The sequence below is a fragment of the Roseibium sp. genome, from assembly GCF_048260565.1.
Lineage (GTDB): Bacteria > Pseudomonadota > Alphaproteobacteria > Rhizobiales > Stappiaceae > Roseibium.
This window is the reverse complement of the sequence record NZ_JBLXGP010000012.1, coordinates 111,680-166,976: the sequence shown is the minus strand read 5'-3', so window position 1 is coordinate 166,976 and position 55,297 is coordinate 111,680. Positions and strand designations below refer to the sequence as shown.

Annotated in this window: 58 protein-coding genes and 1 tRNA gene (2 of these 59 cut by a window edge); 21 read left to right on the top strand and 38 right to left on the bottom strand. The window is 61.6% G+C overall.

Translation table 11 applies throughout. The features are described 5' to 3' along the window. On the top strand, positions 1-971 hold the 3' portion of the coding sequence (locus tag ACN0SO_RS21435) for an endonuclease/exonuclease/phosphatase family protein (RefSeq protein ID WP_417680907.1). It extends 4 nt beyond the left edge of the window; the window shows 971 of its 975 coding nt (coding positions 5-975); the start codon falls outside the window, past its left edge; it ends in the stop codon at positions 969-971. Between the two features lie 23 nt (positions 972-994). On the opposite strand, the gene ACN0SO_RS21430 is transcribed toward ACN0SO_RS21435, so the two are convergent. The 6 genes from ACN0SO_RS21430 to ACN0SO_RS21405 form a co-directional block, all read right to left on the bottom strand. Beyond that, positions 995-1,321 (bottom strand): c-type cytochrome, encoded by a 327-nt coding sequence (locus ACN0SO_RS21430; protein WP_417680904.1) that lies wholly within the window; start codon positions 1,319-1,321, stop codon positions 995-997. Between the two features lie 179 nt (positions 1,322-1,500). After that, entirely contained in the window at positions 1,501-2,619 is a 1,119-nt protein-coding gene (locus ACN0SO_RS21425) for a DegT/DnrJ/EryC1/StrS family aminotransferase (RefSeq protein WP_417680902.1), read from the bottom strand. Then, complete coding sequence (locus ACN0SO_RS21420; protein WP_417680900.1) at positions 2,616-3,533, bottom strand: Gfo/Idh/MocA family protein; 918 nt, start codon at positions 3,531-3,533, stop codon at positions 2,616-2,618. Before ACN0SO_RS21420 ends, ACN0SO_RS21425 begins: the two co-directional genes overlap by 4 nt. Further along, complete coding sequence (locus ACN0SO_RS21415; protein WP_417680898.1) at positions 3,530-4,822, bottom strand: glycosyltransferase; 1,293 nt, start codon at positions 4,820-4,822, stop codon at positions 3,530-3,532. Before ACN0SO_RS21415 ends, ACN0SO_RS21420 begins: the two co-directional genes overlap by 4 nt. After that, entirely contained in the window at positions 4,812-5,654 is an 843-nt protein-coding gene (locus ACN0SO_RS21410; protein WP_417680896.1) for a 3-keto-5-aminohexanoate cleavage protein, read from the bottom strand. The genes ACN0SO_RS21415 and ACN0SO_RS21410 overlap by 11 nt, the downstream gene beginning before the upstream one ends. An 8-nt stretch (positions 5,655-5,662) precedes the next feature. After that, positions 5,663-6,157: an acyltransferase gene (locus ACN0SO_RS21405; protein WP_417680894.1), complete on the bottom strand. Its 495-nt coding sequence runs from the start codon at positions 6,155-6,157 to the stop codon at positions 5,663-5,665. Positions 6,158-6,657: 500 nt separating this feature from the next. On the opposite strand from ACN0SO_RS21405, the gene ACN0SO_RS21400 reads away from it, so the two are divergent. Beyond that, the gene (locus tag ACN0SO_RS21400; RefSeq protein ID WP_417680892.1) at positions 6,658-7,347 is read left to right on the top strand and encodes a hypothetical protein; all 690 of its coding nucleotides are present in this window, start codon (positions 6,658-6,660) and stop codon (positions 7,345-7,347) included. A 33-nt stretch (positions 7,348-7,380) separates the two neighbouring features. Here the strand turns inward: ACN0SO_RS21400 and ACN0SO_RS21395 are convergent, their stop codons facing one another. The 3 genes from ACN0SO_RS21395 to ACN0SO_RS21385 form a co-directional block, all read right to left on the bottom strand. Further along, positions 7,381-8,766: an MFS transporter gene (locus tag ACN0SO_RS21395; RefSeq protein WP_417680890.1), complete on the bottom strand. Its 1,386-nt coding sequence runs from the start codon at positions 8,764-8,766 to the stop codon at positions 7,381-7,383. Then, a complete protein-coding gene (locus ACN0SO_RS21390; RefSeq protein ID WP_417680888.1) occupies positions 8,763-9,326 on the bottom strand; it encodes a chalcone isomerase family protein in 564 nt (187 codons plus the stop codon). The genes ACN0SO_RS21395 and ACN0SO_RS21390 overlap by 4 nt, the downstream gene beginning before the upstream one ends. 334 nt (positions 9,327-9,660) lie before the next feature. Further along, positions 9,661-9,735: transfer RNA gene (locus tag ACN0SO_RS21385), tRNA-Gly, on the bottom strand. Positions 9,736-9,995: 260 nt separating this feature from the next. Here ACN0SO_RS21385 and ACN0SO_RS21380 point away from each other — a divergent pair. The 4 genes from ACN0SO_RS21380 to ACN0SO_RS21365 all read left to right on the top strand — a co-directional run bounded on the left by ACN0SO_RS21380 (position 9,996) and on the right by ACN0SO_RS21365 (position 12,617). Then, positions 9,996-10,517 (top strand): prolyl-tRNA synthetase associated domain-containing protein, encoded by a 522-nt coding sequence (locus ACN0SO_RS21380; RefSeq protein WP_417680886.1) that lies wholly within the window; start codon positions 9,996-9,998, stop codon positions 10,515-10,517. A gap of 123 nt (positions 10,518-10,640) precedes the next feature. Continuing rightward, positions 10,641-11,633 carry a thioredoxin gene (gene trxA / locus ACN0SO_RS21375; protein ID WP_417680884.1) on the top strand — a complete coding sequence of 331 codons (993 nt, stop codon included), beginning with the start codon at positions 10,641-10,643 and terminating at the stop codon, positions 11,631-11,633. A gap of 85 nt (positions 11,634-11,718) precedes the next feature. Then, entirely contained in the window at positions 11,719-12,402 is a 684-nt protein-coding gene (locus ACN0SO_RS21370) for an LON peptidase substrate-binding domain-containing protein (protein WP_417680882.1), read from the top strand. Between the two features lie 23 nt (positions 12,403-12,425). Beyond that, a complete protein-coding gene (locus ACN0SO_RS21365; RefSeq protein ID WP_417680880.1) occupies positions 12,426-12,617 on the top strand; it encodes a Trm112 family protein in 192 nt (63 codons plus the stop codon). Between the two features lie 56 nt (positions 12,618-12,673). Here the strand turns inward: ACN0SO_RS21365 and ACN0SO_RS21360 are convergent, their stop codons facing one another. After that, positions 12,674-12,994, bottom strand: a complete 321-nt coding sequence (locus ACN0SO_RS21360) for a DUF167 family protein (protein WP_417680878.1) — start codon at positions 12,992-12,994, stop codon at positions 12,674-12,676. Between the two features lie 16 nt (positions 12,995-13,010). Further along, positions 13,011-13,301: a YggT family protein gene (locus ACN0SO_RS21355; RefSeq protein ID WP_417680876.1), complete on the bottom strand. Its 291-nt coding sequence runs from the start codon at positions 13,299-13,301 to the stop codon at positions 13,011-13,013. A gap of 250 nt (positions 13,302-13,551) precedes the next feature. On the opposite strand from ACN0SO_RS21355, the gene ACN0SO_RS21350 reads away from it, so the two are divergent. Further along, on the top strand, positions 13,552-14,358 hold the full coding sequence (locus ACN0SO_RS21350) for a MipA/OmpV family protein (RefSeq protein WP_417680874.1): 807 nt from the start codon (positions 13,552-13,554) through the stop codon (positions 14,356-14,358). A 70-nt stretch (positions 14,359-14,428) separates the two neighbouring features. On the opposite strand, the gene ACN0SO_RS21345 is transcribed toward ACN0SO_RS21350, so the two are convergent. Further along, a complete protein-coding gene (locus ACN0SO_RS21345; RefSeq protein ID WP_417680872.1) occupies positions 14,429-15,256 on the bottom strand; it encodes a pentapeptide repeat-containing protein in 828 nt (275 codons plus the stop codon). A 260-nt stretch (positions 15,257-15,516) separates the two neighbouring features. Here ACN0SO_RS21345 and ACN0SO_RS21340 point away from each other — a divergent pair, with 260 nt between their 5' ends. Beyond that, on the top strand, positions 15,517-15,906 hold the full coding sequence (locus tag ACN0SO_RS21340; RefSeq protein WP_417680942.1) for a L,D-transpeptidase: 390 nt from the start codon (positions 15,517-15,519) through the stop codon (positions 15,904-15,906). Positions 15,907-16,287: 381 nt separating this feature from the next. Here ACN0SO_RS21340 and ACN0SO_RS21335 read toward each other — a convergent pair whose 3' ends face one another. From ACN0SO_RS21335 to ACN0SO_RS21320, 4 genes are all read right to left on the bottom strand, one after another. Continuing rightward, a complete protein-coding gene (locus tag ACN0SO_RS21335; RefSeq protein ID WP_417680870.1) occupies positions 16,288-16,854 on the bottom strand; it encodes a hypothetical protein in 567 nt (188 codons plus the stop codon). A gap of 151 nt (positions 16,855-17,005) precedes the next feature. Next, the gene (locus ACN0SO_RS21330) at positions 17,006-17,788 is read right to left on the bottom strand and encodes a 3-hydroxybutyrate dehydrogenase (RefSeq protein WP_417680868.1); all 783 of its coding nucleotides are present in this window, start codon (positions 17,786-17,788) and stop codon (positions 17,006-17,008) included. Between the two features lie 235 nt (positions 17,789-18,023). Then, positions 18,024-18,911 carry a 4-hydroxy-3-methylbut-2-en-1-yl diphosphate synthase gene (locus ACN0SO_RS21325; RefSeq protein WP_417680866.1) on the bottom strand — a complete coding sequence of 296 codons (888 nt, stop codon included), beginning with the start codon at positions 18,909-18,911 and terminating at the stop codon, positions 18,024-18,026. Between the two features lie 55 nt (positions 18,912-18,966). Further along, positions 18,967-19,785: a hypothetical protein gene (locus ACN0SO_RS21320; protein WP_417680865.1), complete on the bottom strand. Its 819-nt coding sequence runs from the start codon at positions 19,783-19,785 to the stop codon at positions 18,967-18,969. A gap of 189 nt (positions 19,786-19,974) precedes the next feature. Between ACN0SO_RS21320 and ispG the strand changes: the two genes are divergently transcribed. Genes ispG through ACN0SO_RS21305 form a run of 3 tightly spaced genes read left to right on the top strand, consistent with a single transcriptional unit; the run spans position 19,975 to position 22,902 of the window. Continuing rightward, entirely contained in the window at positions 19,975-21,255 is a 1,281-nt protein-coding gene (gene ispG / locus ACN0SO_RS21315; protein ID WP_417680940.1) for a flavodoxin-dependent (E)-4-hydroxy-3-methylbut-2-enyl-diphosphate synthase, read from the top strand. A 14-nt stretch (positions 21,256-21,269) separates the two neighbouring features. Beyond that, positions 21,270-22,172, top strand: coding sequence for a pyridoxal kinase (gene pdxY, locus ACN0SO_RS21310; RefSeq protein WP_417680863.1), 903 nt, complete (start codon positions 21,270-21,272; stop codon positions 22,170-22,172). Continuing rightward, positions 22,165-22,902 carry a DUF429 domain-containing protein gene (locus ACN0SO_RS21305; protein ID WP_417680861.1) on the top strand — a complete coding sequence of 246 codons (738 nt, stop codon included), beginning with the start codon at positions 22,165-22,167 and terminating at the stop codon, positions 22,900-22,902. Before pdxY ends, ACN0SO_RS21305 begins: the two co-directional genes overlap by 8 nt. A gap of 18 nt (positions 22,903-22,920) precedes the next feature. Here the strand turns inward: ACN0SO_RS21305 and ACN0SO_RS21300 are convergent, their stop codons facing one another. From ACN0SO_RS21300 to ACN0SO_RS21290, 3 genes are all read right to left on the bottom strand, one after another. Next, positions 22,921-24,138, bottom strand: a complete 1,218-nt coding sequence (locus tag ACN0SO_RS21300) for a L,D-transpeptidase family protein (RefSeq protein ID WP_417680859.1) — start codon at positions 24,136-24,138, stop codon at positions 22,921-22,923. A gap of 361 nt (positions 24,139-24,499) precedes the next feature. Next, the gene (locus ACN0SO_RS21295; protein ID WP_417680857.1) at positions 24,500-25,456 is read right to left on the bottom strand and encodes an acetyl-CoA carboxylase carboxyltransferase subunit alpha; all 957 of its coding nucleotides are present in this window, start codon (positions 25,454-25,456) and stop codon (positions 24,500-24,502) included. Between the two features lie 194 nt (positions 25,457-25,650). After that, positions 25,651-26,478 carry a DUF3108 domain-containing protein gene (locus tag ACN0SO_RS21290; RefSeq protein WP_417680855.1) on the bottom strand — a complete coding sequence of 276 codons (828 nt, stop codon included), beginning with the start codon at positions 26,476-26,478 and terminating at the stop codon, positions 25,651-25,653. Between the two features lie 434 nt (positions 26,479-26,912). Between ACN0SO_RS21290 and rpmB the strand changes: the two genes are divergently transcribed. Then, complete coding sequence (gene rpmB, locus ACN0SO_RS21285) at positions 26,913-27,209, top strand: 50S ribosomal protein L28 (RefSeq protein ID WP_417680853.1); 297 nt, start codon at positions 26,913-26,915, stop codon at positions 27,207-27,209. Between the two features lie 19 nt (positions 27,210-27,228). After that, positions 27,229-27,882 (top strand): queuosine precursor transporter, encoded by a 654-nt coding sequence (locus ACN0SO_RS21280; RefSeq protein WP_417680851.1) that lies wholly within the window; start codon positions 27,229-27,231, stop codon positions 27,880-27,882. A gap of 227 nt (positions 27,883-28,109) precedes the next feature. Here ACN0SO_RS21280 and ACN0SO_RS21275 read toward each other — a convergent pair whose 3' ends face one another. The 6 genes from ACN0SO_RS21275 to ACN0SO_RS21250 all read right to left on the bottom strand — a co-directional run bounded on the left by ACN0SO_RS21275 (position 28,110) and on the right by ACN0SO_RS21250 (position 34,101). Further along, on the bottom strand, positions 28,110-28,733 hold the full coding sequence (locus ACN0SO_RS21275) for a LysE family translocator (protein WP_417680849.1): 624 nt from the start codon (positions 28,731-28,733) through the stop codon (positions 28,110-28,112). Between the two features lie 27 nt (positions 28,734-28,760). Beyond that, positions 28,761-29,795, bottom strand: coding sequence for an esterase-like activity of phytase family protein (locus ACN0SO_RS21270; RefSeq protein WP_417680847.1), 1,035 nt, complete (start codon positions 29,793-29,795; stop codon positions 28,761-28,763). Continuing rightward, a complete protein-coding gene (gene cobT / locus ACN0SO_RS21265; RefSeq protein ID WP_417680845.1) occupies positions 29,795-31,708 on the bottom strand; it encodes a cobaltochelatase subunit CobT in 1,914 nt (637 codons plus the stop codon). Before cobT ends, ACN0SO_RS21270 begins: the two co-directional genes overlap by 1 nt. Positions 31,709-31,713: 5 nt before the next feature. Further along, complete coding sequence (gene cobS / locus ACN0SO_RS21260; RefSeq protein WP_417680843.1) at positions 31,714-32,700, bottom strand: cobaltochelatase subunit CobS; 987 nt, start codon at positions 32,698-32,700, stop codon at positions 31,714-31,716. Positions 32,701-32,769: 69 nt separating this feature from the next. Further along, a complete protein-coding gene (locus ACN0SO_RS21255; RefSeq protein ID WP_417680841.1) occupies positions 32,770-33,360 on the bottom strand; it encodes a DnaJ domain-containing protein in 591 nt (196 codons plus the stop codon). Positions 33,361-33,480: 120 nt separating this feature from the next. Beyond that, positions 33,481-34,101: a class I SAM-dependent methyltransferase gene (locus ACN0SO_RS21250; RefSeq protein ID WP_417680839.1), complete on the bottom strand. Its 621-nt coding sequence runs from the start codon at positions 34,099-34,101 to the stop codon at positions 33,481-33,483. A gap of 96 nt (positions 34,102-34,197) precedes the next feature. Between ACN0SO_RS21250 and ACN0SO_RS21245 the strand changes: the two genes are divergently transcribed. Next, positions 34,198-34,497, top strand: a complete 300-nt coding sequence (locus tag ACN0SO_RS21245; RefSeq protein ID WP_417680837.1) for a BolA family protein — start codon at positions 34,198-34,200, stop codon at positions 34,495-34,497. Positions 34,498-34,597: 100 nt separating this feature from the next. Here the strand turns inward: ACN0SO_RS21245 and ACN0SO_RS21240 are convergent, their stop codons facing one another. Genes ACN0SO_RS21240 through ACN0SO_RS21230 form a run of 3 tightly spaced genes read right to left on the bottom strand, consistent with a single transcriptional unit; the run spans position 34,598 to position 37,736 of the window. Next, positions 34,598-35,938 (bottom strand): HlyC/CorC family transporter, encoded by a 1,341-nt coding sequence (locus ACN0SO_RS21240; protein ID WP_417680835.1) that lies wholly within the window; start codon positions 35,936-35,938, stop codon positions 34,598-34,600. Continuing rightward, complete coding sequence (aroB, locus tag ACN0SO_RS21235) at positions 35,935-37,083, bottom strand: 3-dehydroquinate synthase (RefSeq protein ID WP_417680833.1); 1,149 nt, start codon at positions 37,081-37,083, stop codon at positions 35,935-35,937. Before aroB ends, ACN0SO_RS21240 begins: the two co-directional genes overlap by 4 nt. Then, entirely contained in the window at positions 37,080-37,736 is a 657-nt protein-coding gene (locus tag ACN0SO_RS21230; protein WP_417680831.1) for a shikimate kinase, read from the bottom strand. Before ACN0SO_RS21230 ends, aroB begins: the two co-directional genes overlap by 4 nt. Positions 37,737-37,881: 145 nt before the next feature. Between ACN0SO_RS21230 and ACN0SO_RS21225 the strand changes: the two genes are divergently transcribed. Both ACN0SO_RS21225 and xerD read left to right on the top strand, forming a co-directional pair. Next, positions 37,882-38,025, top strand: a complete 144-nt coding sequence (locus ACN0SO_RS21225; RefSeq protein WP_417680829.1) for a hypothetical protein — start codon at positions 37,882-37,884, stop codon at positions 38,023-38,025. 48 nt (positions 38,026-38,073) lie between these two features. Then, positions 38,074-38,997 (top strand): site-specific tyrosine recombinase XerD, encoded by a 924-nt coding sequence (xerD, locus tag ACN0SO_RS21220; protein ID WP_417680828.1) that lies wholly within the window; start codon positions 38,074-38,076, stop codon positions 38,995-38,997. Between the two features lie 37 nt (positions 38,998-39,034). Here the strand turns inward: xerD and iaaH are convergent, their stop codons facing one another. From iaaH to glyA, 6 genes are all read right to left on the bottom strand, one after another. Next, positions 39,035-40,507, bottom strand: coding sequence for an indoleacetamide hydrolase (iaaH, locus tag ACN0SO_RS21215; protein ID WP_417680826.1), 1,473 nt, complete (start codon positions 40,505-40,507; stop codon positions 39,035-39,037). Positions 40,508-40,610: 103 nt separating this feature from the next. Continuing rightward, positions 40,611-41,384: a helix-turn-helix transcriptional regulator gene (locus tag ACN0SO_RS21210; protein WP_417680824.1), complete on the bottom strand. Its 774-nt coding sequence runs from the start codon at positions 41,382-41,384 to the stop codon at positions 40,611-40,613. Positions 41,385-41,481: 97 nt separating this feature from the next. Continuing rightward, positions 41,482-42,162 carry a hypothetical protein gene (locus ACN0SO_RS21205; protein ID WP_417680822.1) on the bottom strand — a complete coding sequence of 227 codons (681 nt, stop codon included), beginning with the start codon at positions 42,160-42,162 and terminating at the stop codon, positions 41,482-41,484. A 206-nt stretch (positions 42,163-42,368) separates the two neighbouring features. After that, positions 42,369-42,629, bottom strand: a complete 261-nt coding sequence (locus ACN0SO_RS21200) for a hypothetical protein (RefSeq protein WP_417680820.1) — start codon at positions 42,627-42,629, stop codon at positions 42,369-42,371. A 182-nt stretch (positions 42,630-42,811) separates the two neighbouring features. Further along, positions 42,812-43,864, bottom strand: coding sequence for a MaoC family dehydratase (locus tag ACN0SO_RS21195; protein WP_417680818.1), 1,053 nt, complete (start codon positions 43,862-43,864; stop codon positions 42,812-42,814). Positions 43,865-44,173: 309 nt separating this feature from the next. Then, positions 44,174-45,493 (bottom strand): serine hydroxymethyltransferase, encoded by a 1,320-nt coding sequence (gene glyA / locus ACN0SO_RS21190; protein ID WP_417680816.1) that lies wholly within the window; start codon positions 45,491-45,493, stop codon positions 44,174-44,176. A 105-nt stretch (positions 45,494-45,598) separates the two neighbouring features. On the opposite strand from glyA, the gene ACN0SO_RS21185 reads away from it, so the two are divergent. Further along, positions 45,599-46,489 (top strand): LysR family transcriptional regulator, encoded by an 891-nt coding sequence (locus ACN0SO_RS21185; protein WP_417680814.1) that lies wholly within the window; start codon positions 45,599-45,601, stop codon positions 46,487-46,489. 25 nt (positions 46,490-46,514) lie between these two features. Here the strand turns inward: ACN0SO_RS21185 and ACN0SO_RS21180 are convergent, their stop codons facing one another. Both ACN0SO_RS21180 and ACN0SO_RS21175 read right to left on the bottom strand, forming a co-directional pair. Next, positions 46,515-47,672, bottom strand: coding sequence for a GNAT family N-acetyltransferase (locus tag ACN0SO_RS21180; RefSeq protein WP_417680812.1), 1,158 nt, complete (start codon positions 47,670-47,672; stop codon positions 46,515-46,517). A gap of 299 nt (positions 47,673-47,971) precedes the next feature. Next, positions 47,972-49,960, bottom strand: a complete 1,989-nt coding sequence (locus tag ACN0SO_RS21175; RefSeq protein WP_417680810.1) for a methylmalonyl-CoA mutase family protein — start codon at positions 49,958-49,960, stop codon at positions 47,972-47,974. 561 nt (positions 49,961-50,521) lie between these two features. Between ACN0SO_RS21175 and ccrA the strand changes: the two genes are divergently transcribed. The 3 genes from ccrA to ACN0SO_RS21160 all read left to right on the top strand — a co-directional run bounded on the left by ccrA (position 50,522) and on the right by ACN0SO_RS21160 (position 53,326). Then, positions 50,522-51,829 (top strand): crotonyl-CoA carboxylase/reductase, encoded by a 1,308-nt coding sequence (gene ccrA / locus ACN0SO_RS21170; RefSeq protein ID WP_417680808.1) that lies wholly within the window; start codon positions 50,522-50,524, stop codon positions 51,827-51,829. A gap of 388 nt (positions 51,830-52,217) precedes the next feature. After that, positions 52,218-52,748, top strand: a complete 531-nt coding sequence (locus ACN0SO_RS21165) for a CAP domain-containing protein (protein WP_417680806.1) — start codon at positions 52,218-52,220, stop codon at positions 52,746-52,748. Between the two features lie 80 nt (positions 52,749-52,828). Further along, positions 52,829-53,326, top strand: a complete 498-nt coding sequence (locus ACN0SO_RS21160; protein ID WP_417680804.1) for a hypothetical protein — start codon at positions 52,829-52,831, stop codon at positions 53,324-53,326. A 15-nt stretch (positions 53,327-53,341) separates the two neighbouring features. Here ACN0SO_RS21160 and ACN0SO_RS21155 read toward each other — a convergent pair whose 3' ends face one another. Then, positions 53,342-54,073 (bottom strand): GH25 family lysozyme, encoded by a 732-nt coding sequence (locus ACN0SO_RS21155; protein WP_417680802.1) that lies wholly within the window; start codon positions 54,071-54,073, stop codon positions 53,342-53,344. 343 nt (positions 54,074-54,416) lie between these two features. On the opposite strand from ACN0SO_RS21155, the gene xth reads away from it, so the two are divergent. Further along, positions 54,417-55,226, top strand: a complete 810-nt coding sequence (gene xth, locus ACN0SO_RS21150; RefSeq protein ID WP_417680800.1) for an exodeoxyribonuclease III — start codon at positions 54,417-54,419, stop codon at positions 55,224-55,226. Positions 55,227-55,236: 10 nt separating this feature from the next. On the opposite strand, the gene ACN0SO_RS21145 is transcribed toward xth, so the two are convergent. After that, positions 55,237-55,297: the 3' portion of an NADPH:quinone oxidoreductase family protein gene (locus ACN0SO_RS21145; protein WP_417680798.1), read on the bottom strand. Its footprint extends 914 nt past the window's final position; only the last 61 of its 975 coding nucleotides appear in the window; the start codon falls outside the window, past its right edge; it ends in the stop codon at positions 55,237-55,239.

Genomic DNA, 55,297 nt, shown 5'->3' with positions numbered 1-55,297 from the left:
TCCGGCTGGCCACGTTCAACATCGAATCCTTCGGCGACGACAAGTTCAGACCGGAGCGGCTGGAACAGAGGATTGCGGCATTGCGCCCGAAGCTTCTGGAACTGGAGGCCGATATCCTCTGCCTGCAGGAGGTCAATGCGCAGAGGCTTGCGGGGACAAGCGAGCGGGCCTTCCTGGCCCTCGACGCCCTCCTTGCCGGGACGCCTTACGAGACGTTTCACGCGATCGCCACGACGCGGCCCGACGTGCCGTCTCCGGGCGACCGGCACAATCTGGTGGTTGTGAGCCGGTTTCCTGTCATCGACAGCAAGATCCATCACGAGGCGGCCATGCATGTGCCGCTGTGGCAGCCGGATCATGCCAGCCCGGCGGTAGAGGGGCCGGTGCCGTTGGGCTTCGACCGTCCGGTGTTGGAGCTGCAGCTCGATATCGGCTGGGAGCAACCGCTTCATTTGTTCGTGGTCCACCTGCGGGCACCCATCGCGGCCCCCATTCCGGGCGGCAAGACCGCGCCCAAGGTCTGGAAGAACGTTCCCGTATGGGCGGAAGGCTATTTTCTGGCGTCCATGAAGCGGGTGGTGCAGGCGCTCGATCTGCGGGTGAAAATAGACGCTTTTTTCGACGGCCACCCCGAGCCGCTGATCGCGGTCGCTGGGGATTTCAACGCCACGGAGGATTCCACCGCATTGCGCTTGCTGCTGGCCGATCCGGACGACACCGGCAACCCGGATCTGGCGAACCGCCAATTGCATCAGATTGATGCGGCCCTGCCGCCGGAGCTGCGCCGGACGGTCATTCACAAGGGCCGGGGGCAGGCGCTGGATCATATCCTGGCAAGCCCGGCGCTCTTCAGCCGGGTGCGGGATATCGAGGTCTTCAACGACGACCTTGCCGACGAGGTCCTGGACGAGGGAACGTCCGCGGAGGACGGCTCGTTTCATGCCGCCGTCAGGGCGTGTTTCGATTTCTGAAACCGCTAAGCGCGAAAGCGAGCCTATTCGGACAGCGAGCTGATGTAACGCGCGATATCCGCGATCTCACCGTTGGAAAGGGTCATGTTCGGCATCTGGGGATGGGGATCGGCGAGGAAGGTCTTCAGCGCATCCTCGTTGAAGCCCGGACGCCTGGCGATGTCGAAAAAGCTCGGCACGGACGCGACGCTGACCTTGTTCTGGTCATTGGAGACAAGGTGGCAGGCCGAACACCACTGAAGGGCGAGTTCCTCGCCGTGGCCTGCATTGGCCGCAAGGCCCGGGCTGACGGCCGCGGCGGTGAAGAGGGCTGCAAATCCGGTACGTTTGAGCGTGTTCCAGCCTGTCAAAGCAAACTCTCCCTCGTTGCTGTTCGAACGGCGTCCTGCGTATGGGCACTGGCAGACTATGCCATTCGCACCTGATCAGCCACCTTGTCTCAGGTCAAGGTCCCATGAAGTGAATGTGTAAAACGGGATCTGCGCGCCGACACAGATCTCGCGCATTGCACAGCCGCCTGACATCCGTTTCATTTGGTGAGAGCGTTGCACAGGGTCTCAGCGACATAGTCCACCTGAACGTCGTCCAACGCCGGATGAATGGGCAGGCACAGCACCTTCTCCGCCATTTCCGATGCTTTTTCGAGCGGTCCTGAACAACGGCAATCCTGCAGGACCGGCTGCCGATGAAGCGCCTGCGGATAATGGATCGCCGTTTGAATGCCGGCGGCTTCCAGCGTTTTCACCACTTTTGCGCGATCCTTGACTACGACCGCATATTGAGACCGTGCGCTGTGCTCGATTCCCTCGTCCGCCACGAGATCCAGGAGGCCGGACCTGCGGGCATCGCCGAGCAGCCTGTCATAGGTCCGACCGATGTGCCGGCGTCTTTCCAGCAGCGGTGCGAACACGTCCAGACGGGCCAGAAGCGCTGCGGCGGCCATGGAGCCGAGCCGGCCGTTCAGGCCGGGCCGGACATGATGGTATTTGCCGGATTGCCCGTGGTCGCGAATTTCCGCCAATCGGACCGCCGTTTCCGCATCATCGGTAAAAAGCGCGCCGCCGTCCCCTGCGCCGCCAAGCGCCTTGGTGGGAAAGAAGCTGGTGCAGCCGATCCCGGCCAGTGTTCCGCTGGCTTTGCCGCCCCGGGTTGCTCCCAGGCTCTGGGCGGCATCCTCGATCACCGGAATGCCGTGGTTTGCCGCAATCTCGTTGATCCTGTCGAACTCGGCGGGCAGTCCGAAAAGCGAAACGGCGACGATGGCCCTGGTCCGGGGCGTCATTGCGGCTTCGAGCGCATCAGGGTCGATCAGTCCGGACGGCATCTGCACATCCACAAGGACGGGCGAGGCGCCCAGGATCAGGGCGCATTCCGCAGGCGCGATGAAGGTGAAGGCGGGAACAATGACCTCGTCGCCGGGCCCGATGCCGAGCGCCATCATCGCCATGAGGAGAGCGGTCGTTCCGGAGGCGCAGGAAAGGCCGTGTTTCGCGCCGACCGTCGCCGCAAGCTTCTGTTCCAGCTCGGCAACCTCCGGACCGGCGACAAACCGGCCGTGATCGAAGACCCCGGCGATGCGCCTGAGGGCCTCGGCGCGGACGGGCTCCCACTCGGCGGAAAGGTCGACGAAAGGGACTTTCGGCGTCACGCAAATCTCTCGGCAGGTTCGAAAAGGGGATTGCCAAGCGTGCGGATGCGCTCGATCAGACGATAGACGGCCAGAGCGTCGGATGCGGTCGCCAGTTCGGTCTCTCCGCCATGGCAGGCGTCGACAAAGGCCTGGGCCTGACGGGTCAGCGGGTCGAGGCCTTTTCCGCACATGAAGTCCAGAAGATCATAATCCTCGGTTGCGCCGTCCGCCGCCGAAATCCGGACCGTTCTTTTCCGGCAATCCTCTCCGTGACCGGCCCTCAGATCGTATCTGCGCGGTCCGAAATCCAGACGGCATCGGACGTATTCAAGACGGTCAATGGGTCCGCGGGTCTCAAGCAGATCGATCGTGCAATCCGTGGAGCCTTCGCACCTGACGATCCAGTCCAGGTCATGGATCATCAGGTCGGAAATCACATCCGCTTCACCGGGCGCGCCGGACCCCTGAGACAGGCGTTCGACGCGAATATCGCCCGCTTGCCGGTCAATCCGGGCGGCGCAGTTTTCAATTTGCGGGTTGAAACGTTCCACCTGTCCGACGGCAAGAACCGCGCCGCCCGCGCGCGCGGCGGCGATCATCTTCCCGATCTCGCCGGAACAGAGCGCCAGGGGTTTTTCGACCAGGCAATTCACCCCTTCGGCAAGAAGAGGCAGGGCAACCCGGGCATGACTTTCGGCCGGTACGGCAATGACCGCGGCGTCGAATTCGCCGGCGAAATCGGCCGGGTCGGCGGAAAAGCGGAGGCCATCCGCCACGTCGGCCCTGGTCGCGTCGGTATCGACCACGCCGACCAATTCGACCGACGACAGTCCGGACAGGCACTTCAGATGCAGTTGCCCCATCCGACCGAGGCCAATCAGCAGGACCCGGACCGGAAGCCGGGGGTTGGGAAAGGGAACAATCGTATTCAATTCATAAACTTTCGAAACAACGGCCATAATCTGCTTGATTTGATGTCGCGTAATTCCTGTCGTGCCGATTTCAGTTTGGCTTTGGTCTTCAGACGTTCGTCGGTGTCTGTTTTGCGCTCGGCCCGTTCATTCCGGAGTTTCTTTTCAAGGTCGGGCACCTTCTTCGCTTCTTTGGATACACGGACCAATTCCGCGCGCTGCGATTTCAACTCCGCCTCGGCGTTTTTCCGGTCGCGGATATTCTGGTCGGCTGCCTTGATGCGTGGGGACAACGCCCCCACGAGATACCGCGATAGTGCGGCAAACCGCTCTTCGTCCGCAATGGCCGGGCCTACCTCCTGCCAGCGGTCGACGGCGTCACGGTACAAGTCGATCCAGGCATCGGCAATCACCTCCATGTCGGCGTTCGAGCGGATCCATTGTGTAACCTTGCCGGCCTCGGCCGCATTGTAGAGCCTCAGTTCGCGTTCGACGTTGTCGCTGGTAAACGCCTGCTGCTGCAGGGTACGAATGCCGAAATTCAACCCTCGGAAGGCTGCAAGGTTTTCAGGCGTGACCATGCCGGCGAGGCGCTCCTTGTCGGCGACGACGACAGCGCATCCGGACGCCATCGCCTCGATCGCGGACCGTGCCTTGGCGAAGACGATGTCATAATCGGCAAGGATGGTTTCCGGGTTCGCCACCGCATTACCGGAGGCCTTGCCGACGATATCGAGTTTTTCGATCCCGAGCCGGTCGCAGGCCTCCCGGATGGCTTGCGGTACCTCGGGACGGGTATTGCTGAAGACCAGCGCCGAACCCGGCTTTTCGGGCAGCGCGCGCACCCGGTGAAACCGCTTGAGGTCGACGAAATTGTAAAGCGTGGTGATCTGTCCCGGTTCGATGCCGTGGGTCGTCAGCAGGCGTTCCCGGCACAGGTCGTCGACGGCGACGTATCTCATGATGTTGGGAAAGGCCGGCGGCATTTCCGGCCAGGGAACCCAGCCGTGACAGGTGTAGACGACCGGCACGTGCGGAAAATGCGTCGCGGCGGTCATGGTTTCAAGATGATGCTGGCCGTGGATGATGTCCGGGGCAATGGACATCTCGTTCAGATCGTCGATCACCGGGATCGTGGCGGCACGAAGGTCGTTTGCGACCGCACCGAGCGTCCGGCTGTAGGCGACCGGAAAATGGCCACGCTTCATGAAGGAGATCGCGAGATCCCTCAGATAAAGCTCCGACCCGGCCCGCAGGCTCAGCGTGTTGTTGGTCATCAGGATGCGCAGCGGGCGGGTCTCAGGCGTCATGGCGGCCGATCCCGAGCGCTTTGCGCACCTCAACGGCGCTGGCGAACGACTTGCCGAAGGTAACCCCGAGCTGCCGGATCCTCTCGACCATTTGGGCGTTCGTCGCCGGTTGCTTTCGGTCGGCATCCAGCCAGAGGAAGTCCTCCAGTCCGACCCGCACGCCGTTTCCGAACAGCAGTCCCAGGGCGTTGGCCGGGAGCTGTGCCGCACCGATGCCGCCGGCGCACCAGAAGGCGTTTTCAGGCAGACCTTGGGTGATGGCGGCCAGATGAAGCGGTGTTGCCTGCGCGGTGGCGAGATTGCCGAGCAGGATGTTGAAATAGTGAGGTCCGGTCAGGATACCCCGGTCGGTCAGGTAATGGGCGTAGTTGACCATCCCGGCATCGAACACTTCGAGCTCGGGACGTATCCCGCGCTCGGTCATGGTTTCGGCAAGCCGTGTCACCATGTCCGGGGCGTTCACGCTTTCTGTCCGAGCGAAATTCATCGAGGACAGGGTCAGGCTCGCCATGTCCGGCATGAGGTCACCGTCCAGAAACAGCGGATCGCTGCGATGTTCGAATTCCGGAAAATTGCGGCCGCTGAGCGACACGCAGATGATCACATCCGGATGGGTCTCCCGGATGCCGCCGATGATCCGAGCGTAAACCTCCTTTCGCCAGGTCGGTTTTCCGCTCTCGTCGCGGGCGTGGACATGCAGGATCGTCGCGCCGAGATCGGCACATTTTCGGCAGTCGGCAACGATCTCTTGCGGCGAAATGGGAACATGGGGCGACATGTCCCTGGTCGGGACCATTCCGGTCGGCGCAAGATTGAGGATGAGGTCCTTCATGGCGAACGTTATGCCGGGGAGTCGGGAGCAGGCTGCCTGATCCGGGCCGGATTGCCGACGACCAGCGCGCCGGGCGGAACGTCCTTCGTCACCACGCTGCCGGCGCCAACAACCGCATTGGCCCCGATCCGGACCCCGGGCAGGATCGTGCTGCCGCCACCGATTTTGGCACCCTTTTCTATGTAGGGGTAAATCATCGGGTCGCCCTTCAGCTTGTCGTTCAGGGTGACGACATGGGGCCCGATGAACACGTCGTCCTCGACCGTGACACCGCGGGTGATATGGCAGGCGGTCTGGATCGAGACGTTGTTGCCGATGGTGCAGGCGCAGATGTTGCAATGGGATCCGATGGTCGTTCCCGTGCCCACCCGGGCATCCCGATGAACGACCGTCATCGACCCGACGCGCGACCCGGCCCCGATGACGACATTGTCCTGAACCTCGGTCAGGGCAGGATTGTAAAACAGAACGTCCGGAAACCGCTCTTCCAGGCTTTGTTGCATCTTTTCACCAAATAAACTTTACGCAAACTAGGGTCAGGACCCATTCATTTTACACATTCTGCGGGAGTGGCTTTGTCTGCTGACAAGGCAGAGAGCCGCAGGAAACCATTCGGTTTTCAAGGATCTCTAACGCCGTCAGGAGGCAAAGACGCCCCGCCCTTCGGGTTTACCAGGGAAGGCCGGCCTGACCGCAAAATCGAGCTTGGATAGGAACAACCTGTCCTGCGCTCGCTCTTACGCTCATTCCAACCTTCCCTGACAAACAGAATGAGCAAAATGAATGAGTTCTGACCCTAGCGTCTTTTTACTGAAATTTGACAATGACATATCATCGCCGTCCGGCAAACTCATCAGAAAATTCCGGCAGTCCCGGGCACGCCGTCGAGGGCAGGAAAGCCGGCTGGTCAAGAACGGTCGAATCCCTTTTAATCCCATCCATATACGCATTCCGGCCGTGACCGGCTTCCCCTGCGGCTCTATCTGAAACTGGATTTCCCCCTATGTCTGACGTGCAGCGCCTCGGCGAGAAAATGGCTCAAGCCCACGGCTTTCTTGGTGTCCCGACCCATCGGTTCGATGAAGGCGGTCGTCGGCAGTTTATCGCTCTTCTCCGGGAAGGCCTGGCGCCGGAGACAAGGCTTTGCGAGATCGGCTGCGGCTGTCTCCGGACCGCCTACTGGCTGATCCGGTTTCTCGATAGCGGCACCTATTGCGGCATCGAACCTCATCGCGACCGGGTGAAATGGGGGCTGGAAACCCTGTTCGATCAGGCAATGCTCGAAGCCAAGACGCCGCGCTTCGACTACAATGCGGATTTCGACCTGTCGGTCTTCGACCGAAGATTCGACATGTTCCTTGCCGGCTCCATCTGGACCCATTGCGCCAAGCGGCACATCGAAACCATGCTGGACGGCTTTATCGACAATTCGCAAGACCACGCCATCTTCCTTGCATCCTATCTTGCCCCGACCGACGAGGAGCCGGACTACGAAGGCGACGTCTGGGTCGGAACCAGCCATGAGTCCACGGAAGCCGGCATCGTCCGCCACAGCCCCGCCTGGATAGAAGCCCAATGCGTCCGGCGCGGCCTCAGAGTGGACTTCCTGCCCGGTAAGGCCTTCGACGGCCAGACCTGGCTGCGCGTCCAGCGAAAGACGGTGAAAAGATTTCCAAACGGGTTGGCGGATTGAACGGTAATGCGGAAAAGATCTTCGGAATTTTGATCAGCCCCACCTGTGAGGCCCGGATTTACTGTCAGTGCATGACCGGTCTGTGCGGAAAGGAAGCGTGAGCGTGTTTTCCGCCATCAACAGGCCGATCAGGGCCGCGATCTTCAACAAGCAAGGCAAGGCGGCATAGGTCAGGCTGAGAACCCAGTCGAGCCGCGGCGTCATTTCGCTCCCCGGTGCGTATCCGAGAAGACCCAGGATGGGCAGGGCCAGGCCCGTGGCCGCGGCCAGAGACGCCTTCGACAAAAGCGCCATGAGCGAAAACAGGCGCGAGGCTTCGGCCTGTCGCTTGTCCGCATCGATATGATCGGCGAGCAGTGCCGGCGGAAGCGCCAGATCCGCGCCGAGCGCCAGTCCGGACAGGCCGCAAACGACGGCATAGGCTGCCAGGTCGCCGCGCCCCAGCAAGGCCGCCCAGATGAACGTGACCACGGCAAGGCCGAGCGACAGTTGCCAGGCCCGGACTTTTCCAAAGCGGGCCGCAAGGCGGATCCACAGCGGCATGGAGACCGTGCCGGCCAGGAAATAGATCAGAAGGAACAGTCCCGTAAAGGCTTCGGCCCCCAGTCTGTCGCGGACGAAAAACAGCACCAGAACGGCCGGACTGGCGCTGGCGAAGGTGCTCAGCAGCACCAGGGAGAAAAAGGTTGTTCGCCAACGGTTTTTGAGCAATGTGCGCCAGCTTTCCGGTGCGGAGGTTGCCGACGGCAGAGACAGTTTTGCCGACTTCAACCACACCATCAAAAGAAAGAAGGCGCCGGCGAGCAGCGGCAGATAGGCAAGGGTGAGATAATGAAAGGCAAGCGTTTGTCCGGTCCACTGCGTCAGCAAGGTCGGCATGATCGCGGCGGCCAGCAGGCCCAGGAGCCCGAGCGCCTCGCGGCCGCCGGTGACCCGCGTCCGCTCGACCGGAGACGTCTTCCACAAGCCGCCAAGGGTCTGAAGATTGATGGTTACGACGGAAAAGCCCGTGGTGCATATCAGGACCGAAACGGCAAACCAGGTGAGGGGAGCTGACGCGACCGGATGAAAAAGCATCCAGAACCCGCCGCCCAGCATCACTGTCCCGGCCAGCAAAACAGCCGGTCTGTGGGTATGGAACCGGTCACTGAGACTTCCGATGAGCGGATCCTGGAAGGCGTCGATCATGCGCAGGGCGAGCAGGACCAGTCCCAGGCTTGCCAACGGCTGGGCCAGCGTGACCGCATAAAAGTCGGGCGCATGGAGATAGATCGGCAGTCCCGCGAAGGACAGGGGAAAGGCAAGGGCGCCATATGTCAGCAGCGCCTTTGCCGGGATCCGTGTCGGACCCGCCGGCTCCTCACAAGACGACCGGTCCGCCGTTGCGGATTGGTGTATTGGCGCTTTTGCGTCGTTCACGAGTCCGCGCCGACCAGTTTGTCGCGCAGTTCAGGGTTTCCCGTGCGGTTTCCGAGCCAGATGGAAAAGAAACGCCTGGTGAAGGCCGCGTCGGAAATCGTGCCTATTCTCCGGTTGCCGAGATAAAAGGTCGCCTTGTCGGATGACGTCCTGACGCCTGTGATCGACTGACCCGCGGAAACGTTCGGAAAGATCGCTTCCATCTGCCGGGTCCATTTTGCCAGTTGTCCCTCCGACGCACCGAGCTTGCGCATCTCGTCGGCAGACCTCCTGGCAATGGCACTGCCTTTGAAGTTTCGCAGATAGGTCAGCTTCAAGGCGAACGGCTTTGAAGGCGAATAGGTTCCTCCCGGCGCATAAAGCTCGGCGTCAAAGATCTTGAATCCCAGGAAGGTGAGGCGTCCCTTGCCAACCAGGCTCGCCGAGGGGACAGAACCTGCTGCCGCGCCAAGATCCGCCCGTGCCGGCACCAGGCTCGGCGGCGACATCAAGGCGATGGAGACAATGGCGGCGATGAGCAGAAATCGGACATTCCAGTTGCCTGAGTAACGTTTTTGCATCGAACCCTCCTGTGAACCTATGAAAGATACGCAGGAACACTCAGGTTGGATTGCCGGGCGTTTGGTTATTGGCGGAGGCGAAAGCGGCCGTCCTACAGACAAAAACAGTCATCCGGAGCAATGTGCATACCGACCGGCAGCCGGTTTTTCGCAATGGAACGTGCGTCAAAATTCGATGGGGCAAGTTGGTGAATTAACAGGAACGCGACATGCCCTGGAAACTGTGTAACCGCATGGTAACCACGGCGCTTATGGACGCCTGCGCTGGCTAACCTTCAATAGCCCAAAAACAACAAAAGCCGCGGAGATCCGCAGCTTTTGTCGTTTCAGAATTTGGAGCGGGCGAAGGGATTCGAACCCTCGACCCCAACCTTGGCAAGGTTGTGCTCTACCCCTGAGCTACACCCGCATTTTGTCCGACCGCGTCGCTTCATCAGCGCCGTCCGTCGGCGAGGTGCGCAGTATATGGACCAAGCCGGGACGGATTGCAACAGGCAATTTCTGCAAAATTTTTTGCAGGCCCAGCTGTGGATCTTTTGTGGATGCGCTGGCGCAGGATCGGGGGAAGATCAAGGGAAATCGGGCCCAGATGCCGCAACGACGTTCTTGAGACGGCGGGCGGATCGGGTTAGACAGCGCAGGAGATGACCAGATTTTTAGGGGACCTTGATGCCTGCCAGCCGCGACGACCTGATGGAATTTTTCGACAGCCTCGGGATCAAGGTCACCACCGTGGACCATGAGCCGGTCTTTACCGTGGCCGAATCCGGCGACCTGCATGACCGGATCGCCGGCGGGCACACCAAGAACCTGTTTCTGAAAGACAAGAAGGGACGGCTGTTTCTGGTGGTCGCGCTGCATGACGCCACGATCGACCTGAAGAAGATCCATCATCTGATCGGCGCGCAGGGGCGGGTGTCCTTCGGCAATGCGGATCTGCTGATGGAGGTGCTGGGTGTCACACCGGGGTCGGTGACGCCCTTTACCCTGATCAACGACCGGGAGGGGCAGCGGGTCACGCCGGTATTCGACGCGGCGATGATACAACACGACATCCTGAATTTTCATCCCCTGTCCAATGACGCGACCACGACGATCTCCCGCGACGATCTGCTGGTTTTCGCAAAGGGTTGCGGCCACGAACCGCAGGTGCTGGCGGTCAGCGAGGAAGCGCAATCGGCGGGTTTGTAATTCCGGCCTGACAGGGCCATGTTAGGAACAACTTGCGGGGCTTGGGGACGGTGTGTCCGCATGTCGCGCATCGGCGGACAAAAGCCCGAAAACCGGGGCGCCTGAAAAATTGAGGCATAGACGATGAACACTGACAATTATTCCGTGGGCGGCCAATTCGGCGGCAGTTTCGGCGGGGGCATGAGCGGCGGCTTCGGCGGCGGAAACGACGGTGGTGGTCATGGCGGTGGCGCTGGAGATGCCGGCGGCGACCTCATCAAGGAAGTTACCACACAGAGCTTCATGCAGGACGTGATCGAGGCCTCCAAGACCCAGCCCGTGCTGGTCGACTTCTGGGCGCCGTGGTGCGGTCCGTGCCGTCAGCTGACGCCGGTGATCGAAGCGGCGGTGACGGCGGCTAAAGGCGCTGTCAAGCTTGCCAAGATGAACATCGACGAACATCCGGAAGTGGCTGGCCAGATGGGCATTCAGTCGATCCCGGCCGTGATCGCCTTCAAGGACGGACAGCCGGTCGACGGTTTCATGGGCGCCCAGTCGGAAAGCCAGGTGAAGGCGTTCATCGAGAAGCTCGGCGGCGCTGCCCCGGTCAGCCAGGCGGACCAGTTCCTGGAGCAGGCCGAGGCGCTGCTGGAAGCCAAGGACTTCGGACAGGCGGCCCAGCTCTTCGGCGCAGCCATGCAGGCGGAGCCGGACAATGTGCGTGCCATATCCGGCCTGGCGCAATGCTATCTGAGTGTGAACGAGGTCGAGCGCGCCAAACAGGCGCTTGAGATGGTGCCGGCCGAAAAGCAGAGCGATGCCGCCTATGTGGCGGCCAAGGCTGCCCTGGACCTTGCCGAGCAGGCGGAAGCGCTCGGCGATCTTTCGGAGTTCGAGGAACGTATCGCCAAGGACCCCCTCGATCACCAGGCCCGTTTCGACCTGGCGCTCGGTCTGAACGGCAACGGCGACCGGACAGGCGCCGTCGATCAGCTGATCGAGATCGTCCGCCGCGACCGCGAGTGGAACGAGGACGGGGCACGCTTGCAGCTGCTGCAGTTTTTCGAAGCCTGGGGCCCCAAGGAGCCGGCAACCAATTACGGACGGCGGAAACTGTCGGCGGTCCTGTTTTCTTGACGTCACGCCGGACAGCAACAGATATCCATGAAGGGCAGGCAAGTTATTGCTGCGTCGGACACGATGATCTGGAAGGCTTGAAGTGATGCAGGCGGGAAATGCGATCTATGAAACCATTGCGGACTTGCCGCCGGTTCTGCCTGTCTTTCCGTTGTCCGGTGCCCTGCTGCTGCCCAGGACCCAGTTGCCGCTGAATATTTTCGAGCCGCGCTACATCGATATGGTCGACGCGGCTCTAGCGGGAAACCGGCTGATCGGCATGGTCCAGCCCTCGCCGGACATGATCCAGATGGATCCGGATCATCCGGTACTCGCGCCGGTCGGGTGCGTTGGCCGTCTGACCAGCTTTCAGGAATCCGGCGACGGGCGCTATCTCATCACCCTGCAGGGGGTGACCCGGTTCGCCGTCGGCCGGGAGCTCGACACGATCACGGCTTTCCGGCAGGTGGAATGCGACTTTGCCGCCTTTTCCCATGATCTGACCACCGGTGTCGGCGAGGAGGATGTGGACCGTCACGGCCTGCTGAAGGTGTTGCGCGACTATCTGGATGCGAACAATCTGGAAGCCGACTGGCAGAGCGTTTCAGAGGCGGAAACGGAAGTTCTGGTCAACGCGCTTTGTATGATGTGCCCTTACGGCGCGCAGGAAAAGCAGGCGCTTCTGGAGGCCAGGGACCTCAGGACGCGGGCGGAAACCCTGATTGCCATCACCGAGATGGATCTCGCCAAGACGAATAACGGCGGCGATGGCGGCACGACCCTGCAGTAAGGGCGGGGCTTCGGGAGTGGAACATGAACGAACAGACAAAACGCAAGGTCGATCGCAAGCTCCTGGAACTGCTGGTCTGCCCGGTCACGAAAACCACGCTGGAATATGACGAGGCAAACCAGGAACTGATTTCCCGGGCCGCGAAGCTCGCCTATCCGATCCGCAACGGCATCCCGATCATGCTGGCGGAGGAAGCCCGTCCCCTGGAGGCCTGAGATCCCTGGAGGCCTGAGATTCGTGGAGGACTGACCGGCGGCAGTCCGTGCACGGCTTAGTCAGAGCAAATCGACGCAAGTACGCCGCCGATCAGCTCCGCATCACCGGTTAACCGCAGGGTCTTGATCCGTGAGGTCGTGCCGCTTTCCAGGTCGACGGCCGATTTCGGCAGTCCGACGGCCTTGGCAACCAGCTTGATCAGCGCTTTATTCGCTGCGCCCTTCTCGGGAACGGCCCTGACACGGGCTTTCAGCACACAGCGGCCATCGGCGAGGCAATCGATCCCGTCGATCCCGTCCTTCGACGATTTCGGCGTCAGGCGGACATCCACCAGAACATCATCGCCGGACGACCGCCAGGGATGGTCGGCGGACACCGATCAGGCTCCGGTCTTAATAGACGTTCGGAGCGATATAGAGAACGATGACGTTCTGGATGAGGAAGATGCCGAGCAGTAGAATGATCGGCGATATGTCGACGCCGCCGAGATTCGGCATGAAGCGGCGGATGGGCCGAAGCACCGGCTCGGTCAGGTTGTAAAGCACCTGCCCGATCATTGCGACCACCTGATTGCTGGAATTGATGATGTTGAACGCGTAGAGCCAGGAAAAGATCGCGCTGGCGATGACCACGTAGACGTAGAGGTTCAGCGCCATCATAACCACGTTGAGAATTGCCAGCATCAGTTTTCGTCCATCACCAATTTGGGGCCAATTTGGGTTCGTCCTGGTGCTTCATGTAGCTTTCTCGCAGCCGTCCTGCAAGACGCAGCATGTCCCGGACGGTGATACGGTAAATGCTCAAGCCGCTTTCGCGCCATTAACCGGTGCGTAAATGCAACAGATCAAGACAATCGATTCACTCCTATACCGCCGGTAATCTTTTTCTGTGCTAATGTCCCGGAAAGTTCGAACAATGTCCTCGGGATTCCAGATGACCACTCATTTCGCACGCTGCCTTTTGGGCGCGACCGCCCTTGCAGCACTCATTGTTCCGGCCCAGGCGCAGGATGCTTATCCGGCCGCGGAGAAGCCGGTGCGTCAATACGTCATGGACCTCGGTATCGGCGGCATGGTGCAGCCCCGTTATGAAGGTGCGGATTCCTATCTGATCTATCCGTTCCCGATCATTTCCGTATCGAATTTCTACTTCCCGGGCCTCGGGCAGATTGCTGACGGAAAGAAAAGGAGCGGTTTCTTCGTCTATCCGTCGTTCAACTTTATCGGCGAACGCAGTGCCAGCGACAGTGCGGACCTGACCGGGACCAAAACCGTCAACTGGGCGCTTGAGCTTGGGCTGGGTGGCGGCTTCCGGACCGATCATTTCCGGGCCTTTGCCGAGTTGCGCCAGGGCATCAATGGCCATCACGGCCAGGTGGGTCAGCTTGGCGCCGATGCGATCTTCTTTCCCATGGACAAGGTTGAATGGAGCATCGGTCCGCGCACCAGTTTCGCTACCGGCGATTACATGGATACCTATTTCGGCGTGACCGCGGCTGAAGCGGCTGCAAGCGGCGGGCGCCTGACCGCCTATGATCCCGACGCCGGGTTCAAGTCCGTCGGGCTTGCCACCCGCATCAGCTACAACGTCACCGACGATGTCCGGCTGCATCTGCAGGGCGGTTACGATCGTCTGGTCGGGGATGCGGCAGACAGCCCGATCACCAAGGCGGGCGACAAGAACCAGTTCAGTATCGGCCTGGGCGCGACCTACAGGTTCTCGTTCGACCTGTTCAATTAAGGTCTGAACGTTTCAGCCTGAAAAAAATGCGCGGCGTTTGCCGCGCTTTTTGTTTGAGCAGTCCCGGGCCTCAGGAGCAGGGCTCCAGGGTAATGCCTTTGGGCAGCTTCGTGTTTGCATCGCCGCAGGCACCGATGATGCGTGCCGGGTCGAGACCCTCGACGCCGGTCAGGTCGGCGCCGGGAAGGCGCGTGTGGCGCAAGAGAGCATCGGACAAATCCGCATCCCTCAGGTTTGCGCCTGTCAGGTCCGCACTGGAAAGGCGAACGCCGGTCAGGTCGGCACCTTCGAAGGAAGCGCCGACGCCCTTTATCCGGTCCAGATCGGAATGTTTCAGGCGGGCGCCGGAGAAGTCCGCGCCGGACAGGTTGCTGCGCTCAAGGTCGACGACATCCATTTTCGCGCCCTTGAAGCTCGCGTTCGCGGCATTGACCCGGATCAGGGTGCTGTCGCGCAAGTCCGTATTGGTGAGATCTGCGCCTTCCAGGTTCGTCTCGTTGAAGTCGGTGTTTCTGAGATCCGCACCCTTGAAGTTGGCGCGGGGAAGATTTGCCTTCTCCAGGTCGGCACCGCGCATGGAGGCGCCGGTAAAGTCGGCGGACGACATATCCGCGCGTTCCGCTTCCGTCCGGCGCAGGTCCGCCTCGCGGAAGGAGCTGTTCGGCAGGACGGCTCCCTTCATGTCGGCTTCCCGCAAAATGGCGCCATCGAAATTCCCGCCATCGATATTCAATTGCCGGAGTTCGCCGAGCCGGAGATCGCATTTCCTGCAGCCCTTGTCGGCATTGATCTTGTCGATGTCCTGTGCGGATGCGGGCGCAGCCGCCACGGCCATGACGCCGATTATGGCGGCGGAAAGAAATCCGGAGATATGCCTTAACGAATGTGTGGATCGCATGTCGGTTCCCTGATCCTGCTTTACCTCAATCACATAGGTCGTCCCTGTGGCACCTTAAAGGCATGCCGGCCGAGAATGCCAGACTAATCCCGACCGCGGAGGATTATCGCCCGATGCTCTAAATCGAGGTATCCGGAGGAGGAGCGCCAAGCTGTTGATAGAAAAGAAAGGCTATTCGTGTTATCTGTTCCCCGTTCTCATGATGGGGGTAAGTAATGCGTTTTTTCAAAGCCCTTTTGGTGTCTTGTTTTGTTTTTACGATGTGGTGCGCCGGTTCCGGAGCGAATGCGGCGACCATTGTCGCCAAAGTCGACTTGTCGGATCAGAAAATGCGGGTCTACATCAACGGTATTCCGCGGCACTCCTGGCCGGTTTCAACCGCCCGGCGCGGGTACCGCACGCCGGTCGGAACGTTTCGCCCGGGCCGTATGCATGTGCGGTATTTTTCCAAGAAGTACCATAACTCGCCGATGCCCTATTCCGTCTTCTTTCTTGGCGGCTACGCAATCCACGGCACCACGGCCATCAAGAACTTGGGCCGGCCGGCCTCGCATGGCTGTATCCGGCTGCATCCCGACAATGCTGCGCGCCTGTTCTCGCTGATTACTGAAAACGGCAAGCAGAATACAAAGATCATCGTGACCCGGTAGGCCGAAGCCGACGGGAAACCTGTTCGGGCGATTTTCCTGAAAGGGACGGAGGGAAGAAGCAGGCGGGGTCGCAGTTGCCTGCCTCTTCCATCCATTGTCGCTGACGACGCACAACCTGACAATCAGCGTGCCATAGCTATCGCAAATGCCTTGCCAATTGGTTTCCGCACCGCCGGTCACAAGCCCTAGGCTCCCGCCGATCCCCCATCCCAAGATATTGATTGCTTTAAGAAACAGGTAACGATGCCTGCGTTGCGAAATGCAAGGCAGGATGCGACCAGACCGTTAATGCCGCTTAACTTGCGCCGGCAGGCCGGTGTTTGACCTGAAAGCAGAATTTTATGGGTCCGTCCCTAAGTGCCTGGGAAACGGTGGCCGGTCTTATTGGAACGGATTGTCGCTGCCACCACTGCCGTTACTGCTGCCGAACGGGTTGTCCGTGGGTTTGGAATAGCGCTCGCGCCAGTGTCGCGCGCAGTTGAAGAGCGACGAAAGCATCCTGCTCGTCTGTTTGAGACTGAAGCGCATGGTCTGGTTTGCCGCAACGACCGTCAGCATGTTGCCTCGGCGAAACCGGTTGAACAGGTTGTCGTCGCCGGGAAGCAGGACTTTCACTTGGTTTGGGGCGATCGCGGTTGCCGTGCCCTCGTAGGCTTTGCTGCGGTCGACCCGGTATTCCACCGGGTACGTGTCGCCTTCGGTGAGTTTCCAGTTGTCGTTGGCCAGTCCGAGTGCCCATGTCATGTCGCGGTTTATGGAAAAAACCAGCGTGATCCCGCTCTTGTAACTCGCCGATGCGGCGCAGTGGCTGAATTCACCTGTCTGCGTGTGGGTATAGGCGCCGCCGTTCCAATTCCCGATTGTTATCTCTGAGATTTGTTCGGCTGAGGCCGGCAGAGCAAAAATCAGACTTCCCATGCACGCGGCAGCAATCGATCTGTACCACATTGCCGGCTCCTCCTTCCGTCGCGGTATCCCATGATGTGCCAGGAATGCGGTTCTGGCAATTTGGGGTAACACGCATAGGTAAGAGGATCGGTTGCAGGCCTGAAGCCGGACGGGACAGCCCGCCCGGCCCAAAAAAAGCGCCGGATCGCCGTTACTGAGCCGTCCAGCCACCATCCATCGACAGGATGCTGCCGGTGATGGCGGAAGCGGTCGGAGAGCACAGGAACACGGCAAAGCCCGCAACCTGATCCACGGTGATGAACTGCTTGGTCGGCTGTGCCTTCAGCAGGACATCGCGCTTGACCTCGTCTTCCGTCATGTTCCGCGCCTTCATCGTGTCCGGGATCTGGGCTTCCACCAGGGGGGTCCAGACATAGCCCGGGCAGATCGCATTGACGGTGACGCCCTGCTCGGCGACCTCGAGCGCGACGGTCTTGGTCAGGCCGGCAATGCCGTGCTTGGCGGCCACATAGGCGGCCTTGTAGGGCGAGGCGACCAGCGCGTGGGCGGAGGCTGTGTTGATGATCCGGCCCCAGCCGCGCTTCTTCATGCCCGGCACGGCCGCCCGGATGGCGTGGAACGCAGACGACAGGTTGATGGCGATGATGGCGTTCCACTTGTCGATCGGGAATTCGTCGACGGGGGCCACGTGCTGGATGCCGGCGTTGTTCATCAGGACGTCGACGGATCCGAGCTCGTTCTCGGCATTCGAAATCATGTTCGCGATTTCGTCCGGCTTGGTCATGTCGGCCGCCGAATAGATACAGCGAACACCGAAGTCCTTCTCGATACCGGCACGCTCGGCTTCGATGGCGTCCGCATCGCCGAAACCGTTGATCACCACATTCGCACCCTGTTCGGCAAATCCGCGGGCGCAGGCAAGGCCGATCCCCGAGGTGGATCCGGTGACGACAGCGGTTTTCTTATCGAGCATTTCTACATCTCCTCATCAATGAAGCGGAAGTTTGTCCGGTTTTCTTCAAACGGGTGGAAAGGGTTACTGGTCTTGACGGGGGCCGCACATCGGAGCCCGGATCGTCGACACCGTGTTTCGGCAATTTGTTGAGTGGCGCATTGAGGCGGCTGCATCCTGAATTCCGCGACACTAACACAGACTGATTGCAGTGCAGCATCATGATTTTGTAATGGCGCCTGCTGGCCATCCGGTTTCAGGATTTCCGAAGGCGCCGGACCCGCTCCAACGCCTTTTTCGCTTTTTCTCGGGCGTGCAGTCGGCGTGCGTCAGCGTTCTCATAATCCGTTTGCGTCAATCCCAGCCGGGCCGCGAAGCGTTCGCGGATCAGGCCGTAGAAGGTGGCGTGGAGGCTTGCGAAAATCCAGACGCCGAGCAGCGTCAGCCCCGTCGGAAACAGGGCCGAACGGATCTGGAGCATGATCGGATCCGCGGGAAGAACGGCATTGAACGCCTGCAGTACGAGCATCCACAGCCCGATCAGGCACCCTGCCAGCAGGCTCATGACCAACGCAGAAAAAGCCATTGCCCAGCCGAGACCGGATGTCGCCCGCCAGGAGTCCTTCAAGGTAAGGGGATCGTCGACGGCGGCGGCCGGCAGGATGACGGAAAATTTTTGCACCACCATGAGCGCCACAAACGGGGCGGCGAACAGGAGAAACAGCCCGATCCCGCCCGTGACCGCAGCCAGAAGCAGCGCGACAATGATGAGCGGGATCAGGGCGGCCATGCCGATCAGGCTCAGGAGGATCTGGTTCAGGATCACGTTGACGGTCCGCTTGCCGAGGCTGAGCGGAAAATCACGGGCGTCGATCAGGATCCGGCGGACATAGGCGATGGCAATGGAAAAGCCGAGCAGGGCGTTTGCGAGCACCGCCAGAAGGCGAAGTCCGCCCTCGTCGGCGGCGGCGACCGGCTCGGTCATGTAGGAGACGGTCGAGAAACCCGCCGTTGGCGAAAGCGTTGCGCCGATCGCGAAATTCACCGCTAGCAGCACCAGGATATAGGCCCAGCCGGTTCTGGCCAACGTGCCGATGTTGTGCTGGGCAAGCGACCATGACCGTTCGAGCAGAGTGAGGAACACGGGCGGAAGTCTCCTATCGCAATCCGGGCCAGAGTCTCGGCCTGATATAGCGATTTCAGTCCGGGTTTGAAGGCGGTGTCTGGATGTAAGCGTGCTGTCTCTCGATGGCGATCCGATAAGCGGCGGTGATCACGGAGATGCCGAGTACGGTCAGGATGATCTGCAGGAGCACGTTCAACAGGGCCAGCTTGATCATGATCAGAAGTGCCAGCAGGCCGCCGCTGCCGGCCAGGACCGACAGATACTGAAGAAGGACGGCGACCAGAATGAAGGGGAAGAAAAGCACGATACCCGCCCCGATCATCGGCCAACCGAGACCCTGCCCGAGCCGGTAAGCCTCCTTCAGACCGATCGGACGTTCGACGGATACCGCCGGTAATACGAGATAGAGCCGCAGCATGTGCGGGGTAACGAAAACGGCGGCAATCAGCACCAGGATGACGATCAAGACGGGCGACTGGGTCGCGGCGGAAAGCAGGGCCGCCACGATGCTGATCGGCAGGAAGACGAGAAAGGCGACAAGGGCGATCAGCAGCGTCTTCACGATGAACCGGCCCTCGATTGCTCCGAGCTGCAAATGAATGAAACCCGGCCGTTCTCCAAGCAGCCCGAACCGATGCCACGCGACGGAGATCGACGCTGCGGCGACAATGCCGACGGCCATCATCAGGAGGCTCGCCAGCATCCGGGCCGGCGACACCTGCATGGGATCTCCCGTTGCCGTCGCGGTTTCCCCCGGCATGCCGCCAACCATCGCCTGCACCAGAAGCAGCAGGACGAATTGCAGGACAAACCAGGCGCCGCAGACCTTGAAGACCGTTTCCAGGTTGCCGAAAACGAGGGAGAAGGAGTCATTGAGAATGCGTCTGAACACGTCAGCTCCTATATGCGATCCGGTATATCGGTTGTTTTTATTGACAGTTTTGCCAGTTTAGCGGGAAGGGGCGATTTGTCATCAGGCTTTGATATACTCAGCCCATTGCCCTTTTGTCTGAGGAACACTAATCAATCGGTATGACTGCCCTGTCACGAAAAAAGACGGCAAATTGAATTGGCTGATCCCATGATCGACGATTTCGCAAAACCCCTGCCACGACGGGTGTCGGTGCCTGTTCGGGTCGGCAATGTCACGGTCGGCGGCGATGCGCCCATCGTGGTGCAGTCCATGACCAATACGGATACGGCGGACGCGGATGCCACGGTCGCCCAGGTCGCGGCCCTTGCGCGCGCCGGGTCGGAACTCGTCCGCATTACCGTCGACCGGCCGGAAGCCGCGGCCCAGGTGGCCCGGATCAAGGAGCGTCTGGATCGGATCGGGATCGATGTGCCGCTGGTTGGCGACTTTCATTACATCGGCCACAAGCTGCTTGCCGATTATCCGGATTGCGCGGCCGCGCTCGACAAGTACCGGATCAATCCGGGCAATGTGGGCTTCAAGGCCAAGCGGGATACCCAGTTCTCGCAGATCATCGATCTGGCGTTGAAATACGACAAGGCGGTGCGCATCGGCGTCAATTGGGGCTCGCTCGACCAGGAACTCCTGACCCGGCTGATGGATGAGAACGCGAAAAGCGATACCCCGGTCTCGGCCGCGGCGGTTATGCGCGAGGCGATCATCCAATCCGGTCTTCTGTCCGCCGAACGGGCCGAGGCGCTGGGCATGGGTCGGGATAAAATCATTCTGTCGGCCAAGGTCAGCCAGGTGCAGGACCTGATCGCCGTCTACGCCGATCTGGGCCGCCGCTGCGACTACGCGCTGCATCTGGGGCTCACCGAAGCCGGCATGGGAACCAAGGGGATCGTGTCTTCCGCGGCCTCCATGGGGATCCTGCTGCAGCAGGGCATCGGCGACACGATCCGTGTCTCATTGACGCCGGAACCGGGCGGCGACCGGACCCGGGAGGTTCAGGTGGCCCAGGAGCTTCTCCAGGTCATGGGCTTCCGTGCCTTCGTGCCCGTGGTGGCGGCCTGTCCGGGCTGCGGGCGGACCACGTCGACCGTGTTCCAGGAGCTTGCCAGCGACATTCAGGACCATATCCGCGTGTCGATGCCGGTCTGGCGGGAACAGTATCCCGGTGTGGAAAGCCTCAATGTGGCGGTGATGGGCTGTATCGTGAACGGGCCGGGGGAATCCAAGCATGCCGACATCGGCATTTCGCTTCCCGGAACCGGCGAAACGCCGTCCGCTCCGGTCTTCATCGACGGCGAGAAGGTCGCGACCCTGCGCGGGGAAGGCATTGCCGACGAGTTCAAGCAGATGGTTCTCGATTACATCGAAAACCGCTATGGTCGTGGCGCCTCCCAAGTGCCTTCCGAGCAAGCATTTTCAGGCAAGAGCGTCTGACGAAAGAACCGGACATGAACATACCTCAAGGCCAGCCGGCGGCGGTCAAAAAGCCCCTGCTGGTCATTACCTCTCAGGTCGTGCGCGGCGGGATCAGCGGCCGCGGACTGGTTTTTTCCCTGGAGCGGCTCGGCCATTCCGTCTGGTTCCTGCCGACGATCCTGTTGCCTTGGCATCCAGGGCAGGGCAAAGGCACGCGGATCACGCCAAATCCGGCCGATTTTTCCGCGATCGTCGCCGATCTTGTGGCCTCGCCCAAGCTTGCCGAGATCGGAGGGGTCCTGACCGGCTATCTCGGCCATCCGGACCAGGCAGCACCGATCGCGGAGCTGGTGAAGGCAGTCAAGCGCCACACGCCGGACGCGCCTTACGTCTGCGACCCGGTCATGGGAGACCGGACCGACGAGACGGACGGAAGTCTCTACGTGCCGCAGGCGACCGCTTCGGCCATACGCGACACGCTGGTGCCGCTCGCAGATATCGTTACGCCGAACTGTTTCGAACTGTCCTGGCTGACGGGCCGCAAGGTGACGAGTGAGTTGCAGGCCCTGTCCGCGGCGCGGACATTGGGCGCGGAGCGGGTGCTGGTGACCTCCGCGCCGGCGTTGCGGCGCAATGCGATCGCGAATCTTCTGGCCGGACCGCGCGGCGCCGTGGTTGCCGAGCATGCCATGGTACCTGACGCGCCTCACGGCACCGGCGACCTGATCGCCGGGCTGTTCCTCTCGCGCCACCTGGATGGTCTGTCCGACGAAGATGCGCTGGTGCGTGCCGCCGGTTCCGCCTTCGAACTGGTCGCACGCAGCGTGAAGAAGGGCGCGGACGAGCTGCTTTTCGCCGAAGAGCAGCAATCGCTCGGGCGGCCGATGGCCCTCGTCTCGAGCCGCCGCGTCCTGGAAACCGCCAGCCGTGCCTGAACAGGGCAACGTCCGGGTTGCTGGTGTCGATGGCTGCAAGGCCGGCTGGATCGCGGTCATTCGCGAGCTCGAAGACGCCGCAGAAACCCGTCTGGCCGTCTTTTCCTCTTTCGAGGAGGTCCTGGACTATTCGCCGGCCATTTCGGTGGTCGCCGTCGACATGCCGATCGGCCTTCCCGAGCGGATCGGACCCGGCGGACGCGGGCCGGAAAAGGCGGCCCGCCGGCATCTGGGCGAGCGGCAGTCCTCGGTCTTCGCGGTTCCGTCACGCGCGGCGGTCTATGCCGAGGATTACGCTCAGGCCTGCGAGGTCGCGCAGACGACGTCCGAACCGCCGAAGAAGGTTTCCAAGCAGGCCTTTTATCTGTTTCCGAAAATCCGCGAGATCGACGGGCTGATGACGCCGGAGCTGGAGGCGCGGGTCTACGAGGTCCATCCCGAACTCGCCTTCTGGCGACTGAATGGGGGTAAGGCGATGAGCCTGCCGAAAAAGGTCAAGAGCCGCGCCAACGGACCCGGCCTCGACCAGCGTCGGGACTTGCTTGTCTCATGCGGCTTTAAGCGGGATTTCCTCGACCAGCCGCCGCCGCGAGGCTGCGGACGGGACGATCTGCTGGATGCGGCGGCGAATTGCCTGATTGCGGAACGGATCTCCAATGGACGTGCAGAGCCGTTTCCGACGGATTACACGCGCGACGGCAAGGGCCTCAGGATGGCGATCTGGGCTTAAAAAGTTCCGATGGCCCAATCAGGGCTTCGGCTCGGGGGTCGCGGTCGTATCGATCGGTCCGACGGTGCCTTCGGTGTCTTCGGATTTCGGACCGAAGGGCAGCCAGCGCTTGAAGAAACCGGCTGTCGGGCTTTCCTTCTTTTCCGACTGCAAGGCAACGGCCTGGGTTTCGACCGCGGCTCCCGGCCGGGTCTGCTGGGGCGCTGCTGCAACGGAAGCGGTTGCCTCAGCCGCAGCGGCTTCCGTATTCTCAGACGTTTCGTCCGTGCTTGCTTCGGTAGCATCGCCTGGAGCTTTGGCGAATTTGGTCTGCCGTTCTTCCCACCGCTTCTGACGTTCGGCGCGGGCCTCGTATCTTGCCGCCAACTGCTGGTATTTCTCGTCGTCCTTGCGCTGCTTCTCCTGAACCAGCTGCTGCAGCCGGGGCGCTACCTCGTAGGCCGGGCATTTCGCGGCTGCCTTGAAGGGAACGCCTTCGACCAGCGTCGTGGCGTCGAAAACATATTTCTTCTCGCAGACCGAGACTTTCGGCGGCACCTTGGTCAGCTCGAAGTGATCGTAGCCGACCTTCAGCATGCGCCAGAAATCCATGTGCTCGCTGTCATAGTGCTTGGCCATGTTTTCCGGGGTCATGCGGAACGGGAACGCCTGCACCTGGAAAGAGCGCTGGCCGCCCTTGAAGCTGTCGCGGGCAAGCGCGTAGATGTCCTGAACCTGGGCATCGGTCATGGCGTAGCAGCCGCGCGACGAACAGGCGCCATGGACCATCAGGTTGGAGCCGGTCCGGCCATAGGAGCGGTCATACTGGTTCGGGTAACCGAGGTTGAAGGCCAGATGGTAACTGGAATTCGGGTTCATCAGGCCCGGAGTGATCTCGTAAAACCCTTCCGGCGCCTGACGGTCGCCCTCCTTGAATTTCGGGCCGAGCTTGCCGGACCACTTGCAGATCTCGAACGAGTCCAGAAGCGCAAAGCGGCCGTTGCGCTTTTCCTTCCAGACCTCCAGGGTGGATTCCTCCTTGAAGATCCGGATCATGATCGGCGATGTCGACGGCATGTCGAGATCTGTCATCTTGCGCTTGACGGGCGCGCTGACGGGGCGCTGGGCCTTCGGACCGTAGCCGAGCTCATCCGGCTGGCAGGCGGCGAGACCCCCGGCTACAAGAACCATGCCCGCAAGCCGGCCGGCGATCCGGCCCATGACCCGGGCACGGCTGGCGACGCGCGGAAAACGCATTGTTGGAAATTGTCCTGTCGGAAGGCGCCATGCCGCCATGTGATCGTCCCAAATACGCTTCATACCAGTGGTGCTTGCGGCCGGAGCGGTGTTATCCTCCGCGACGGAGTTTCGTCGTCCCGACCGGCCTCTCATCCCGAAAATCTATGAGATTATGGTTGCCAGCAGGTTACTCAAAACCGTCCCTTCAGTGAAAGACTAAGGTTCAGCACATTTTCGTCAACGCCTGACTGCCTCTACGTTATGCTTGAAGATCAGGCACGTCGTTCAATGCCTTGAAATTCTGGCTAAACAACGGCAGCGCCGCGCCCTTTCAGAAGGCGCGGAGAAAATCCTGTGGCGGACGCGAAAATGCTGGATGTCAGGACAGGGTGCGTCCGATCGCGAGAAATTTCTCGCGGCGGTGCTTGCGGATCTCGTCGGCGCTCTTGCCGGCAAGGTCGGCTAGGGCAGCCTCGATCGCCGATCCGGTCCGGTCGATCACGGTTTCCCGCGCCCGGTGCGCGCCACCGACCGGTTCCTCGACGATGCCGTCGATCACGCCGAGCTGCAGCAGGTCCTGAGCCGTGATCTTCATGTTGGTCGCCGCATCCTGCGCGCGCGCGCTGTCGCGCCAGAGGATCGATGCGGCGCCTTCCGGAGAAATCACCGAGTAGATCGCGTGTTCGAGCATCAGAACCTTGTTGGAGGTAGCGATGGCAATCGCTCCGCCCGACCCGCCTTCGCCGATCACGACCGACACGGTCGGTGAGCCGAGACCCAGACCCTTGTCGGTCGAGCGGGCAATCGCCTCTGCCTGGCCGCGTTCTTCCGCGCCGATCCCCGGATAGGCGCCGGCGGTGTCGACAAGAGAAATCACCGGCAGGCCGAAACGTTCCGCCATGTCCATGATCCGCACGGCCTTGCGGTAGCCTTCCGGACGGGCCATGCCGAAATTGTGTTTCAGGCGGGACTGGGTATCGGAGCCTTTTTCCTGGGCAAGGATGGCGACCGACTGTCCGCGAAACCGGCCGAGACCGGCGATGATCGCATGATCTTCGGCAAAATTGCGGTCGCCGGCCAACGGGGTGAAATCCTCGATCAGCCCGGCGACGTAATCCGCGGCATGGGGCCGGTCGGGATGGCGGGCGACCAGCGTTTTCTGCCAGGGGGTCAGTTTGGAATAGAGATCCTGCAGGGTTTGCGAGGACTTGCCCTTCAGGCGATTGATCTCGTCTTCCACATTGACGGCTTCTCCACCTGCGGCCAGTGCCCGCAATTCCTGGATCTTGCCTTCAATGTCGGCGACGGGTTTTTCGAATTCCAGATAGCTGTGCATCTACTCTCACACCTGAAACGCGCCACTGCCTGATCAATGAGGAGGGGCGTCTGTCCCGAATTTCCGGGAGGGTTGTTTGCGTAACGCTTGCCATGGGCTCTATCAAGAGACGGAACCGGGCGCAAGAGCGGCGTGGTCCGATGGCGACAAGGAGAGCCTCCGGACACGGGACCATTCGAAGTGGGAATGGGAGCCTATCTGGCGGCCTGGTCTCCGGCGCCGGATTTGATGTTGAGCTGGGACGCCTGCACCACAAGCCGGCCGGTTTTGGTGTCGATGGAGATCCGGTATGGGATCAGGACATTGCCGCCAAGGGGTGCCAGCCAGGCTTCCATTCCCGCCTGGGCCATGTATTTCACCGATTCCTTGGACGGGCGATGGCCTGCCACCGGAATCCATTTCGCCGTGCAGACGACGACCGGGCCGTCGTAGCCGTGTCCGGACACGTTTTTCGTGCCCTTGTAGCTCATCTTGATGTCGAAGCGGGTCCAGCCGTCGAAAATCGGCAGTTTGCGCTTGCAGGCTTCCGGGCCGATCAGGTCGTCCCGGGCCGGGACCGGCATCAGGGCCGCGCTCAAGGGATCCATCGCGTTGTTGCGATGCTTGGCCGTTACCTTGATCCGTTCCTTGTTCGGCTTGAACTGGGGCATCACTTCCATGGAGCGGATGTGTCCGGAGCCCTGGGCGAGGGCGACGTAGAAATCCCGGTTCGCCGCGTGCGACGCCATCTCGTATTTTGACGGAACGACCTTGTTTCCCAGAAGCCAGCCGGAGGCCTGCGCGCCACCCTTGCCAGTGCTAAACAAGGTGCCGACACCGGCCGGTTCCACGCCGACCTTGGCCGAATAGGCGTTGCCCTGCAGGACAAGAGCAAGACTGCCCCGCCCGATCGTCAGGCCGGCAATGGTGATGTTGTACAGGCCGCCGACACTGCTTTTCTGCGCTGCCGCCGGGGCCGTCCAAAGAGCGGTGGCCAGAACTGGCACAGCCAGAAACCGTCCGAATGACTTAAGACCTGACACTTCAAACCTCCACACTGCCCGTCCTCGGGCAGAGTTGCTGCGCCCCCGCGCGATTCCCATTGCGTATGGCCCACTGCGTTTGGGAAGATTGTCGGACCCTCTTCCGCAATCCTGAATACCAATGGCGCAATTGTTCGTTGTCATGGTAACTCTATGGTTAACATAACACAGAAGAGCCACCGAAAAATGCAGAAAGGATGACGGCACGGCAGCCGGCGCCCGGACGCGGCCACGAGATCACCTGAAACAGGCCGATTGCGCGAGAAATTCAGCCTGAACGCGCAGATGTCTTGACGATGGCGCGCGCGCCCTTTATAGCGGGGCAACTTTTTCCGAAAAATGCCGGAAATGCCGCAGCCGGGCCGGTGGCCCGCTCCTTTCCGGTCGTAACTGCCAGGCCATTCAAATCCGGCCAGAAGACAAAAGGTGATATCATGGCACGCCGCTGCGAACTCTCCGGCAAAGACGTGATGACGGGCAACAACGTCTCGCACGCCAACAACAGGAGCCGTCGCCGGTTCCTGCCGAACCTGTGCAACGTCTCCCTGCTGAGCGATACGCTCGGCGAGACCTTCAAGCTGCGCATCAGCGCGCATGCTCTGCGTTCGGTTGAACATCAGGGCGGTCTCGACGCTTACCTGCTGAAGGCTTCCGACGACAGCCTGTCGGACAAGGCGCGTCAGATCAAGGTCAGCATCAAGCGCCAGCAGGCGGAAGCTGCTGCCGCCTGAACCCTTTCGGGGATCTGAAATGACTGTTACCCGGAGATTCTCCGTGGGCCAATTCGCCATCGCGGTCGCCGCGATGGCTGTGGTCGTTGTTGCGTCCAATTACCTGGTCCAGTTTCCGGTCCAGGGCCATCTCGGTGCGCTCAACCTGGCCGATCTGCTCACTTGGGGCGCATTCACCTATCCTGCCGCATTTCTGGTCACGGACCTGACCAACCGCAAATTCGGACCGAATCCGGCCCGTCTTGTGGTGGCGGTCGGTTTTGTACTGGCTGTTGCGCTGTCGATACTGCTGTCGACGCCGCGCATCGCGGCCGCATCCGGTACGGCCTTTCTTGTCGCGCAGCTGCTCGATGTGACCGTTTTCAACCGCCTGCGCCGGTTGAGCTGGTGGAAGGCACCGTTCGCCTCCTCCCTGATTGGATCGGTGATCGATACGATCCTGTTCTTCTCCATCGCGTTCTCGGGCGCCTTCGCCGTTCTGCTCGGCTATTACGACGCGTTCGCAGTCGAGACGGCGCCGCTGCTGGGTGTATTCGCTGCGGAAGTGCCGCGCTGGATTTCCTGGGCGGTGGGCGATTTCAGCGTGAAGATCCTGGTCGCTGTCTTCCTGCTTGCGCCCTATCGCATTCTGCTCGGCCTGCTGGTCCCGATGCCGAAGGGTGCGGCTGCCTGATTTCTTTCTCACGTCATTCCAGACAAGAGCAGCAAAGCTGCGCGCTGATCTGGAATCCAGGCATCAGTCGCGCATAAGCGCGTCCTGTTTTTTATTGAATTTTGTCGTCGCTACGTTTGGGCTGACATCTGGATTTCCAGATCTGCGTTCGGCTGCGCCTCACTTGTCTGGAATGACGGCGTGAGGAGGAGGCAATTCTTGTACGGGCTATGCCTGTGCCGAACGCTCTAAACGATCCGGGTTGTCAGCAATTTGAAGCCGATCGCTCCGAATGCGATGGCGAACAGGCCGCTGAACCAGCGGTGAAGCCGCAAATACGCCAGCCGGACCGGGGTAATTGAAAACAGCCAGCCGTAGCCGATGAAAATGAGCGCGCTGAGCGAACCGACCGCAGCAATGATGGAGATGAGGTCCCCGGCCGTTGCGCCCGAGGGAACGCCAAGCGAGTAGAGCGATCCGAAAAACAGGATCGCCTTGGGGTTGGTCAGGTGGATGGCCAGGCCCTTGCGGAACGCCGCGCCCATGGAACCGATTTCCACGGGGCTGGCTTTCCTGCCCTGGCCGAAACAGGCCGACCGTGCCGAAACGATCGAAAGATAGATGAGATAGGCCGCGCCGGCGTAGCGCACGGCTTCGAACATCCAGGCATGGGTGAGCATGATCGCGCTCAGGCCGAAGGCGGCGGAGACCGACCAGGTCAGCGATCCGCACAGGACCCCGGAGCCGAGCGCCATGCCGATCCGGCGGCCGGAGGCCATGGAGGCGCCGGCGATCGCGAGGGTGGCCGGGCCGGGGCTCGGGATGGCGACAAGCGCGGCCCCGAGGATAAGCGGATAATTTACTGCGTCCATAATCACCCCCGGGACATTTCGGTCCTGTTATCCGTCGCCAAGTACGAACCTGAGCAAAAGCGTCCGCTGCAGGATAGACCGGTTGTTGTCCGAAATCAGCGTGAGGATGGTGCGGCCACGGGCATCCCGGTGGATGCCGAGGCCTTCCATGTTGTCGATCTGGTTGCCGTAATCGGCTTCCATGAGGACATCGCCCTTGAGGGTCGCACCGGGACGGATGCTGTCGGCGGCAAATCGCCGGAGGCGCATGCCGACCAGGTCCCGGAGATTGAACCGGCGCTCCAGCAGGAGCAGGGTTCCGTCAGGCAGAAAGGCGGCGTCGGTCGCGTCATACCGGTCGGAACGCATCACGGTGAAGTGCTCCACCTTGTTGCCGGTAATCAGAAATCCGGGCAGGTCGTCGTCGCCGGTCTTTCCCCGCTCCGCAATAGCGATCAGCGTTCCGGCAATCGGCGAGCCGGATGGAGCCAGTGCAAGGGCTTCCATCCCCTTGGTTCCCCTCAGGTTGCGAACCTCGGACGGGAGCGCAAGTTCGCCGATCAGGTGCTCTTTGCCGGTTTTCAGGGGCCAGGGAAAACGGTAGATGGTGTTGATCCGCTCCGCGGAGACCAGAACGGTGTCGCCGTCGATGGTCAATGCCTCGGTATCGCTGCCGCGTCCGTTCCGCAGGGCACGGCCGCTCTTGTCGAGCATCTCGGCATAACGGGCATTCGAAATGCCGACCGGCTTTCCGTCCGGGGTCTGGTCAACGGTTGCGGAAAACCAGATACCATTATCGGTGACCGCCAGGATCTGCCGGCCGTCATCCAGGCTGAGCAGGCCCGACAGCCCGCCGACATTCCGGTCCGGAGAAATGAGTTCCAGCCCTCCCAGATAGGTCAGGGCACCGAATTTCGTATCCGAGCGGCCGATCTTGAACTGGTCTATCTGCCGGACGGTTACCTTTGCCGGGGTGCCTTCGCTGAGCAGATCGAGGGCATGGGCCGGGCCTGAGAAGGCGAATGGGAGCGCAAAGAGGAGAGCCGCGGCAAGCAGACTGCCGTATCCGCCGCGGCGCTTCATTATCGGCGATTTCCCGCCTGCTTCCGCCGGCCGCGGACAGGTGCCGCCATCTGCACCTCGTCGTCGAAGAGATCGGCGAGCTGGTCGGTCATGGCGCCGGCCAGTTCTTCCGCGTCGACGATGGTGACCGCCCGGCGATAGTAGCGGGTGACGTCGTGGCCGATGCCGATGGCGATCAGCTCCACCGGCGACCTGGTTTCGATTTCCTCGATGACATAGCGCAGGTGCCGCTCCAGATAGTTGCCCGGGTTGACCGACAGGGTGCAGTCGTCCACCGGTGCGCCGTCGGAGATCATCATCAGGATGCGCCGCTGTTCCGGCCGGGCCATCAGCCGTTCGTGGGCCCATGTCAGGGCCTCGCCGTCGATGTTTTCCTTCAGGAGGCCTTCGCGCATCATCAGTCCGAGGTTTCGGCGTGCGCGGCGCCAGGGGGCGTCGGCGGACTTGTAAATGATGTGGCGCAGGTCGTTCAGCCGGCCGGGGGTGGCCGGCTTGCCGGCGCCGATCCAGGCCTCGCGTGACTGGCCGCCCTTCCAGGCCTTGGTGGTGAACCCGAGGATTTCCACCTTCACGCCGCAGCGCTCCAGCGTGCGCGCGAGAATATCGGCGCAGGTCGCGGCGACCGTGATCGGTCGGCCACGCATGGAGCCGGAATTGTCCAGTAGCAGGGTGACGACCGTATCGCGGAAATTGGTATCCCGTTCCTGCTTGAAGGCAAGCGGGGCCATGGGGTCGGTCACCGCGCGGGTCAGGCGGGCGGTGTCGAGCAGGCCTTCTTCCAGGTCGAAATCCCAGGACCGGTTCTGCTGCGCCATCAATTTTCTTTGCAGCCGGTTCGCCAGTCGTGCGACCGCGCCCTGAAGATGGGTCAGCTGCTTGTCGAGAAAGCCGCGCAGGCGGTCCAGTTCGGCAATGTCGCAGAGATCTTCCGCGGTGACCGTCTCGTCGAACTGGGTGGTGAAGACCTTGTAGTCGGACACCGGAGGCCGGTTGGAGAAGGGCAGGTCGCGGCGCTCGCTTTCGCCGGCTTCCTCGGCGTCTTCCGCCATGTCGTCTTCGGCGAAGTCTTCGAACTCGGCATCGGCGGCCTCGGTTTCGCCGGCGTCCTGTTCCTCGCCGGACATCTCCATTTCCTGGGGAGAGGCTTCCTGCTCGCCGGTGTCCTGTTCGGTGTCGCCACCGGTTTCGGCTTCGTCGTTGTTGCCGTTGTCCTCGTTTTCGTCCTGGTTTTCGCTGTCGTCGTGCTCGCCGATCTCGTCGCCCATGTCGAGGGCTTTCAGAACGTCACGGAAATGGCTGGCAAAGCCGGCCTGGTCCTCGAGCTGCGGGACCAGCCGGTCCAGATCGTGACCGGCCTTGTCCTCGATCCATTCCCGCCACATGTCGACCAGCTTGGCCGCACTCGCCGGCGGCGGCGTGCCGGTCAGGCGTTCGCGCACCATCATGGCAAGCGCGTCCTGCAGCGGGGCATCTTCCCGGCTCGTGACTTCCGGGGCATTGGCCTTGCGGAAGCGGTCGTCGAGCATTGCGGAGATGTTGCCGGCAACGCCTTGCATGCGCATGGAGCCGACCGCGTCGCAGCGGGCCTGTTCGACAGCCTCGAACAGGGCACGTGCCTCCGGCCCGCTGGGCGCGTTTTTGGAATGAACGGCGGGGTCGTGGCAGGCGAGCTTGAGGGCCATGGAATCGCTCATGCCCCGGGTGATCGCGACTTCCTCTCTGGAGAGCTTGCGCGAGGGCTCCGGCAGGCGGGCGCCAGCGGACGACACACCCGGACGGTCGCCGGAAAACACCACTTCCAGCTCGGGTTCGCCGGCGATCGCCCGCATGGTCCCGGTTACGGCCCGCTTGAACGGTTCCGTATCGACCGGTTTGCCCTTGCCGGGGCGGCTGTTGTCTCCAGGGCCTGCCATCGATCCTAGCTCATCACGACGTTGACGGCGGATTCCGGCAGTTCCTCGCCGAAGCAGCGCTGATAGAACTCGGCCACCAGGGTCTGTTCCATGTCGTCGCACTTGTTCAGGAAGGTCAGGCGGAAGGCAAAACCGACGTCGCCGAAGATATTCGCGTTTTCCGCCCAGGTGATGACGGTCCGCGGGCTCATGACCGTCGACAGGTCGCCGTTGATGAAGGCGTTCCGGGTCATGTCGGCCAGGCGAACCATCTTGGACACGATCTCGCGACCTTCCGGATTCTGGTAGTGCTTGGCCTTGGACAGGACGATATCGACTTCGTTGTCGTGGGGCAGATAATTCAGCGTGGTGACGATCGACCAGCGGTCCATCTGGGCCTGGTTGATCTGCTGGGTGCCGTGGTAGAGGCCGGAGGTGTCGCCGAGGCCGACGGTGTTGGCGGTGGCGAACAGGCGGAAGGCCGGGTGAGGCCGGATCACGCGGCTCTGGTCGAGCAGCGTCAGGCGGCCGGAGGATTCCAGGATACGCTGGATCACGAACATCACGTCCGGGCGGCCGGCGTCGTATTCGTCGAAGACGAGGGCGACGTTGTGCTGGTAGGCCCAGGGCAGGATGCCGTCCCTGAATTCGGTGATCTGCAGACCGTCCTTGATGACGATGGCGTCCTTGCCGACAAGGTCGATACGCGAAATGTGGCTGTCCAGGTTGACGCGTATACAGGGCCAGTTCAGGCGCGAGGCGACCTGCTCGATGTGGGTCGACTTTCCGGTGCCGTGGTAGCCGGTCACCATGACGCGGCGGTTGTGCGCGAAACCTGCCAGGATGGCGAGCGTGGTCGCGCGGTCGAACAGATAGTCTTCGTCCCGGTCCGGAACGTGTTCGGTCGCGGTCGAAAAGGCCGGTACTCTCAGGTCGGTCTTGAAGCCAAAGACCTCTTCCACGGAAATTTCGGTATCCGGCATGCTTGCAGCCGCGTTCGTCGTCTCAGTCATCGGTCCTCCGCTGCCCCGGCACACGGCCGGGCGGCGTTCTTGTTGGAAAAAGCCTGCAGAAAATGCAGACTAACAGAAACCGGCTTTCTTCAGGACGTTATAGGCCTGAATGATTTCCCGCAGGCGGTCCTCGGAGGAACGATCACCGCCATTGGCATCCGGATGGTTTAATTTCACAAGTTCCTTATAGCGCGCCTTGATCTCATCGCCACGTGCTGTTTGAGGGAGATTCAGCACATCCAGGGAGCGTTTTTCAAGCGCCAGAAGCTTTCTTTGCCGCGGACGCCGGGCATCGGCGGACCTGCGGTTGGCGTGCGCACGCATATTGGCGCGCGGATCATAGCCGTCCGGGCCGTCGGCCGCCTGGCGGTTGACGCCCATTTTCCATGTGGGCCGGTGGCCGGTCATGGAATCCTTCTGATAGTTGCGGACATCGTCGTCCTGCATGCCGGAAAAATAATTGTAGGACTTGTTGTACTCCCGGACGTGGTCCACGCAGAACCGGTAATACTGGCCCTCCATGTCCCGGCCTTTGGGCGCGCGATGGATGCCCGGCCGCTTGCAGCCCGGATGTTCGCACACCGGGTGGCGATCTTCCTCCAGACGTTCCTTGTCAGGCTTGACCCGGATGCTGTCGAATATCTTTGAGTCCAGTTTCATGAGCGTCAATATCGTCCGCAGGGCGCTTCGGGACAAGTCGGTTTGGGCGGCTGTCCCGACAGTTTTCATATTCAGGTTTGGAATGGCAGGGCGTGGCAGCCGGAGACATTAGCATGAATGTCAGCTTCGGCGAAATACGCTGTAGCTGAAATGCTGGATGCGTCCCGCTGGCGTTACATGGTCATGGGCAAGGGTTTCGACAAGTTCGTAGCCGTTGCCCAACACGCGCGAGATCGTCGCACTGTCGTGCCGGCAGACGGGCAGTCCGGAGCATTTTTCCGGTCCGTCCGGGGCGAAGGTGCCGAGGATGAGGATCCCGCCGGGCTTCAGCGCGCGGTCCAGAAGATCCCTGTAACGTTCCTGATCGCCGGGAGCGGTCAGAAAGTGAAAGGCCGCCCGGTCGTGCCAGACGCCGAACCGGCGGTCCGGTTTCCAGTCCAGAACGTCGCTTTCGATCCAGGTGACGCCGCTCGCCCGTTCGCCGAGGCGCTGCCGGGCAATCTCCAGGGAAGATCCGGAAAGATCGAGGACGGTAAGGTCGCAATACCCATGGTCGAGAAGGGAATCGACCAGACGGGAGGCGCCGCCGCCGATATCGACGAAGGCGGACGTCCGGTCGGGTGCGTGGCGTTCGACAAGCGACAGCGACGGTTCCGGTGTTTCCTGAAACCAGCTGACCGCGGTGTCGTCCTGTTTTTCCCAGGCGTGGTTCCAATGATCCTTGAGACTGGTGTCGTTCATGTACATCTACATTCTTGCTGATATTTCGAACCCGGAAATCGCTGACGATTCGGAGCCTGACTGTTAACTTGAGCGCGAGAGAAGGAAAAAGATAGCATGAGCACCAGGGACAGTATCATTGCCAAACTGACACAGGCGCTGGCTCCGCAGACACTGGACGTCATCGACGAATCGGACAAGCACGCCGGCCACGGCGGCTGGCGCGAGGGCGGCGAAACCCATTTCCGGGTGCGGATCGTCTCGCCCGCCTTTTCCGGCATGAGCCGGGTCAACCGTCACCGCAAGATCAACGAATTGCTGGCCGAAGACCTCGCCACCGGTGTCCACGCGCTCGCCATCGAGGCGCGCGCGCCTGAAGAAGCCGATCCACGCGCGGCACGGGCAACGGCGTCCTAGACGGTCAGAGCGTCTTGCCTTTCGAGGACACCCCTCACCCGGAGTTTCGCTCCGACCTCTCCCCATGGGAGAGGTTAACTGGTGCAAGCGACAGGCTGCCCTAAACCTTGCTCGCCGGGACGGTCGGCGGGGGCGGGGTCTGGGCGGCTCCGGCCGCCAGCAGGTTGGGTTTCTGGCCGAGCGGCATGATCCTGAGACGGGTGATCCGGTTCTTCTCCCGGCGCAGCACCGTGATGCGGAAGCCGTGGAAGGTGAAGATCTGGCGTTCTTCCGGGATCATCCGCGCCTCGTGAATGACGAGGCCGGCGATGGTGGTGGCCTCGTCGTCCGGCAGGCGCCAGTCGGTCGCCCGGTTGAGGTCGCGGATCGGGACGGAGCCGTCGACGATGACCGAACCGTCGGCCTGGGGCCGCACGCCTTCCAGTTCCACGTCGTGTTCGTCTGCGATCTCGCCGACGATTTCCTCCAGAATGTCTTCCAGGGTCACCAGCCCCATCACCTCGCCGTATTCGTCGACGACGAGGGCGAAATGGGCCTTGTGGCGCAGGAAGGCGTTGAGCTGGTCCTGCAGGCTCGTGGTGTCGGGCACGAACCACGGTGGGGTCGCGATCTGGAGCAGATCGATCTTTGAAAAATCGCCGCCGGCGGCATGGAGGGCGCGCAGCAGGTCCTTGGCGTGCAGCACGCCGACGAAATTATCGCTTTCGCCGCGCCACAACGGCAGGCGCGTGTAGGGGGACGACAGCGCCTGGTCGATCAGTTTCGGCAGCTCTTCTTCCGTGTTCAGGGCGACCATGTTGGTCCGGTGCACCATGACGTCGGAGACTTCCAGTTCGGCAAGATCGAGAACGCCGCCGAGACGGTCGCGCTCCGCCTTGACCAGCCCGCCTTCCTTGTGCTGCAGGTCGACCGCGCCGCGCAGTTCCTCATGGGCGGACAGGATCGAGGTGTCCTCGCCCACATTGACGCCGACGACGCGCAGCATGATCCGCACGATCGCCTCCACGCCGATGACGACAGGTCCGAAAACGGCAACGATGACGTTGACCACGGGTGCGACCGCTAGGGCAAAGCGCTCCGGATTGGAAATCGCCCAGGTTTTCGGCAGGACTTCGGCGAAGACCACGACCAGCGCGGTCATGATCAGGGTGGCAAACGCAACGCCTGCGTGACCGAACAGCGTCAGGAACACGCTGGTGGCCAGGGCGGAAGCGAGAATGTTGACCAGGTTGTTGCCGAGCAGAAGCGCGCCGATCAGCCGCTCGCGGGAGGCGATCAGGCGGCTGACGGTTTTCGCCTTGCCGTCGCCGCTCTTTTCCATCTGGTGGATACGGGCGCGCGAGGCTGCGGTCAGCGCCGTTTCCGAGCCGGAGAAAAAGCCCGACAGGAACAGCAGGATGAAGACGGCGGCAATGGCCAGCCAGAGTGTGAGTTCCATCATTGCTTCAGCTTTTCTTCCAGAAAGGTCCGTACGGTTTCCGGTTCCACGCCCTTTTCGACGAAGCTCTCGCCGACGCCGCGGCTGAGGATGAAGGTCAGCTGGCCTCGGCTGACCTTCTTGTCCTGGGCGATGATGTCCATCAGCGTTTCGGCGGGCGGGAGCTGGCCGGGAATGTCCGACATGCGGATCGGCAGCCCGACATCGGTCAGGTGCTTTTCTACCCTCGCGACGACGTCCTCGTCGATCAGGCCGAGGCGCTGCGAAAACTCATGGGCGAGCATCATGCCGATGGCGACGCCTTCGCCATGGACGAGCCGCACGGTTTCGTAAGCCACCGCCGATTCCAGCGCATGGCCGAAGGTGTGGCCGAGGTTGAGGAGCGCCCGGCGTCCGGCCTCCAGCTCGTCGGCCGCGACCACGTCCGCCTTGGCCTGGCACGAGCGGGCGACCGCCTCGTCCCGTTCCGGACCGCCGGCAAAGACCGCCTGCCAGTTGTCCTCCAGCCACGCGAAGAACGGCTCGTCGCCGAGCAGGCCGTATTTGGCGACTTCCGCATAGCCGGCGCGGAAGTCGCGCAGAGGCAGGGTGTCGAGGATTGCCGTATCGGCAAGGACCAGGGACGGCTGGTAGAAGGCGCCGATCAGGTTCTTGCCGTGGCGGGAATTGATCCCGGTCTTGCCGCCGACGGAGCTGTCCACCTGGGCGAGCAGGGTCGTCGGGATCTGGATGAATTTCATGCCGCGGCGGACGGAAGCCGCGACGAAACCGGCAAGGTCGCCGACCACGCCGCCGCCAAGCGCGACAACCGCGTCGCTGCGTTCCAGCCGGGCTGCCAGGACCTCGTCGCACAGGCGTTCGTACATGGCAAAGCACTTGGTGGCTTCGCCCGCCGGAACGGTCAGGACCACATGATCCAGCCCGGCGGCGCTGAGGCTCTTTTTGAGCGTGTCCAGATGCAGGCCCGCCACGGTTTCATCGGTGACGATCGCCAGCCGGCTTCCGGGCAGGAGCTCCGCGATTTTCTCGCCGGCCTGTTCGATCAGGCCGCGGCCGATTTCGATTCCGTACGAGCGCTCGCCCAGATCCACGTTGACGGTTCTCAGCTCCGCTTCCCTTTCCGGGGCGATGTCCAGTGTTTCGCTCATTGTGCGCCTGTTGCGGTTTCTTGGGCAGAAGTGGTCAGATCTTCCGCCAGCAGTCTGGATTTAAGGGCTGCGACGATATCTTCAACTACGTGGTCATGGGGTACGTCGCGGGAACTGACGGTCAGCTCGGCCAGGCCGTAGACCGGATAGCGCTTTGCCATCAGGTCGCGCATGGTGCCTTCCGGGTCCGGGGTCTGCAAAAGCGGACGGTTGGACCGCTTGCGCACCCGCTCCATGACCGTGTCCAGATCCGCCTTCAACCAGATGGAAATGCCGTTTTCGGCGATCTCCTGCCGGGTCGCCTCGCTCATGTAGGCGCCGCCGCCGGTTGCCAGAACCTGGGGGCCTTCCCGCAAAAGCCGGGCGATCACCCGTTCCTCGCCCTTGCGGAAATAGGGCTCGCCGTGGGCGGCGAAAATCTCCGGCACGGTCATGTTGGCGGCCTGTTCGATTTCCGTATCCGCGTCCACGAAGGGGATGTCGAGGCGGTTCGCCAGGCGGCGGCCGACGGTGGATTTGCCGCAGCCCATGATGCCGACGAGTACGATGGAGCGCTTGCCCAGGGCCGCCACGAGGCGGGCATCGTCGGCGCGCGCATTTGCGCCGCGATGGGCCGGTGCGTTTTCCGCTTTCTGGTCGCTTCGGTGTGCCATGGCGGCTTTGTAGCACATTCGCCGAAAAAGAAAGGCCCTTTGCAATCCGGCCGATATGCGAATTTTTCTGCCCGGCACGGCGCGGCTTGCGCGCGCGCGCGCGAGGGGAAACACTATGCCAAAGTGATTCGACGGAGCCTTCGGTGTGCCGACCCTCACACGACTTCTGATAGTTCTGGTTCTTCTCGGTGCGGCCGGCTACGGGATCGTCTATTCGCTGGCCAATTTCGTGCACCCGCGGGACCGCGAAATCGAGGTCAGGGTCAAGAAGGACGGCTTCGGGCGCTGAACCGGCGCTGCATGCCGGCGCAGAAATCCTCAATGAGGACAGGTGATCGTGGCGATTGACTACACGTGCGAGAGCTTCCTGGAAATGCTCGCCGCCGAGCGCGGCGCGGCGGAAAACACCCTGGCCGGCTACCGCCGCGATCTGGAGGATTTCGGCGAATTCCTGTCTGGCAAGAAGCCGGTCAAGGCGACTGCCGCCGATCTTGCTGCCTACCTCGGCGATCTGAACGACCGGGGTTTTGCCGCGACCTCCCAGGCGCGCCGCCTGTCCGCGTTGAAGCAGTATTTCAAGTTCCTCTATGCGGAAGGCCTGCGCGAGGACGATCCGACCCGGACCCTGTCGGCGCCGAAGAAACGCCAATCCTTGCCGAAGGTGCTGTCGGTGGAAGAGGTCGACCGGCTGATCGGGGCCGCCCAGGAAGCCACGCGGAAGTCGCACAAGAGTGCCGCCGAACGGCTGCGCTGCCACCGGCTCTACACCCTGCTGGAGGTGCTTTACGCCACCGGGCTTCGTGTTTCGGAGCTGGTGGCGCTGCCGGTCACGGCGGCCAAGCGCGATGCGCGGCTGATCGAGATCCGGGGCAAGGGCGGCAAGGAGCGGCTGGTGCCGCTTTCAAAGGCAGCGCAGGCAGCCATGCGCGATTACGTCGGCCTGCGTGCCGCCGAAGGGGCTTATGAAAAAAGCCCGTGGCTGTTTCCCTCCCACGGGGAAAGCGGCCATTTCACCCGGCAGGCCTTCGCCCGGGATCTGAAGGACCTGGCGGTTGCGACCGGCCTGCCGGCTGCCAAGGTGTCGCCGCACGTGCTGCGCCATGCCTTCGCCTCGCACCTGTTGCAGAACGGGGCCGATCTCCGCGTGGTCCAGCAGCTTCTGGGGCATGCGGATATTTCCACCACGCAGATCTACACGCATGTCCTGGATGAACGCCTGCGCGAACTGGTCGAAAGCGCCCATCCGCTGGCGAAACGGTAAGCTCCCCCGCGTGTGCCGCGAGGGAGCGGTTTCCGCGTTACGGTGCGGGCATGGTCGGTAGCAGGCCTTCCAGTGTCAGGCCGATGGCGAGCAGGTGCCGGTCGGAAAAGGCCGGACCGTCCAGTTCCAGTCCCACGGGCAGGCCGTCCCTGGTCAGGCCGACCGGCAGGGTCAGGCCCGGAATGCCGGCATTCGAGCCCGGATCGGTGTTGCGGATGAAGGTCTGGAACGTCGGTACATCCTGGCCGTTCAGCTTGACCGTCTCGTCGGACCCGGCGATGGGCTGGGCCGGCAGCGGCGTCGTCGGGAAGGCGATGGCGTCGAGATCGTTGACGACGAAGGTCTCCGCGTAAAGCGCCTGCAGCTTCGGCCTGAAATCGTTGATGGCGGCCAGATAGACCTCCTCCGGAATGCTCTTGTCGCCGAGGATCAGCTCATCGAAGACGAATTTCACGTCCGGACTGGCGACCTTGGCGGCCATATCCTCGATGGTGATGCCGGTGCCGGCGTGCTTCAAGAACGCCGAGATATCGCCTTTGGCCTCCCATAGCGCGACCGGGAAGCCGATCTTGTCGTTGAGGCTGATGACCTCGCTCATGTCGAGCGGCACCAGGGTGGCGCCGGCGTCTTCAAGGGCCTTCAGCGCGGCTTTCATCAGCCGGCCGGTTTCCGGATCGACATTGTCGTTGAAGGCGGAGGGAACGCCGATGCGCAGCGACTTCGGATCCGCAGGCTCAAGCGTCATCGCATCGCCGGTGATCACGCCGTCGAAGAGGACGAGGTCGGAGATCGAGCGGGCAATCGGGCCGGCGGTGTCGCGGGTGTGGGAGATCGGCACGATCCCGGCTTGCGGATAGCGGCCGACGCTGGGGCGCAGGCCGGCAACGCCGTTGAGGGCGGCGGGAATGCGCACCGAGCCGCCGGTGTCGGTGCCAAGCCCTGCCGGGGCCATCCGCCCGCCGACCGCGGCCCCGGTGCCGCCGCTGGAGCCGCCGGCAAAGCGGGACGGGTCATGGGCATTGGCGACCGCGCCGAAGGCGGCGTTGTTGGAGGTGATACCGAAGGCAAGCTCGTGCATGTTGGTCTTGCCGAGCAGGATCGCCCCGGCCGCTTTCAGTTTCGCCAGAACCGGCGCGTCGGTTGTCGGCACCCAGTCCTTCAGCGCGGGCGTTCCGGCGGTCGTCGGCAGGCCGGCGGATGAGATGTTGTCCTTGACGACGATGGGCACGCCGGCGAGCGGGCCCGCGGCCTCGCCCTTGGCTATCGTTGCATCCGCCGCCCTGGCCGCTGCCAGTGCGCCGTCGCCGTCCAGCGTGATGAAGGCATGGCCGGCTTCGTTCGCCTTTGCCCTGGCGAGCAAGGCCTCGACGAGGCTTTCCGACGTGATCTTCCCGTCCGCGATGGCCTTGGCGGCCTCGCCGGCGGTGAGGCTGGTCAGATCGTCCGCCGCAAAGGCGGGCGTGGCGGCAAGCGCCAGGGCCAGGACGGCCGTTTGGAGTCTGGTTTTCATGGTTTTCCCCTCTTGTCCGGTTTTCCGGAACGCTCATGAAAGGGGAGAGCCAGGCAACGCACATCCTCACAAATGAGGAGGGATGGGTATTTTTTAAAAAATTTCAGTTCGGGCGCAGGCCGTTGATATGGGCAAGCAAGGCCGCGCGGCTGTCGAGCCCCGACTTCTGGAACACGTTGCGCAGGTGGGTGCGCACGGTGGTGACCGAGATGCCGAGCGCCTCGGCTATATCCGCATCGCGCCTGCCGGCCATGGCCAGCTTGACCACGTCCGTTTCCCGTGCCGTCAGTTGGACCTCACCGGCCCAGTCGCGGATCCGGGTGACCGGGTCGGCGGCATTGAGGCGGATCTCGAAGGCACGCAGCGAGGAGAGCGCGTTGGAAAACGCTGTGCCGATGGCTTCGAGGATCTCCACGTCCCGCTGGTCGAAGGTGTCCCGGTTCCGTCCGCGCCAGATCCGGATATCGCCCACATGGGTCCGGCCGTCATAGGCGTGGAAATTCATGCCGTGATGCAAGCCGTCGCGCGCCAGGAAATCGTTGAAGAACTCGGTCTTCGCCAGATCGTCCTGGGCCATGATCTCGTTGACATGGGTCGCGCGCCGCCGGTAGCGCAGGGGCTGCGTGATCGGGTCGCGATACTGGTAATAGGTTTCGTAGGCCGCAAGGTTCGCCGGGTTCATGTTGATCGACACCCGGTCCGTGTCGCCGTCCTTGTCCGACTTCCACACATAGGAGGCGAAGTAATCGGCCTTCAAAAGATCAAGCAGCCGCTCGCCGACACGCTCGCGCAGGCGGGTGCCGTCGCCGATGCGCGTCAGGTCCTGCATGATCCCGAGCAGCAGGGACGTTTCGCGGGACGAAAGTGTCGTCAGCATGCGATCCTCCAACGGGGAGGATGATAGCGCTGTGGCAGGGTGAGGGCTATCCCGAATGTGGGGAGCATTCAGTAGAGGATAATCGCCTTTGAAATCTTCAGCAGCGGGAAACGACCATGTTCGAAAAGGATTCGAGGATTCCCTCAATCATCGCCACAAGCTTTTCAAGAGTTGGGATGACCTTTTCGTTGGCGAAAGGCCTGTCATTCGGAAAGACGTAGTGGAAATTTTGGATATCAAGCCGGACGCCTCCAGCGCCAACATTGTTAATATTGTAGGATGCATTAACTGCAATCTCTAATTGGCTTGTCGTAAGAATGAGAACGGTATGTTTGTCTTCGATATCAAGATCGTGGATTGCTCTAAGATCAGTATTGCCGCCCCGGTAGGGCGCAAACTGTTTGATTAAATCGACTGCGTCCTCGCCAGCTTTATTGAAGCTTCTGCTTTTGATGGCGTCGTCTAGTTCTCCTGCAGAGTTTGCGAAGGGGAAATAGACATTTTTGTCAGATTTGCCATTCATGCGGGCTAATTCTGAGGCCATCAAGTCGAGAGCGGATCTCATCTTATGGACAGCGTCTCCCACTATCGCTCCAGGCCAGTCGGTAATTGCGGCAAGGTTGACGACTATTTCGTTTGATCCTGGATCCAAGTATCCCGTGGCTGGCTCGCTGGAGACGTATTCTTCTGCAGCGGAGTGAAGTTCTTGTATGAACTGCCGTGCGCGCTTCAACTTTGTGCGAGATGCGGAAAAAAGTGGAGGCAGTGCGTCCGTCATGGCGGAAACTCCCAAAGACAAAACTCAGGAAAAGCGCGACAAGATCCTAAGGCGGGTGCTCAATACGCCGCCTGATCCGAAGGGTAAGCCGAAAAATAGCCAAAGCGAGAATAAGAAAGACAAGCTCAGACAGTTAACGAGACTGCTTATAGGGTGATCCGCAATTGAAAAACTGCGCACGCTGGCTTAAGGGCTATTTCGGCTATTTATCTTTGAGGTTTACGCTCAAGAGATTCAAGGATCTGAATTCGGTCGGTTATTAGCCTTCGCAGAAGCGTGAGGGCATCTCTTTCCACTTCAGCAAGAACACGTCCATAAGCAGCTGGTGCTTTCAATTGGACCTGTAGCCATTCTGATGCCTCGTCCAAATTTTCTTTATCTGCATAGGTCAGAAGGACCGGAAGTTCGATCATTTCGTCTTTTTCCGGATTTCCTATGATTTTGATTTCACGAAGTTCGAAAGCCATATCATCCTCCCGATTGTTCCGGGAGTATCACACACTTTTAAAGCGTAGAGAGTCAATTTACCCCCTATGCTTCCTGCGTATTTGAAGCTTCTTCATTCTATCAGCGTGCTTGCCGACATGATGGTCAGTACCGTTCAATATGGACATGACGACAGCCGCCGCGGAGATACAACCACCGCACCCTACTTCGGCATCAGAGCCCAATAATCAAAATCGAGGATGACGCCGTCTTCGTATTTGCCGTCTTCCGTTTTCAGCGGGAAGTCGGCGCAGGGGCGGTTCTTGGTGGCGACCAGCCGCAGGCGCAGGGCGCCGACGTCGGTTCGGCCTTCCAGCTCCGACTTATAGAGCACTTCCGACCAGGCATAGACCGTGTCGCCTGCAAAGAGCGGGGCCACGTGGCGGCCGCCGTTGATGCCTGCAATATGGAAGGCGTTGCCGAGGCCGTTGAAGGAGAGGGCCCGGGCGAGCGAGATGACGTGACCGCCATAGATCAGCCGGCGGCCGAAGCGGCCCTGGCCTTCCGTGTGCTGGTTGAAATGCACCTTAGCGGTGTTCTGGAACAGCCGGGTGGCGAGCTGGTGTTCGGATTCCTCCACGGTCATGCCGTCGACATGGTCGATCTTCTCGCCGACCTCATAGTCGCCGAAGCGGAATTTGGAGCCGGCGAGATCGTTGTCCCAATAGGCGGTGTCGAGCAGGGGCACGGCATTGCCGAGGGCTTTGGCATCGATGGCGGCGGGCAGGTCCGGCACAACCGGGTCCGGCGCCGGGCTTTCCGGGTCGCGCTTGTTGACCATCACCCAGCGGACATAATCCAGCACCTCGGTGCCGTCGGCAGTGTAGCCGGTGGAGCGCACATAGACGACGCCGGTCTTGCCGTTGGAATTCTCCTTCTTGCCGATCACTTCCGAGACCGACGAAAGGGTATCGCCCGGATAGACCGGGGCAAGGAAACGCCCGCCCGCGTAGCCGAGATTGGCGACGGCGTTCAGTGATATGTCCGGCACGGTCTTGCCGAAGACCACGTGGAAGGTCAGCAGGTCGTCGACCGGCGCATGGGCGTAGCCGAGGTCCTTGGCGAAGGCATCGGAGGACTGGACGGCGAAGCGGGAGCCGTAGAGCGCGGTATAAAGCGCCACATCGCCGCTCGTGACCGTGCGCGGGGTCGCGTGCCGGATCACCTGGCCGACATAAAAATCCTCAAAGAAATTGCCCGCATTCGTCTTGGTCACCGGCTCACTCCCGCCTTCTGGTTTTCGTTGTGCCGATTAAGCCGTTTGCACCGCACAAGTGCAAGTCCGCCGTTTGGGGGAGGGGAAACGCATTTGAGCGAAGTCTTCGACTACGGACTCCGGTTTACCTCTCCCATGGGGAGAGGTCGGGCCAATGGCCCGGGTGAGGGGATGTAGCCTATCCGTGTCCTTGAGAGCTTTGCGCCCCGAACCCCAACCCTCTCCCCCAGAATAGCGAAAATGGGGAGAGGGAGCTGGACTTTGCCCTATGCGTTTGCCCTGCCCACGGGGGAAGAGATTGGAACCGGACTACCCGTTGACGTAATGCACCTTGTTGAAGGTCTTGCGGAGGGCGGCGACGTTCGGGGCGAGGGCTTCCGGGGTGTCGCTGGTCAGGGCTTTGGCGAGAAGGCCGGCGATTTCGGGGATGTCGTTGACCGTCACGCCCCAGCGGACCAGTTCCGGCGTGCCGATGCGCAGGCCGTTGAGGTCGCCGTCGACCGGAGCTATCGGCAGGCCGATGCCGCAGGCAAGGAAGCCCGCCTTCGCGATTTTCTTCGCCGCTGTCTGGCCGCCGCCGAAGGAAGCGGCTTCCACCGCGAACTGGTGCGAGGTGGTGAAGCCGCGCGCCCTGGCGAAAACCGGAATGCCCCGCGAATCGAGTTCCGCGGCGAAGGCTTTTGCCGTGTCCTGCATCGCCTGGGCGTAGGCTTTGCCGTGGTCGCGCCAGTCGAGCATGGTGAGCGCCAGGGCAGCGGTCTTGCCGGCATCGAAATTGGCGGTCATGCCGGGAAAGGCGATGGCGTCGAGCCTTCTGGCGAGGTCGGCGTCGTTGGTGACGATCAGGCCGCCGGCCGGGCCGCCGAGGCTCTTGTAGGTGCTCATTGTCATCAGATCGGCGCCATGGTCGAGCGGGTTGACCCACGCGCCGCCGGCGATGATCCCGCACTGGTGGGCGGCGTCGAACAGGACGCGGGCGCCGACTTCGTCGGCAATGGCGCGGATTTCTGTCACCGGATGCTCGAACAGGTTCAGGCTGCCGCCGATGGTGATCAGCTTCGGACGTTCCTTTTTCGCCAGCTCGCGCAACCCGTCGAGATCGACCGTGTAACCGTCCGCGTTGACCGGGGCGTTGTGGATTGTCAAACCGTAGAGACCGGCACAGCCCGCCTCGTGATGGGTGACGTGGCCGCCGATGGACGCGGGCGGGGCGATGATCGTGTCGCCGGGCTTACAGATCGCCATGAAGGCATAAAGGTTGGCGATGGCGCCGGAGGGAACGCGGAATTCGGCGTATTTCGCCCTAAAAATCTCCGCCGAGAGCTCGGCGGCCATCACCTCGATTTCCTCGATCGCCTCCAGGCCGGTCTCGTATTTGTCGCCCGGATAGCCGAGGGACGCGCGTGACCCGAGCCCGGCGGACAGGGCCGCTTCCGCCCTGGGGTTCATCACGTTGGAGGCCGGGTTCAGGTTGAAACAGGCCTGTTCGTGAATGCGCCGGTTTTCCGCAATCAGCGCATCGATGCGCCCGGCCACAGCGGCCGATGGTTGTTCGGCCTGTTTGGCAAGGGCCTGGACGTGGGTCTCACAGGCGGCGGGAACCCAGGGGCGGGGGCTGAGCGCGGTCATTCGGGCAACTCCGGTTTAAATGTTGGAGACAGGAAAGCAGCGTTTGCCGGTTGCCGCAAACCAGTTTTTCTGAATACTAGGCCTAGGAAAACTAGGGCTAAGAAAATGCCGGTTGCGCCACCCCGTCCCAAGGGGCCGCCGCTCAATGCGCTGCGCGCGTTCGAGGCCGCGGCCCGGCTCGGCAGTTTTGCCGCTGCGGCCGAAGAGCTGTGCGTCACCGCAGGCGCGATCGCCCAGCACATCAAGGCGTTGGAGGATTGGGCCGGTGCGCAGCTGTTCGAGCGCCGGTCGCAAGGGGTTCGGCTGACGGCGGCCGGTGCCAGCGTCCTGCCCGATTTCACCGATGCCTTCGACCGGCTCGGCGAGGCGACCCGGAAACTGAAATCGAAGGCTTCGCCCCACCGCCTCAGTATCGCGGCGCTTCCGAGCATCGCCCAGCTCTGGCTGTCGCCGCGCCTGCCGGCCATCCGCCAGGCCCTGCCGGATGTCTCGATTTCCGTGACCGCCATGGAGCAGCCGCCCAATCCGAAGCGGGAGCTGTTCGACTTCAGCCTGTTTTATCTTGAGGACGGCGCGTGCGGCGACGGGATCGTGCTGGCAAGGGACGTGATCTTTCCCGTGGCGTCGCCGGAGCTGGCCGCACAGATCAGGGCGCCTGAGGACCTTGCCGGGTTCGCCTGCCTGGAAGACGTCACGTGGAGCGGCGACTGGCCGGCGTGGCTGGAAGCCGCCGGTGCGCAAGAGGTCGGAATTTCGCGCGGCCCGGCCTTCTCCCTTTATGCGCTGGCGATCGAGGAAGCGCGCAACGGCGCCGGGATCGCCATCGGGCACGAAGCCCTGATCCGTGCCGATCTGGAAGCGGGTCGGCTGATGGCGCCGTTTACGACTCGCGTCGAGACCGGCCGCAACCTGGTGCTCACGGTCTCCTCGCGCCAGACCGGAAACGCTTATCCGGACAAGGTGGCAGCACTCCTGATCGGCAGCGCGCACCGGTAGCCGAGAAGCGCGCTGTCGTCAGATGTCAACTTGCAGGCGTCTCTCTCCGGGAGCCCGACTTGATCGTTTGAAACAGCTCGTTTTTGATGCGCTTCAAGGTCCTCAGCGCCATATAGGATCGCCCCTTCGCGGTGACTGGAACCAAAATGCGGCCCAGCGAATAGGTTTGCGCACCGAAGTGTTTCTTGTAGCCGTGTGAGCCGGGTCCAAAGTCAAACTGACGAATGCCTCTTTCCAGAGCCCATTCGATTATCCTGCAGATTAACACTGAACCCGGCGAGTACTTATACCAATGCTCTTCACCCATCGATATCAGCGAGCCGTGAAATTCTCTATCTGACACGAAGGCGAGGGCGACCGCGACTATTTCGTCATTTCTTCGCAAGGCCAGAAGTGTTGTCTGCGCATAGTCATCGGAATAGCTGTTCAGCGCATTCTTGAAAAACCGCTCTTGCTTTTCGCTCCAGGGATCGCGAGTTATCCCGGTCTCCTGCAATCGGCGTCTCTTGTATTCCATCAGAGACAACAGGGCTTTTTCGCGTTCGGCCTCAGTCCTGATTTCGGAGAATTCGACACCCTGCTCCGTCAATTTCCGGCCTTTTCGTCTGGCCTCCTTAAACACGGACTTGGATTTCAGCTGGGCTATATTCTGCTCCCCATCCAGGGAGAGCGCCAGGACATCCGTCTGTTTTTCCATTCGGGACGAACGGAAAAACGGATTGTCCAGACCGCCTATCTTTTCCGGGAGATTGAAGGCGTCGAAGAGGTCGACATCGGTCAAGTTTTCCAAAATCGCATCAACGATACCGTCGTATTCGCCTGGATGAATGGGCCGATCCCCTGCAAGAACGGGCGCATTGACATCCACCACGTCCAGATCCGCCATCGTGGCGACTTTAAAAAAGCCTCTTTCGATCATCATCAGCGGCACCAACATAAGCGGACGCGTATCATCCTGCCGGCGGACGCTGAAAACGGAGAAGGCCGGTTCGGGAAAACCGGCTCTTGTCGTTTGAATGGCATGAAGCACATGAGGCGACTGAAAGGGGGTCGAGACCGGACCGCCGGGCATTGAGGACCACAGATCCTTCAAAACGGCCAGCGTTGGCTGGTCATATCTCGTTACGGCGAAACTCCCTCCGAGATCAGGATCCGAGGGTTTTTTTGGTTCGACCTGTATCAATGGGAGAAAACCTACAGAGTTAAGAACTAGACGGGCAAATGGTACCTTCGGTGTATTACCAAAGGGTGAAAACCTATAAGGGTGCTTTTGAAAATAGATATTTTATATCAATCATTTGAGGGCAAAAATTTTTTTCGCGAAACTGGAGGAGGGGTTGCTCCGGATGCGTATCAGTCGGTATCGGCATCATCGGGGCGATCTCCGTGATCCAACCGATTTGAGCGACCGGGAGCGTAGGGTAACAGAAGCGGTATGGTTCCCTGGTTGAAACGATTTCAAGCCATTCGGAAGCCGATACTTCAGGCCGCCTTTTCGGCCCCTGCCGCGACGATGTTGACCACGTCGGCCATGATGTCGGTGAGCTGGAAGTCCTTCGGCGTATAGACGGCGGCAACGCCCATGGCCTTCAGGCTGGCGGCGTCCTCGTCGGGAATGATGCCGCCGACGACGACCGGAATGTCGTCGACGCCCGCCGCGCGCAGCCGGTCCATGACATCGCGCACCAGGGCCAGATGGGAGCCCGACAGGATGGAAAGGCCGATGACGTGCACGTCCTCTTCAATCGCGGCGTTGACGATCTGGGCCGGGGTCAGGCGGATGCCTTCGTAGACCACTTCCATGCCGCAGTCGCGGGCGCGCACGGCGATCTGTTCGGCGCCGTTGGAATGGCCGTCGAGGCCGGGCTTGCCGACCAGGAATTTCAGCCGGCGGCCGAGTTTGGCCGAGAGCGCATCGACGCCTTCGCGTACGGACGCCAGATCGCCGGCATCGTCGCGGGCCGACTGGCCGACGCCGGTGGGCGCGCGGTATTCGCCGAAGACCTCACGCAAGGTCCGTCCCCACTCGCCGGTGGTGACACCGGCCTTGGCGGCGGCAATCGACGGCTCCATGATGTTGCGGCCTTCGCTGGCAGCCGATTTCAGCTCGGCGAGCGCCGCGTCGACCGCGGACTGGTCGCGTGCCTCGCGCCAGGCCCTGATCTTGTCGATGGCCTCGTCCTCGACATGTTCCGGCACGGTCAGGATGGAGCCGCCTTCTGTGCCTGCCAGCGGCGAGGGCTCGGTCTCGGTCCACTTGTTGACGCCGACGACGATCTGCTCGCCGGCCTCGATCGCCGCCAGACGCGCGGAATTGGATTCCACCAGCTTGCGCTTCATGTAGCTCGATTCCACGGCGGCGATGGCCCCGCCCATGTCGTCGATCCGGGCCAGTTCGGCGCGGGCCTCTTCCTTCAGCGCCTCGACCTTTCTGGTGATCTCGGTCGAGCCGTCGAAGATGTCGGCGTATTCCAGAAGATCGGTCTCATAGGCGACGATCTGCTGCATGCGGAGCGACCACTGCTGGTCGAAGGGCCGCGGCAGGCCAAGGGCCTCGTTCCAGGCCGGAAGCTGCACCGCGCGGGCGCGGGCGTTCTTCGACAACACCACGGCGAGCATTTCCAGAAGGATGCGGTAGACGTTGTTTTCCGGCTGCTGTTCGGTAAGCCCCAGAGAGTTCACCTGAACGCCATAGCGGAAGCGGCGGTATTTCTCGTCCTCGACGCCGTAGCGCTCGCGGCAGATCTCGTCCCACAGTTCGGTGAAGGCGCGCATCTTGCACATTTCGGTGACGAAGCGCATGCCCGCATTGACGAAGAAGGAAATCCGGCCGACGGCCTGTGGGAATTCCGCGTCCGGAATGGCGCCGGAGGCCTTCATGCTGTCGAGGATGGCGACCGCCGTTGCCAGTGCGAAGGAAAGTTCCTGAACCGGCGTCGCGCCTGCTTCCTGCAGATGGTAGGAGCAGACGTTCATCGGGTTCCACTTGGGCATGTTGGAATAGGTCCAGGCGATCACGTCCGTGGTCAGCTTCAGGGACGGCGCCGGCGGGAACACATAGGTGCCGCGGGAGAGATATTCCTTGATGATGTCGTTCTGGGTCGTGCCGGAAAGGAGCTTGCGGTCCGCGCCCTGCTCGTCGGCGGCTGCGGCATAAAGCGCCAGCAGCCAGGGAGCGGTCGCGTTGATCGTCATGGAGGTGTTCATGCGTTCCAGCGGGATCTCGTGGAACAGCGCGCGCATGTCGCCGAGATTGGCGATCGGCACGCCGACCTTGCCGACCTCGCCCTTCGCCAGCAGGTCGTCCGGATCGTAGCCTGTCTGGGTGGGCAGGTCGAAGGCGACGGAAAGCCCGGTCTGGCCCTTGGCCAGATTGTTCCTGTAGAGCTTGTTGGATTCCGAGGCCGTGGAGTGGCCTGCATAGGTGCGGAAAATCCACGGACGGTCGCGGCCTTGATCGGGCGTGCTCATCTTTTTTCTCCCAAGGGGGCTCCGAATGCGGCCTGTTTCCGCTGTTTGATGCCCCGTCATAGCTCTGGTTTTCTTTTTAGGCCGTAAATTCACAAATGAGACTGAAATGGTATGAGCGGATTTGATCGGATACGAGGCGCAAGCTTGCAGGAAACCGTCCGGTTTTCAAAAGCTTGCAACGACGTTGCCGGACAAATCCGCCATATCCCGAAGGGACGCTAAAACGGCTTTGATCTGCAGCGTCGAACCGCTCAACCGGGCAGGAAGCCCGCTTTTCACGCTTCTCCTTGCAGTTCTTTGCCGTTTGCAGCGCCATTCCAGCCTCATTTGTGAATTTACGGCCTAAAACCATGCCGTTTTCTGCGTGGGCTGAAAAGCCCTTTTATATGCAATGCAAAAAGCAGCTTGGATTGAAAGGCAAGTTAAGCAATAGTCGTATAGAAATCGGCTGTTTTAAGCAGGATAGTTGCGCAAACAGGGGCTTCGGGCCCTGAAAGCCTATTGCGTTGCGATAGTTTGAGCCAGAATTCGCAAGCAGGGACGGAACCGGAGGAGACAAGAATGACGTCAACGGCACAAGCCAATGACAACCAGACATCAGAGGCTGAACTTGTGACGGCACCTGTGAAAGATCTGTACGAATTGGGTGAAATCCCGCCGCTCGGCCATGTGCCGAAGCAGATGTATGCCTGGGCGATCCGGCGCGAGCGCCATGGGCCGCCCGAAGAGGCCATGCAGCTCGAAGTGCTGCCGACCTGGGAGATCGGCGACGACGAGGTGCTGGTTCTCGTGATGGCCGCCGGGGTCAACTACAACGGCATCTGGGCCGGTCTGGGCGAGCCGATCTCCGTTTTCGACGTGCACAAGGTGCCGTATCACATCGCCGGATCCGATGCGTCGGGCATCGTCTGGCAGGTCGGGTCGAAGGTCCGGCGCTGGAAGGTGGGCGACGAGGTCGTCATTCACTGTAACCAGGACGACGGCGACGACGAGGAATGCAACGGCGGCGATCCGATGTTCTCGCCCTCCCAGCGGATCTGGGGCTACGAGACTCCGGACGGATCCTTTGCCCAGTATGCCCGTGTGCAGGCGCGCCAGCTGATGCCGCGGCCGCAGCACCTGACCTGGGAAGAATCCGCCTGCTACACCCTGACGCTGGCAACCGCCTACCGCATGTTGTTCGGCCACCGGCCGCACATCCTGCGTCCGGGCGACAACGTCCTGGTCTGGGGCGCATCGGGCGGGCTCGGCGTGTTCGCCACCCAGCTGTGCGCAGCCGCCGGCGCCAATGCCATCGGGGTGATTTCGGAAGAAGACAAGCGCGATTTCGTCATGAGCCTCGGCGCCAAGGGCGTGATCAACCGCAAGGACTTCAAGTGCTGGGGCCAGCTGCCGAAGGTCAATTCGGAAGAATACAAGGCCTGGTTCAACGAGGTGCGCAAATTCGGCAAGGCGATCTGGGACATCACCGGCAAGGGCGTCAACGTCGACATGGTGTTCGAGCATCCGGGCGAGGCGACGTTCCCGGTGTCCACCTTCGTGGTCAAGCGCGGCGGCATGGTGGCGTTCTGCGCCGGCACGACCGGCTTCAACATCACCTTCGATGCCCGTTATGTCTGGATGCACCAGAAGCGTATCCAGGGATCGCACTTCGCCCATCTGAAGCAGGCATCGGCCGCCAACAAGCTGATGATCGAGCGGCGGATCGACCCGTGCATGAGCGAGGTCTTCCCCTGGTCGCAGATCCCGAAGGCGCACACCAAGATGTGGAAGAACGAGCATGCGCCGGGCAACATGGCCGTGCTGGTGAACGCGCCGACCACGGGCCTGCGCACCTTCGAGGACGTGCTCGACGCCGGCAAAAGCTGAGTTTCAAAGTGCGTCTTAAAGCTCCCAGGGGCTCAAGCCCGGCTTGAGCCGCCCGGGCCTGTCTCTCGCGGCAGGCCACACCGACCAGCCCGCTTCGGCGGGCTGGTTTCGTTTTGGGGTGTTGGCAGTCGGTTTTGGAGGGCTGGTTACGTTTTGGGGTGACGGCTGCGGAGGAGGCACGGCCTCACCTCACCCACATATGGATCCCAGCCTGCGCTGGGATGACAACAGTGGGGTTCGCAGCGCTCCGGCCTGCACACCGCTCTCAACTGCGCCGCTTGTTCCCGCATATCCCGCGCCTTGCCACAAATAAGCTTTGTTCGGCGGCAATTGCTGGTTCAGGATTGGCCGATCTCCTCGGGGAACACTTTCAGGCAGAGCGAAGTTCATGATTGCATTCAAGATGTTGGCGGGATCGGTAAAGCGAATCGGCCTGGCCGGTGTGGCCGCCCTTCTCCTGTCTGCCTGCGTTTCGGAGACGGAGACGCCTGCCTTCTACAAGAGCATGGCGCGCGTGGATGCATCTGTCGATCAGCAGACCGCGGCGCAGATGATTTCCCAGTACCGGTCCAACAACGGCCTGGGGCCGGTCACGGTCGATCCGGCATTGACGGCCATCGCCCTGTCCCAGGCCCAGGCCATGGCCAAGGCCGGCGACGTCCGGGCGTCGCTGCCGAAGAAACAGCAGCTTGGCACCCGCATGGCCTCAATCGGCGAGCCGGAGACTTACGCGGTCGAAAACGTCAGCGGCGGCTACCGCACGCTGGCCGAAGCCTTTTCCGGCTGGCGGGAGTCGCCCAAGCACAACAAGGTCATGCTGGACGACAAGGCGACAAGGCTCGGGATCGCGACGGCTTACGCGCCGAACGCCAAGCACAAGGTTTTCTGGTCCCTGGTGATGGCCGGGCCGAAACCCTAGGATCCAGACCCCCAGGCTTATTTCCGTTTGTATAATCGCAGCCCGAGACGCTAACGTTCCTTCAGGAGCAGGGGGAAATCATGCGTCAGTTGTTCAGATTGCCGGTTGTGTCCGGTTCATTGGTGTTCGCGGTTTTGCTGTCGGTTCTGTCCGTGCAGGCACAGGATTTCGATTCCCATGCCGGCTATTACTATCCGTCACCGCAAACACGCGAAACCTACGTCTCCGATACCACGCCGGACGCGGAAGCGACGGAAAGTTCGCGGGCGGCCTTCGTCGTCGGTCTGGCGGCGCAACAGTTTCAGCAGAACCATGTGCCGGGCTATCACCTGTTCGCCAAGGGCGATCACCTGGAAAAGCTGATCATCGTTGCCACCGGCGACGGGCAGTACGATACGCTCTTTCGCCTCAGGGCGCTGCTGGCGTCGCTTACCTCCATGGCACGGGGAACGCCGCTTTTTTCCCAGACCGCGGAGCCCTACAGGTACAATTTCCTGGATTTCTGCAAGCTGATGGGCTTCTCCCAGGTCACGGTGAGCAACGGCAAGGACATGGCCCACCAGATCTTCATCCGCTAGGGCGGTCCTGTCCGGTCAGCGTTTCAGCTTGCCGTTCAGCCAGTCCCTGAACTGGGACTTGGCGCCGAAGAAGACGTTGCGGTCGACTTCGCCCTGGATGCCGTCGACCTTGCCCTCAGCCGTGTACTGCCAGAAGTACCAGTCTTCCCGCTTCGTGTAGACCCGGTTCGGATGGGCGGCGACCGAGCGCAGCCAGAATTGCTCTTCGTGCAAGGCGTCGACGAGGCGGTCGCGGTGGAAGTCGACCGAGGAATAGATCACCGGCCGTTTGCCGTAGTGATTTTCCATGGCATCCAGAAAGGCGTTCATGTCGCGCAGGATCTTTTCGCGCTCGGGCCGCTCGCGACAGGTCTTGGAATGGGCGTTCCACTCCATGTCGAGCACGAGCGGCAGCGCGGTCGGATCGACGGGGACGGTTTCCTGCACCCAGGCAATCTGTTCTTCCACCGGCCGGCAGAAGTAATAAAAATGATAGGCGCCGCGGGGCAGGCCGGCGGCCTTCGCTCCATACCAGTTGTCCAGGAAGCGCGGATCGGAGTGGTCGCCGCCTTCGGTTGCCTTGATCCAGGCGAAGGAAATACCGTCCTTGCGGACCGCGTTCCAGTCAATGTCGCCCTGCCAGCGGGAGATGTCGATGCCATGCACGGCATAGTCTTCCGGGGTCGGGTCCGGAAACTCGTAAGCCGAGCAGGATCCGAGGAAAATCAGGGCGATAACGGGTAGAAGGCGTCTGAAACAGAAACTCACGGCGCGCTCGTTTGATTAAGGAAATGCTAAAACTCGCCCCTAAAATGACCGAGTTTTCCTAACGGAATATGGAGAACGCGCGATTGTGAACAAGTCCGTGCTCAAAGGATGGACTTTAAATGAGGGCCGGGACGGACTGGCTGAAGAGGTCAGGTGCTGTCGCGACAGGGTGAATTTGGCCTAGGCGCGCGGCATTCGAATCCTTATGACTAGATCAACAGACCTCCAATCGGAATCGATTGGAGGTCTGTTGATCGCCTTCGAAGTATTAGACATCCTGCCTTCAATTGAACGCAGGATGCTCTAGGAAAGTTGCCCGATTTGCCTTTCGAACAGGATTCCCATGCCCAAGCGCCTGACCATCGTGACCTGGAACATCAACTCCGTCCGGCTCCGGATGCCGATCGTGGAGAAGCTCTTGGATGAAGTGCAGCCGGACGTGCTGTGCCTGCAGGAAACGAAATGCCCGGACGCGAATTTTCCCGAAGGCGCCTTCCGCAAGGCCGGTTACGAGCATATCGCGATCAACGGTCAGAAGGGCTACCACGGAGTGGCGACCGTCTCGCGACTGCCGATTGACAACATCGAGCGCCGCGAATTCTGCGCCATGGGCGACAGTCGCCACATTGCCGTCGACGTGCCGTTCAACGGCTCGAAACTGCGGCTGCATAATTTCTACGTTCCGGCCGGTGGCGACGAACCGAACCGCGAGATCAACCCGAAATTCGGCCACAAGCTCGACTTCTTCGCCGAGATGAAAGACTGGCTGAAGGGCGAGGAGACCGCGCGGCCTGCCGTTCTGGTCGGCGACCTCAACGTGGCGCCCTACGAGGAGGACGTGTGGTCGCACAAGAAATTGCTGAAGGTGGTCAGCCACACGCCGGTCGAGACAGAACTGTTCGAAAACGTCCGGCAATCCGGCGGCTGGATCGACGCCATGCGGCGGTTTACGCCCATGGAGGAAAAGCTCTACACGTGGTGGAGCTACCGGGCGAAGGACTGGTCGGCCGCCGACAAGGGCCGCCGTCTCGACCACGTCTGGGTGTCGCCGCCGCTGTCGGATGCCGTCAAGGGCACGCAGGTCCTGCGCGACGCGCGCGGCTGGGACAAGCCGTCGGACCATGCCCCGGTGATCGCGGAGTTTTCCGCCTGAGACATGCCCGTTACGGCGTGACGATCACCTTGCCGAGCACCTTGCGGGCGGCGATTTCCTCCAGGGCGGTG

Coding starts and splice junctions, on each gene's coding strand:
- ACN0SO_RS21415 (WP_417680898.1), bottom strand. CDS start 4,822: ATGACGCCTGAGACCCGCCCGCTGCGCATCCTGATGACCAACAACACG.
- ACN0SO_RS21410 (WP_417680896.1), bottom strand. CDS start 5,654: ATGAAGGACCTCATCCTCAATCTTGCGCCGACCGGAATGGTCCCGACC.
- ACN0SO_RS21405 (WP_417680894.1), bottom strand. CDS start 6,157: ATGCAACAAAGCCTGGAAGAGCGGTTTCCGGACGTTCTGTTTTACAAT.
- ACN0SO_RS21400 (WP_417680892.1), top strand. CDS start 6,658: ATGTCTGACGTGCAGCGCCTCGGCGAGAAAATGGCTCAAGCCCACGGC.
- ACN0SO_RS21390 (WP_417680888.1), bottom strand. CDS start 9,326: ATGCAAAAACGTTACTCAGGCAACTGGAATGTCCGATTTCTGCTCATC.
- ACN0SO_RS21380 (WP_417680886.1), top strand. CDS start 9,996: ATGCCTGCCAGCCGCGACGACCTGATGGAATTTTTCGACAGCCTCGGG.
- trxA (WP_417680884.1), top strand. CDS start 10,641: ATGAACACTGACAATTATTCCGTGGGCGGCCAATTCGGCGGCAGTTTC.
- ACN0SO_RS21370 (WP_417680882.1), top strand. CDS start 11,719: ATGCAGGCGGGAAATGCGATCTATGAAACCATTGCGGACTTGCCGCCG.
- ACN0SO_RS21365 (WP_417680880.1), top strand. CDS start 12,426: ATGAACGAACAGACAAAACGCAAGGTCGATCGCAAGCTCCTGGAACTG.
- ACN0SO_RS21355 (WP_417680876.1), bottom strand. CDS start 13,301: ATGCTGGCAATTCTCAACGTGGTTATGATGGCGCTGAACCTCTACGTC.
- ACN0SO_RS21350 (WP_417680874.1), top strand. CDS start 13,552: ATGACCACTCATTTCGCACGCTGCCTTTTGGGCGCGACCGCCCTTGCA.
- ACN0SO_RS21345 (WP_417680872.1), bottom strand. CDS start 15,256: ATGCGATCCACACATTCGTTAAGGCATATCTCCGGATTTCTTTCCGCC.
- ACN0SO_RS21340 (WP_417680942.1), top strand. CDS start 15,517: ATGTGGTGCGCCGGTTCCGGAGCGAATGCGGCGACCATTGTCGCCAAA.
- ACN0SO_RS21335 (WP_417680870.1), bottom strand. CDS start 16,854: ATGTGGTACAGATCGATTGCTGCCGCGTGCATGGGAAGTCTGATTTTT.
- ACN0SO_RS21330 (WP_417680868.1), bottom strand. CDS start 17,788: ATGCTCGATAAGAAAACCGCTGTCGTCACCGGATCCACCTCGGGGATC.
- ispG (WP_417680940.1), top strand. CDS start 19,975: ATGATCGACGATTTCGCAAAACCCCTGCCACGACGGGTGTCGGTGCCT.
- pdxY (WP_417680863.1), top strand. CDS start 21,270: ATGAACATACCTCAAGGCCAGCCGGCGGCGGTCAAAAAGCCCCTGCTG.
- ACN0SO_RS21300 (WP_417680859.1), bottom strand. CDS start 24,138: ATGCGTTTTCCGCGCGTCGCCAGCCGTGCCCGGGTCATGGGCCGGATC.
- ACN0SO_RS21295 (WP_417680857.1), bottom strand. CDS start 25,456: ATGCACAGCTATCTGGAATTCGAAAAACCCGTCGCCGACATTGAAGGC.
- rpmB (WP_417680853.1), top strand. CDS start 26,913: ATGGCACGCCGCTGCGAACTCTCCGGCAAAGACGTGATGACGGGCAAC.
- ACN0SO_RS21280 (WP_417680851.1), top strand. CDS start 27,229: ATGACTGTTACCCGGAGATTCTCCGTGGGCCAATTCGCCATCGCGGTC.
- ACN0SO_RS21275 (WP_417680849.1), bottom strand. CDS start 28,733: ATGGACGCAGTAAATTATCCGCTTATCCTCGGGGCCGCGCTTGTCGCC.
- ACN0SO_RS21270 (WP_417680847.1), bottom strand. CDS start 29,795: ATGAAGCGCCGCGGCGGATACGGCAGTCTGCTTGCCGCGGCTCTCCTC.
- cobT (WP_417680845.1), bottom strand. CDS start 31,708: ATGGCAGGCCCTGGAGACAACAGCCGCCCCGGCAAGGGCAAACCGGTC.
- cobS (WP_417680843.1), bottom strand. CDS start 32,700: ATGACTGAGACGACGAACGCGGCTGCAAGCATGCCGGATACCGAAATT.
- ACN0SO_RS21255 (WP_417680841.1), bottom strand. CDS start 33,360: ATGAAACTGGACTCAAAGATATTCGACAGCATCCGGGTCAAGCCTGAC.
- ACN0SO_RS21250 (WP_417680839.1), bottom strand. CDS start 34,101: ATGAACGACACCAGTCTCAAGGATCATTGGAACCACGCCTGGGAAAAA.
- ACN0SO_RS21245 (WP_417680837.1), top strand. CDS start 34,198: ATGAGCACCAGGGACAGTATCATTGCCAAACTGACACAGGCGCTGGCT.
- ACN0SO_RS21240 (WP_417680835.1), bottom strand. CDS start 35,938: ATGATGGAACTCACACTCTGGCTGGCCATTGCCGCCGTCTTCATCCTG.
- aroB (WP_417680833.1), bottom strand. CDS start 37,083: ATGAGCGAAACACTGGACATCGCCCCGGAAAGGGAAGCGGAGCTGAGA.
- ACN0SO_RS21230 (WP_417680831.1), bottom strand. CDS start 37,736: ATGGCACACCGAAGCGACCAGAAAGCGGAAAACGCACCGGCCCATCGC.
- iaaH (WP_417680826.1), bottom strand. CDS start 40,507: ATGAAAACCAGACTCCAAACGGCCGTCCTGGCCCTGGCGCTTGCCGCC.
- ACN0SO_RS21210 (WP_417680824.1), bottom strand. CDS start 41,384: ATGCTGACGACACTTTCGTCCCGCGAAACGTCCCTGCTGCTCGGGATC.
- ACN0SO_RS21205 (WP_417680822.1), bottom strand. CDS start 42,162: ATGACGGACGCACTGCCTCCACTTTTTTCCGCATCTCGCACAAAGTTG.
- ACN0SO_RS21200 (WP_417680820.1), bottom strand. CDS start 42,629: ATGGCTTTCGAACTTCGTGAAATCAAAATCATAGGAAATCCGGAAAAA.
- glyA (WP_417680816.1), bottom strand. CDS start 45,493: ATGACCGCGCTCAGCCCCCGCCCCTGGGTTCCCGCCGCCTGTGAGACC.
- ACN0SO_RS21185 (WP_417680814.1), top strand. CDS start 45,599: ATGCCGGTTGCGCCACCCCGTCCCAAGGGGCCGCCGCTCAATGCGCTG.
- ACN0SO_RS21175 (WP_417680810.1), bottom strand. CDS start 49,960: ATGAGCACGCCCGATCAAGGCCGCGACCGTCCGTGGATTTTCCGCACC.
- ccrA (WP_417680808.1), top strand. CDS start 50,522: ATGACGTCAACGGCACAAGCCAATGACAACCAGACATCAGAGGCTGAA.
- ACN0SO_RS21165 (WP_417680806.1), top strand. CDS start 52,218: ATGATTGCATTCAAGATGTTGGCGGGATCGGTAAAGCGAATCGGCCTG.
- ACN0SO_RS21160 (WP_417680804.1), top strand. CDS start 52,829: ATGCGTCAGTTGTTCAGATTGCCGGTTGTGTCCGGTTCATTGGTGTTC.
- xth (WP_417680800.1), top strand. CDS start 54,417: ATGCCCAAGCGCCTGACCATCGTGACCTGGAACATCAACTCCGTCCGG.